A 57,671-nucleotide genomic window follows, 5' to 3' on the forward strand; every position below is an offset into this window, starting at 1 on the left:
TCACCTGTGAGAACAGGTGACTTTCATTGAGGGGGCGGTACGACGGCTGATGCTATCGACGCTATATCCGGTCTCACCTGTGAGAACAGGTGACTTTCGCTAAAGAGAGAAGAGGCCCCGTCTCATCACCCATGAGACGGGGCATCTTTGCTAGAAAAGCAGGTGCTAGTCGATAGCGTCGAAATCGACTACATCAAACCCGAGGATTCCTTCGGATGCGCTCACCACCGGCTTATCGCGCACCACGTGCCGGTTCGCAATCCAGTTGCGGAACGACTCTTCATCCTGCCAGTGAGTCAGCGCAAAATATTCGGTACCGCCACTGGTGGGGCGCAGCAGTTCAAAGCTCAGGAACCCGGGAACTTCATTGAGCTTTTCATTATTGTTCTTGAACCGGCGCTCTAACTCCTCGCCCATGCCTTCCTGCACACTGAGCTTATTAATCTTGACAACTGCCATGCTATTCCTCCGTTGGTTTTATGGCTTATAGTTAGGGATGCCTGATGAAGGCTTTAGTTTTAGCATAGGGTACACCGCGTCTCGACAATAGACACGCACTATTTATGACGTTATTTTGCCTGGTTCAGAGTACCGCGAGTGCTGCCAAACAGTGATCTGCGCCCTATATTGACTACGGTCGAAACACCTCAATTACCGATACTCCGGCAAACGGAACATCATCTCCTGCGCGACAGTCGCCACCAACTTACCTTCGCGCGTAAAAATCGATCCCCGAGCGAGCATCCGACCGCCCTGCGCCGTGGGGGAGTCCATCACATACAGCAGCCACTCATCCGCACGTGCCTCATGATGAAACCACATCGCATGGTCCAAAGAGGCAGACTTCATGCCCTGCTCAAGCCAAAACTTGCCGTGCCTGCGCAGCGCTGGTTCTAGGGGAAGATAATCCGAAGCATACGCAATCGCCGCCCGATGCATCGCATCCGAAACCGGGGCGCCCGAAGCATCAACCAGCGGATCGAAAGTCTTAAACCACACCGTAGCAACCGGTTCCTGCGAGCTTGAATCCGGGGCCGTATACAGGTGCGGGCTCACATACCGAATATCGATTGGACGCTCCCAAGCAACTGCCTGCGCTACCGGATGCGCCACCTCGCCAATGTAGTCGCTCACGCTCGGCAGCCCCTCAGGATCGGGAACCTGCGGCATCTCAACAGCCGTATGCTCGGGGCCGCGACCGGGCTTCTGGAATGATGCAATCGCAGAGAAAATGGGAATATCGTCCTGAAGCGCCTGAACCCGGCGAGTCGCAAAAGAACGCCCATTATTGAGCCGTTGCGAGGTAAAAATAAGCTCTTTCGTAATATCGCCGGGATGCAAAAAATATGCATGAATCGAATGCAGCACCTTATCGGTAACAGTATTATCAGCCGCCATAATGGCCTGAGCGAGCACCTGCCCGCCATAAGTGCGCGGGGTCTCACGGGTTAGCGTCACAGCGGTAAAAGCGTCGTCACCGCCCACCGACTCAGTGGGGGTCAGGTTCAGCATGGTCATCAAGTTCTGGGTGGGGGTGGGCTTCGTCATTCTTTAATTCTGACACGAAGGGGTAAAGTTGAGGATGATTTATCGAAGAAAATATGCGAGCGAGAGGCAAAACATGACTGATGACCTGCACACACCTGACGCAGCATCTCTGCCAGAACCGGAACCGCAAGAACCTCCACGCTCAGCCACAACCAACATCCGACGTGTAGACCTCAAATACAATCCGCACGAAGGCATCGACGAACCCTACTTTATCTTCCCCAACAACCAGCAAGGTATAGCCGCCGCTGCCGACCTCAGCACCTATATTTCACGCGCACGTTCCCTTGATACCCATGCGGCAATACGCCTTACCGCCCGTGGGAGTGTGCTTGCCGTTTTCGCATGCTCCCTCGCCCCCGAAACCATGCTGGATAACACCCCCACCATCCTGGGGATGCGAGCCCTCAACCTCGCAAAGCTTTCAACCCTTGATATTGTGGTAGATTCAGCCGCCCTGCTCGAACGCCTGGCACGCATTGAAGAATCCGAGATGGTGCTGTATCTGCCGCCCGTCACCGTACACACCGAATGGGCTGGGAAAGCCGCACCCCTGCACGGATGGGAAAAACTAGGAACCATTGACGCCGACGAATTCCGCCGCGCCAGCCGTGAAGGACTTACCGCCGTCGAAAAAGCACTCCCCGAAAACCCTGGTGCTGCAGTGCTTACCACCGTGCGAACCCGTATCTGGTCATCACCCATGGTGCTTGAGCACCTGCCGGAGTTTGACCGAGCCCCTATACCTACAGGCGCAGCTTTCGCCCTGCAAGTCTTCGGATTCCTTCCCGAAACCTTCACCGGTGAGCTCGCTATATATGCCGCCCGTACTGGTTCCGACGGCTGGGTGCGCATCGCTGCCCCCGACGGGCATGTGCTGGTGCGTTCGGGCTCGGGAGCGCTCGCATGAGTTATTCTGCGAATCAGCCGGGTGAGCAGGTTAGCATTTACGAGCAGGTGGGTGGCGAGGAAACCTTCGATAAGCTCACCCGCAGGTTCTATGCGCTCGTGAAGGCCGACCCCGAGTTTTCTACCATGTACCCGGATTTTGACCCGTTTCCGCCTGAGCACCTCACAGAGGAACAGACCGCCGAGATTGAAGCGAACGATACTGACCATTTTGATGCATCGGCGCGGCGGCTGAAAATGTTCCTGATTCAGTACTTTGGTGGGCCTAGCACCTATCAGGAACAGCGCGGCCACCCGCGTTTGCGCATCCGGCATAACCCGTACCCGATCTGCGCAAAGGAACGCGATACTTGGCTGAAGTATATGCGGCAGGCAATGGATACTCTTGATCTTCCGATGATGATTGATGCGACTATGTGGGACTATTTCGAGCGTGCGGCACGCGCCATGCAGAACCGGGCATAGTTCAAGACAGCATTGCATTTCAGACGTTGCTTTTATAGGTTGTAACAATGCGTATTGTTTCTTATAACCCTGAGTATCGGGAAGCTCTTCTGGATATTTCACTTCGCGCCTGGGGACCCGTTTTTCCGCGGATGCACAACGACGTCCCCGAGTTCGTTTATGATGCGTTCTACCCTCAGGGATGGCAGCAGCGGCAGCTTAGCGATTTAGAGGAAGTGCTCGATCAGGAGCCTCAGAATGTGTCTGTTGCCCTTGAGGGTGAGTGCCCGGTTGGTTGGGTCTGCACACGTATTCACCCTGAGGATCAGATGGGTGAGATTTATGTGATTGCTGTTGATCCCGAGTACCAGCGGCGCGGCGTGGGGCAGCAGCTTATGGAGCATGCCTTTGCGCAGATTAAAGACGCCGGGATGCGCATGGTGATGGTCGAAACCGGCGGCGATTCGGGACACGCACCGGCCCGAGCGCTCTATGAGTCCGAAGGATTTGTTCGCTGGCCCGTTGCTCGGTACTTCAAGGATCTTAGCGAATAGAACTATTGCTCAAAAACAATAATTCTCAAGACCCACCTGGCTCAATGTAACCCATGGGCGCTAAAAAAGGTTCTTGATGTGAAATAAGCGTAATTTTCGCGGTTTGTTTCACATCAAGAACCTTTTTATATAGGTTGGGGGGGGCAGGCTAGGGGATTATTACCCTAAACGTCAGCCGCCTGAACCTTTAAGGCACGAGCCACGCCGTCGCGCGCCTCCGCAATCTGTCGTCGCAGCGCCGCCGCATCCTCAGGCAAAGACGCTAAATAGGTTTCGGTGCGTTCCAGTAGTTCGGCGGTCGGTTCCGAAGGGTACATGCCGCCAATAATCTGCATCGAAATCTCGTGTGACCGCGAACGCCAAATACCTTCAATCAGCTCAAAATACGGTTCAATATACGGTGCAATGAGCTCGGGTTCGCCCGATTTGAAACCGAAAATGGCGTAGCGCTGAATCATATTAGACAGCTCGCCGGTCACCATAATCTTGTTCCAGTATTCGGCTTTCACCTGTTCACTTGGCTGAGACGCATATGCCTGAGCCGCATACTGTTGACCGGTTGCCGTGTTATCGTTTGCCGCCTCAGCATCGATCTGTGCGGCGTTCACACGACCACCCGTCGCCAGGCGGCAGATTAGGGTCCATCGCAAATCGGTGTCAATCTCCAAACCGTCCAGCACAATATCGCCTTCAAAAAGCCGCTGCACAATCTCATACTGCGCCTCGGTTCGGGTCTGATTCACAAATGCCTGAACCAGCTGCAGCTGCGAGTCTGAATCCGGCTGAGCGGCGCAAGCCAACGACCACAGGCGATCGGCGGCACGTTCACGAGTTTCATCCCTAAACTCAGGATTAACAAAGGAACGCAGAGCGATGGAGAGGTTACCCAGCTGGGTTCGCAGTGCAGTCGAATTAGTCTCTTTGCCGATATTATTGAGCACAAATTCCACATACTGCCGCGCTGGCATCTGGGCGTCACGCACGGTATCCCAGAGGGAACCCCAGACCACGCCGCGAGCTACCGACGAGTCGATGTCGCCCAGATACTTCACCGCAGTATCAATAGAACGCTCATCCAGGCGAACTTTGGCAAACGCCAAATCTTCATCATTGAGCAGAATCAGGTCGGGGCGTTTCTTGCCTACAGCCTCGGCAACCTCGGTCAGTTCGCCGTCAATATCCAGCTCAATGCGGTCGGTGCGAGTCAGCTTTCCGTCTGTCAGATCGTAGAAACCGATAACTGCACGATGCGGGCGCAACGTTTCATAACCGGCAGCATAGGATTGGCGGATACCCAGAGAAGTAATATTGCCCTCGGCATCATCGGCGACCTCGACCGTAAGTGTGTTTACCCCGGCGGTTTCAAGCCACTTGGCACTCCATGCGCGTACATCACGGCCGGAAGTTTCTTCCAGCTCGACCAGCAAGTCGTCAAGAACCGTGTTACCCCAAGCGTGCTTGTCAAAATACTTCTTCAAGGCCGCCATGAAGTTTTCCTGACCAACCCACGCAACCATCTGCCGCAGCACCGATGCGCCCTTCGCGTAGGTAATGCCGTCAAAGTTCACCTGAACATCATGAAGGTCACGAATCTCAGCCACAATTGGGTGGGTTGAGGAGAGCTGATCCTGCCTATACGCCCAGGTCTTCTCCGAAGCAGAGAACGTAGCCCATGCTTCCTGTGCGTAGCGGGTATTCTCAGCCGCAGCCAGTGTAGACATAAACTCGGCAAATGACTCGTTCAGCCACAGGTCATTCCACCACTTCATGGTGACCAAATCACCAAACCACATATGCGCAAGCTCGTGAAGTATCGTAATGGCGCGGCGCTCACGCAGCGCCTCTGCAACCTTGGAACGGAACACATAGGTTTCAAGATAGGTTACGCACCCTGCGTTTTCCATAGCACCCGCATTGAACTCGGGGACGAAGAGCTGATCGTACTTCTCGAAAGGATACGGCGTCTTGAACTGCTCCTCATAAAACTCGAAGCCCTGGCGAGTCAGCTCAAAAATATCGTCCGCATCCACATAGGGCATCAGCGACTTACGCGCGTAAACACCCAGCGGAATAACACGCCCCTCAGAGTTCGTCAGTTCGCTCGTAACCTTCTCATACGGGCCCGCCACGATGGCTGTAATGTACGAAGACATGCGCGGAGTAGGCTTGAAATACCATGTTTGTGCCCGACCGCAACCGCAGTCCTTGGGCTCAATCTTCACCTCGGGCTGGTTAGAAACCACAACCCAGTGCGAAGGAACACGCACGCTGAACTCAAACTCGGCCTTCAAATCTGGCTGCTCAAATACAGGGAAAACACGGCGAGAATCCGGAACCTCGAACTGTGAGTACAGATAAATTTCACCGTCTGCCGGGTCCACAAAACGGTGCAAACCTTCACCGGTATTTGTATAGAACATCTCTGCATCGATCTTCAGAACATTCTGCGCTGCAAGATTCGGCAGAGCAATGCGCTCCCCATCGGCAAGAGCAGGATCAAGCCGCTCGCCGTTTAGCTCAATCGAATTTACCTGAGAGGTAATAGCGTCAATAAACGTGGATGCGCCAGGCTCAGCATCGAACCGAATCTCAACAATCGACGAGAAAACATCTTTGTCTGTGCGAAGGTCGAGATCAACACGGTAGGTGTGAACCCGCTTAATAACTCCCGCACGCTCAATCGCCTCATCGCGGGTTAAATTTAGACCGGGCATGATTCCCTTTCTCGATATGTGTTTATAAATCTTCCTGTAGCGTTTTGCAGCGGACCTACCAGGAGAAACAGTGCAAAACCAAGCTCAAGAATATAGGCATCAGACAAATTCAGATATGTGTATGTGCCCCGGCAAAAAGTGCCTAGTACCACAGTCTAACGCATCCCGTCAGAGAGCACATTATTACTCATCACATGCGCAAAATACGTGCCGATGGTAAGGGCAGGTGTGGGCAGAAAATATGTGCCGAAATAGTACCTGCCATTGCCCCGATACCGGTTACAGGAATAAGTTTAAATTCGCTACAGTTATAGAGACACAACAGCTGAGGGCACCCAGAATAGAGACGACTATCGCCGTGCACATTTCGGGGGGCCAGTCCACCACTCACTGCAAAGATATAAATATCCACGCTGTGAGCGCCACGGAACACCATCAGGAGAACCCCTTGCGCGTACATATCGCCACCGACCATGCAGGTCTTGAGACGAGTCAATACCTGATTGAACAGCTCACCGCCGCAGGATACGACATGATTGATCACGGGCCCCAAGAGTACGACCCGCTGGACGACTACCCAAGTTTCTGCATTAACGCTGCTCTTGCCGTTAAACGAGACCGTGAGCAGGGGTTTGACTCGCTGGGCATCGTCCTAGGCGGTTCTGGTAATGGCGAGCAGATTGCCGCTAATAAAGTAGAAGGAATTCGCGCCGCACTGGCCTGGAATCACGATACCGCCGCTCTTGCCCGCCAACATAATAATGCCCAGGTCATTGCGGTTGGTGGTCGTCAGCACAGCAATGAAGAAGCACTAGAGATTATTAAGGTTTTCCTTTCCACCCCGTGGACGAATGAAGAGCGCCACGCCCGCCGCATCGGTCAGGTTGCCGAATACGAGCGAACCGGTCGTATTGAAGGTAAGCATATCGACTCATAGCACCGTAGATCAGTAAGCCACAGATTTTTTATTTTTTATACGGATGCGGCGGCAGCGTACCCCGAAACATCGGGGAATAATAAATGTCGCTGCATTCGCCGTTTAGTTTATAGGTGTATGAAACACCCCCAAGGCGCCGTCCGAATGATATGCGGTGTACCGTATTAAAGGTGCGGCTTCTAAAGTTTAGGCCCCAGACGCATGCACCAAAATACAACCACAGACACGCGTTCGCAGGAGAATCCCATGCCCGAAGGACACTCAATACATCGTATCGCCCGCCAATTCAACGATGTTTTCATGGGGGAGAGCGTGCGAGTCTCAAGTCCACAGGGGCGTTATACGGATGGCGCAGCCCTTCTTGACGGAGCCAGCATTCTCAACGCATATGCGCACGGTAAGCATCTCTTCGTGCCCTTCAACAATGAGCTGACACTCAACGTGCACCTTGGCATTTATGGCAACTGGAGCTTTGGAGGGGACGATACCTTTACGGGTGCATCCAGCATAGGCGCACCCCGGAAGATCGGCGAAAAAGAATATACGGCGGGGGAGGCCGAAGAATATACCGGACCGCCCGCGCCGAAAGGCACTACCCGGTGCCGCATCGTTTCAGAACACGGTTGGGCTGACCTCGTTGGTCCCACTATCTGCCGAACCTTAAACCCAGACGAAGTTGCCCAGGTACGCGCCAAACTTGGACCGGATCCGCTCAACACCGATGCAGATCCCGAACGTTTCTATGCCGCAGCCCGCAAAAGCTCAAGGCCTATCGGCGTGATCCTCATGGATCAGGCCGCTATCTCGGGCGTGGGCAATATTTTTCGTGCCGAATCGCTTTACCGCCAAGAAATAGATCCTCTTCGCCCCGGTAAGACTCTCACCGATGATGAGCTGAGTAGACTCTGGGAAGATAACAAACATCTGCTCACCATCGGAGTGCGTGTCGGCCGCATCATTACCACCGAACAAAAGGACCGCCCGGGAATCCATGAAACCGAAGCCTGGCCTGAGCATGCTAACTACGTTTACCAGCACCACGGAGAACCCTGCCCCCGATGCGGCACCACCATTCGTATGGAGGAAATCGCGGGCCGTAAACTCTATTGGTGCCCTGGATGCCAGAAATAGCGTTAGCTACGGTCCCCGCAAACGATGCGCACCGAACTTGACAGTCTCCAGTACAGGCAGGTAATCTTATCTAGTTCTTGCGGGGATGTAGCTTAATGGTAAAGCCTCAGTCTTCCAAACTGATGACGCGGGTTCGATTCCCGTCATCCCCTCGGTATACATAAAACGCCTTGGTGCTTTGCACTGGGGCGTTTTCCTTATGCCGAGGGTCTGAAGTGGGAATCGTTTACGGACACGGATTTCGTGCCTCGTTTGCTCGGAATCCGTACCCTTCAGCTCGTCATCCCTTCGATAACAAAGCCTTGATGCTTCGTATTGGGGGCTTTTGTTGTCTCGGGTTTGAAACGGGAACCGTTTAAAGAGCTGGTTGTATATATGCCTGGTACGGCAAAATGAGACAAATCCTGAATGTAAGAAGTCTATATCTATGCGTCAACCTGGCAGGGCTGGGACGTGCAGAAGCGCCCGAATAAGTCGATACGCTTGAATAGATGACTATACTCAGATAATTCCTCAGAAAGACTTAAGGTTTTCGTGTTCTAAATTAGACATTCGAATGTTAGGCATTTATCCTTGTACACGGTAAACTTAAAAACCGAATGCCTAAAAGCATTCGCGTTTCACGGGGCGTGGCGTAGCTTGGCTAACGCGCCTGCTTTGGGAGCAGGAGATCGCAGGTTCGAATCCTGTCGCCCCGACGTGAGGCGGGCGTCGCGTATGCGGCGCCCTTTTCCAGTAACTAACTGCGGTTCACAGGCTTGTGCCGCATCCGACTATATGAGGAGAACACAGACGTGAAGACCGCCGTCGAGAAGCTCAATCCGACCCTCGCGAAGATCGAGGTCGAGGTTCCCTTCGCAGAGTTCAAGTCCTACCTGGACCGCACCTATAAGAACCTGGCTCAGCAGATTAACGTTCCTGGGTTCCGTAAGGGCAAGCTGCCTAAGCAGCTCATTGAGCAGCGCACAGGTTACGACTACATTGTCGAAGCATCTCTGAACGACGCCTTGAACGACTTCTACTCACAGGCATTGGGCGAGAATGAGCTCTCCCCGCTGGCACAGCCCGAACTTGATGTGCAGAGCCAGCCCACGGTGAACGATCGTGAAGCAGACGTGAAGCTGAACATCACCGTGACCGTTCGTCCTGAAATCGAGCTTCCCAACTATGAGGGTATCGAGGTTGAGGTTGACGAAATCAAGGTTACTGCAGAAGACGAAGAGCAGGCTCTTGAAGCTCTGCGTGAGCGTTTTGGTACCTTGAAGAACGTTGAGCGTCCCGCAGCTAAGAATGATTTTGTCACCATTGACATCACCGCTGAAATCAATGGTCAGGAAATTGACGCAGCAAACGACCTGTCTTACCAGATCGGTTCCGGCACCATGGTGGACGGTATTGATGAGGCCCTGATCGGTCTGTCTGCGGGCGAAGATGCAACTTTCGAGACCACGCTTTCCGGCGGCGATCACGCGGGGGAGGACGCAACCATTAAGGTGAAGCTCTCCGCTGTTAAGGAGCGTGAGCTTCCTGAGGTTGACGATGAGTTCGCGCAGCTTGCTTCTGAGTTCGATACTGTTGATGAGCTTAAAGCAGACATGAAGAACCAGGTTGCCGAGGCCAAGGTCTCTGAGCAGGGCGCACAGGCACGCGATAAGGTGCTGGCTAAGCTCATTGAGATGATTGAGGTTCCCGTACCTGAAAAGGTCATTGAAGAACAGCTGGAGCAGCACTTCAACAACCCCGAAGCCGGTGAAGACCACGATACCGAAGAGCACCGTCAGGAAGTTCGTGAGAACACCGAGACCGCCTTTAAGAATGAGATGGTGCTTGATGCTATTGCTGATGCTGAAGAAGTTGAAGTAAACCAGAATGAGATGATCAACTACATCATCACCATGAGCTCGCAGTACGGCATGGATCCGAACCAGTTCGCACAGATGCTTGACGGTTCCGGCCAGGCTGGAATGCTTGTGGGCGAGGTACGCCGCTCCAAGGCTCTAGGCGAAGTTCTTAAGAAGGCTGTCGTCAAAGACACTAAGGGTAAGGCTGTAGACCTTTCCAAGTTCCTCTCTGAAGGTGAAGAAGACGAGAAGTAGTCCTTCTCTCCGCAGATACCTATAACGGATGCGGGCGTGCATGTGCAGGAAAGAATCCTGCGGTGCACGCCCGCATTGTTGTGTTAAGTTTTGGTACATGCCCCAACAGAGGAAATAGATATAATGCGCTGAGGGTTGAGTGACGTTCGCCCTTTGGCGAACTACGGCGAAACTCCGCCCGAATACAGCCGTGACCCGGTATTGTAGTAGCAATGAATATTTTCACGGGCCCGCATGGTAGGGAGCGCGTGAAACCCATCGAGAAGAAGAGGGAAGATGTCTAGCTACATGCCTCTGCCTATTGGGTCTGGGAATAACACCCCGACTATGGCTACGAACCCCGTCACAGGGCAGGAAGATTACGTCTATAATCGTCTGCTCAAGGAGCGTATTATTTGGCTGGGGTCTGAAGTAAGGGACTCAAACGCAAACTTAATTTGTTCACAGATGTTGTTGCTATCGGCTGAAGATCCCGAGGCAGATATTTACCTGTACATTAACTCTCCCGGTGGCTCGGTGACCGCTGGCATGGCTATTTACGACACAATGCAGCTCATTCCGAATGACGTGGTGACTGTAGTAACCGGTATGGCTGCATCTATGGGACAGTTCCTTCTGACAGCAGGTGCCATGGGCAAACGTTATGCGACCCCCAACGCCCGAATCCTGATGCACCAGCCGCTTGGTGGTATTGGTGGTACCGCATCCGACATCCGTACTCAAGCAGAACTCATCTTAGATATGAAAAAACGTCTGGCAGAGATCACGGCTGAACGTACCGGTAAAAGCCTTGAGACCATTCTGAAAGACAATGACCGTGATAACTGGTTTACCGCTGAAGAGGGCTTGGAATACGGCTTCTTCGATCACATCGCACTATCCACTGGCGGTAATCTGACCGCCGAGGGTAAGTAAAGAGGGGAAATACACATATGAACTACCTACCTCAAGATTCTGCACCGCAGATGCCCTCGAGCCGTTACGTGCTCCCCAGCTTTGAGGAACGTACCCCCTACGGTTATAAGCGTCAAGATCCGTACGCCAAGCTATTTGAGGATCGCATTATTTTCTTGGGTACCCAGGTTGATGACGCTTCGGCAGATGATATTATGGCTCAGCTTCTCGTGCTTGAGGCTCAAGATCCCGATCGCGATATTACCCTGTACATCAACTCTCCCGGTGGTTCTTTTACGGCAATGACTGCCATCTATGACACCATGCAGTTTATTCGCCCCGAGATTCAGACCGTATGCTTGGGTCAGGCTGCATCGGCTGCGGCAGTGCTTTTGGCTGCTGGAACCCCGGGTAAGCGTTTGGCTCTTCCGAATGCTCGCGTGCTTATTCACCAGCCCGCCCTAAGCGGACAGCAAGGCGGACAGGCATCTGACCTTGAGATTCACGCGAACGAAGTTATGCGTATGCGTGAGTGGACTGCACAAACCCTGGCCCTGCACTCCGGCAAGACCTATGAGGAAGTTGACCGTTCGATCGAGCGCGATAATATTCTAACTGCTGCTGCCGCTCAAGAATACGGTTTAGTGGATAAGGTACTGGATTCGCGTAAACTTAACAAGCCTGCTACCAATACTGCTACGTCGCACGATTAGAAATATGAGTGTAGTCCTTTCTGTTGTCTAAACGTATATACGATTACTATTAGGTGCCGCATCCTCAAAATTGAGGATGCGGCACCTATACGTTATACCCCAAAAAGTACATAAAACCTCAAGTTACACAGCGTCATAATTGTCAAATTACATCGAATACGACACGCCGCATCACAGTGACAGCCTGTCTTCACACCTCAGCGAAAAACTAGGGTAGCCTGGTAACAAGCACCTTGTGATAGCTTGCAAACACTCGTAGAAAGGAGAGGGCGCGTGGCTAACACCGACAACACCGGTGGTACGGAAGAAAACAAGAAAACTGTTGCTCCGGGTATGCGTTGCTCATTCTGTTCTAAGACGCGTACCCAGGTTTTCAAGATTGTGATCGGTCCGCATGTCTCCATTTGCGATGAATGTATTGCACTATGCAACGAGATTTTGCATGAGGAACGGCAAAAAACAAAGAAGCCGCAGACCAAAAAGATCAAGAAACTCGCTACTCCTCGTGAGATTTACAGCTATCTGCATGATTATGTGATCGGTCAAGATTCTGCAAAACGCACCTTGGCGGTGGCGGTCTATAACCACTACAAGCGCATCCATGACTTAAACAATCCGGTACTTCACTCCCGAACCCTTTCGGCAACTGCGGGTGAATCCGTAGACCTGGGAAAATCTAATATTCTGATGATTGGTCCCACCGGCAGCGGAAAAACTTATCTTGCGCAGTCTCTTGCAAAGAAGCTTGATGTTCCTTTCGCCATTGTCGATGCTACTACGCTCACCGAAGCTGGGTACGTTGGCGACGATGTCGAGAATATTCTGCTTCGGCTTATTAACGCCGCCGACGGTGATGTCGAAAAGGCGCAGAACGGCATTATCTATATTGACGAAATCGATAAGATTGCCCGCAAAGGCGGAGAAAACCTATCTATTACCCGCGATGTCTCGGGGGAAGGCGTGCAGCAAGCGCTTTTGAAGATTATTGAAGGTACTCTGGCAACGGTTCCTCCAGAGGGCGGGCGTAAACATCCGGCACATACCAATCTTGAGATTGAAACCTCAAATATTCTCTTTATTGTCGCTGGTGCTTTCGATGGGCTGGAAGACAGGATCTTAGCCCGCACCGATCGAACCAGTATAGGCTTTGGGGCCGAGCTGACCGCCGCACCGGATACTGATCAGACGCTTTCGCAGATCATGCCCGAAGATCTGACCCATTACGGTATCATCCCTGAGCTAATCGGTCGTTTGCCTGTGATCTCTACGTTGAAAGAGCTCACCACCGAAGAGCTTGAACAGATTCTTACGAAGCCTAAAAATGCTTTGCTGAAGCAGTATAAGCATCTCTTTGCGCTTGATGGCGTTGAGCTTATCTTTGAAGATGATGCTTTGCACGCGGTCGCCGAGCTCGCAGAAACCCGTAAGACTGGGGCACGCGGGCTACGCTCCATGATGGAGGGTATTCTGCAGCCAATTATGTTTGAGGTTCCTGACCGTCAGGACGTTACCTCCGTGGTAATCACAGAAGATACCGTGCGCACCGGTGCTGAGCCCGTATACGCTCTTGAAGCTGATGAAAAGTCCTCTAAGAGTGCTCGTACTCGTGCCAAGAAGAAGGCTGCGTAGGTTATTCGTGCAGGTGAGAACCCGGCGGAATATTGGAGGTCTGGATGAGGTTTGAACTTATACAATGATGAAAGGAAATACCCTCGTGACAACAACCGTTGATTTTTGGTTCGACCCTACCTGCCCGTGGTGTTGGATTACCTCGCGCTGGATTGGCGAGGTGCAGAAGGTGCGTGATATTCAGGTACATTGGCGCCCATTCTCACTCGCTGTTCTGAATGAAGGACGCGAGCTTGATCCTGGATACCGCGCTATGATCGACAACACCTGGGGCCCCGCCCGTGTAGTGGCTGCTGCCCGCGAACTCCACGGTGACGACGTTTTGAAGGCTCTCTACGATGCTCTGGGAGAGCAGATCCACCATCAGAAAAACATCTCTGAAGGAGACAAATTTTTGCCTGCTATTGAGGAAGCTCTCAAAGAAGCGAATTTGCCTGCGGACCTGATTCAGTACGCTACCACCGACGAATACGATGCGCAGTTACGCGCCTCGACAGCAGAGGCGCTTGATAAGGTCGGCGATGATGTTGGCGTGCCCCTTCTTGCGATTAACGATGTAGCTTTCTTCGGTCCCGTGCTCTCGCCCTCACCGCATGGTGAAGAAGCCGGTAAGGTCTTTGACGGCGCCGTAGCAATGGCATCGTATCCTGGGTTCTTTGAACTCAAGCGCAGTCGTACCGTGGGACCTATCTTCCACGGTGAAGATGGGTAGTAGATTTACCATGTACTATAGCTGAGCCGTTACGCTTTCTCTGGAGGAGCGTAACGGCTCAGCTATGCGTATTTAATTAGTTACTCGTTTGCTTTCGCCGAGAACCCCGATGCCGCAAGCGAATATCGCGCATATGGAATGTGCGTGCAGCCGTATAGCTGACCGCCGCATCCGAGGTGAAACCTAGCATGGCAAAAACACTGACTCCAAGCTGGAAGAAAAGCGCGCTCAATGGCATATGCTGGTGCCCCCAGATAATACCGCCAGCGGTTACTGTAAAACTCACCGCAAGGAGTAAGAGAACCAGACGACGAGCCTTCGACGAACCCCGGAGCGTACTCCAGAGCAGAAATAGGTGTACGAGAGAGAAGACAAGAGTTACCGCAAGAAGCACACCGCTAAGCACCGTCAAAAATGTTTGCCCCTGTTCCCCAGCAAGCAAGGCCGTAATTTCTTCACTCGCATCGCTTCTGAGTACCGTGCTGCGTAATTCCTGATGATTAACCACAGTCAGAACAGCGTTGGCAAGCTCTAAGAGAGTTGAAATAATCATCATCACAGAGGCTATCAGCAGACCCGCAGGCATCTCATAAGCTAGGTCATGAGCGCTCGCCAAGTTTAGGTCTTTAACCTGGCGCGGGTCTTTCACGCCCTCATTGCTTAGCGTGATAATAGGTAGCGCGCCGTCCGTACGAATTGTATCTCCACCACCGTTTCGGGAGTGGTAGCCGGTCGAAAAATCTTCGAGAATATCTACCCGTGTGATCGGATGCGCATACTGAATAGACTCGACAATATAATCACGCTCAAAATCCGTATCGGCATCGATCCGATGCGTCACCTGTAGGGTGAAAAAGCTAAAGCCGACCCCTGAATCGTAGGTTCCTGCCGCCAGCCAATCGACGCGATGGCCACCGGGAAGCAGCCAGCCATCTGGAGTTCGCCAAAACCGCACATGGTGGCGTTTCTCCGGGTTCCCGTCAACCTCCTGCTGATACGCAAAAGACTGTACTCGCCCAAAAATCTTGAGAGGAGATACCGGTGCTTCACTATAGGATTTTCGGGTAATTGTCGAAACAATAATCTTCCAACTGGAAACCAAGGTGACTTCATCTGCGCGAGTCCAGCCAGCATCCTGCATCACCTGGTGAATTTGCTCTTCTGAGCCGATAATACCGATATTGACGGGGTCGCCTAATAATCCATCCGGGGTGCGGGTGCGCCCAATAAAATAGTCGGGAACATAGATGCGCGTCATGATCGCGTGAAATCGGGGGAGCGTCAAATAAGCGGTGACTGCCCAGAATGAAAGCGCAATCGGAATGCCCCACCACGAATGTCCCACGGTATTAAGCAGGATCAGAACGGTAAGCACCACAGAGGCTATACCTGCCAGCGTGAAAAAAGCCGTATCCCAAATACCAACCCAGAAGGTCCTCGGAATAATATCCTTATGCTCGCCGCGCGACTCAAAGTCGCCCCGATACACCGGAGGAGATGTTAGAGGCGCGACCGTTACAGGTTTGCTTGCCTTAACATGTTCTTCTGCTACACCCTCATTAATAATGTCAGAAGGTTTATGTGACATGGGGATTCCTTCTGCCTGCATAATCTGTGCGTTTGCGCGTTCGGCGCTTATGTGAATTCTACAGGCTACCATAGGGCGGTGCGCAATAGGGCGTCGTTTCGCTGAACCGTTCCCCACCATATAAAAAATGCTGGAGCGAAGAACCTAATTCTTCGCTCCAGCACGGAGTCTATGCCATGCGGCATATCCAGAAACAACGTGAGAACGTGGCTGTTCTAGAGAGACTATTCGGCAGCTTCTTCTACAACAAGCACTACATCACGAACTTCAAGTTCGCCTTCCGAAGGTACCAGAGAAACCTCGCGAGCGTTGCCTGCCGCCCGCAAATCCTCAAGACCAGACTGGATACGCTCCAGCTGCTCCTGAGAGGCGGCAATCGTAGCAGACTCGACCTCGGTACGCTGCTTAACCTTTGCATCGCTCTTCGCCTTACGCAGACCGCCAAGTGCTTCTGCGACATCGGGAAGAACCTGCTTGAGGTTCTCAATCTGGGCGGGATTCACATCAGCAAGTACCCACTGTGCCGAAATACCGGCAGTTGGGTTGTTTGCTGCATACTCCGCCAATAATGTACCTTCAAGAACCGGCAGAGCCTGTGGCCAGGATGCGCGGTGCACGCTGCCCGCACGCCACCACGACCAAATCTCTTCGGTCACAAACGGCAGGAAAGGTGCGAAGAGCCGAAGAAGCGCATCCAGAGTGGTGGCGAGAGCCGCCAGCACAGAAGCCTGCTCGGTCTCGCCACGAGCGCCGTAGGCGCGGTCTTTAATGAGTTCCACGAAATCGTCGGTGAAAGACCAGAAGAAACTCTCTGCAATCTGGAGGGCACGAGCGTATTCGTATTTCTCGAAAGCTGCAGTTGCTTCCTCAATGAGGTATGCCAAACGCACAAGCAAGGAGCGATCCAGCGCGTTGGTAAGCACCTGCCCCTGAGACTGCGAGGTAATCACCGATTTCTCGGTAGCACCCAAATTCAGCACGAACTTTGAGGCGTTGAGAAGTTTAATTGCCAGGCGGCGGCCGATCTTCATCTGACCTTCGTCATAGGCGGTATCAGCGCCCAAGCGGGCCGAGGCCGCCCAGTAGCGTACCGCATCCGAACCGTACTTATCGAGTACATCGTGCGGGACAACAACATTGCCCTTAGACTTCGACATTTTCTTGCGGTCGGGGTCAAGAATCCATCCCGACAGTGCGGTGTTATACCAAGGTACAGAGGATGCAAGGGTCTCGGCGCGTACGGTGGTGGAGAAGAGCCAGGTACGAATAATATCGTGTCCCTGCGGGCGAAGGTCCATCGGGAAGGTCTTCGCGTGCAGTTCAGGATCTGTAGCCCAGCCGGTTGCAATTTGCGGGGTGAGTGAAGAAGTAGCCCAGGTATCGAGAACATCTGGATCGGCAATAAATCCGCCAGGTACACCACGCTGGTCTTCCGAATATCCGGGGGCAGCTTGCGAGGCCGGATCCACAGGAAGCATATCCTCAGCCGGCAGAATCGGGTTCTCATAATCCGGCTCACCCTCGGCATCAAGCGGGTACCAGAGCGGGAACGGAACGCCGAAGAAACGCTGACGGGAGATCAGCCAGTCGCCGTTAAGACCTTCCACCCAGTTTTCGTAGCGGCTGCGCATAAAGGAGGGAACCCAGTTAATTTCGCGTCCGCGCTCAATAAGCTTTTCGCGGCGCTCGGCGTCGCGACCACCGTTGCGAATATACCACTGGCGTGAAGCCACGATCTCAAGGGGCTTATCGCCCTTCTCATAGAACTTGACGGGGTGTTTAATCTTTTTCGGCTCACCCTCCATCTCGCCAGTTTCAACAAGCATTTCGACTACGGTCTTCTGACCGGTAAAGACGGTGGTGCCCGCCATGCGCTCGTAGCGTTCGCGGCCTTCGGCAGAGGTAATCCATTCGGGAGTCTCGCGGGAGAAACGGCCGTCACGCCCGATGAGGGCTCGGGTTGGAAGCTGCAATTCACGCCACCAGGTAACGTCGGTGGTATCACCAAAGGTACAGATCATAGCGATGCCGGCTCCCTTATCAGGCTGAGCCAGCGGATGCGCCATCACCTCGACCTCAACGCCGAATAGAGGAGAAGTCACTTTCGTTCCGAAGAGCGGCTGATACCGTTCATCATCGGGATGCGCCACCAACGCTACACAGGACGGCAACAGCTCGGGGCGGGTAGTCTCAATCCAGACTTTTTCGCCATCTTCGCGGTGGAAGCTGATACGGTGGTATGCTCCGTCGCGTTCCTTATCTTCAAGCTCGGCCTGCGCTACGGCGGTTCGGAAGGTAACGTCCCACATAGTCGGTGCCTCCGCCATATAAGCATTACCCGCCTCAAGGTCTTTGAGGAATGCAAGCTGTGAGACTTTGCGTGAATGCGCATCTATGGTGCGGTAGGTATGGGACCAGTCGACGGAAAGCCCCAGGGCTGTGAAAAGATGCTCGAAAACTTTCTCGTCTTCAACAGCGAGTTCTTCACATAGCTCAATGAAGTTATTGCGTGAAATACGTGGCCACTTTGCTTGGCTGCGGTCGGGTTTGGGTGAGCCATCGGCCTTGAGCGGAATCAGCTGGCGAAAATCTGGGTTATCGGGAACGGAGGGGTCGCACAGTACACCGTAGTAGTTTTGTACGCGACGTTCGGTGGGTAGACCGTTATCATCCCAACCCAAAGGATAAAAGACGTTCTTGCCGCTCATACGCTGGTAGCGGGCGATGACGTCGGTTTGAGTGTAGGAGAACATATGCCCCACATGGAGCGAGCCGGATGCGGTCGGCGGTGGGGTATCAATCGAATAGACCTGTTCGCGCGTCGTGTTCTCGTCGAAGGCGTAGGTTTTCTGCTGTGCCCAGCGCTCGGAGAGTTTGTCTTCGAGGCCTTCGAGCGCGGGACGATCAGGAACGTTAATCTGTGCGGGCGAGTCCGAGCCCTGAGTATTTTCAGCCATAGGGGCTATTTTCTCATACTTTATGGGCTGTGGCGGTGTATCGCATAGCGTAGGTTGGCGCTTTTACGTTGAGTAAGTGTATAGATTCCTGTGTAGCGTAGAAATATCGGTTATCACGCACCATATGCCTGTGTTTCGTACTCTGCTAATGCACGCTCAACTCGTGCAATAAGCTCGCGTTGCGAGGAGAGAAAACGGCGCTGTTCTCGGCGTGGAAGATGCGAAAAATAATGATAGAACTTTGGGTCCCGGTAGGTTTGCCCGAAGAGGAAATGTAGATCGGAGCTCCAGGGGCGACGCGTTCTTGCACGGATTTGCTCGGCCCGAGTACGAAGCTGCTCGCGGCGGGTATAGAGAGCATCGCATTGTGCGCTGCGAGAGCGAAATGCTAAAAGATCCATAGGTATATCTGTAGTTTCCGTGCCTTATGTGAGGTATTTATCTATTCATCGTGTGTTACCTCTCGATTCCCTATCACAAGATACCGCATAAGAGTAGACTGGTGAATATCACACAGGAAAACTTTTTAAGGGACTTCCATGTTTGAGATATCAGCTCCTGTTATGACGGTACTTGCTCTTCATCTCGCGATCGTTGCGGTTTGCGTTTGGCATTTAACAACGCGAACCGGATACAACGAAGAGCGTCTGCATATGATACTTCCGCTTGTGCTTTTCTTGCCGGGAGCGGGGATTTTATACCTCATGTCAGCAAAAGCAGGAACCGTTCCTCCCGATACTACGAAGACGGGCAGCAGCTCTCGCCATTTTGAGCATCGTCTGGGTTTTCGCGACGGTAAACGTTCTAAATGGGGTTTTCCCCAGCGGAAACGCTAAAAGTACTGCGTTGTGCACCTTTAAAGGCAAGGGTTCATGAGAGCGGGAAGAATCGATGATGCTATCTACTATCCCGCAGATGTGCGATGCGCGTGTGACTCTGTCAGCGCGTATTGCCTATCTTCCTATACGATAATTTTGTGTATGGCATCATAGATGAACAAGACTTTCACCACCGACGCGGAAAGGTAAGTTCATGATGCTAGACAATACTCGTATTCCTGCCAACCCGTTTGCCCCCAACGCTTGTGAAGGCAAAGTTGCCGTTGTAACAGGTGCCTCCAGCGGCATCGGTCGTGCAACAGTTGAACAGCTAACGGCTACCGGATGGACGGTTTATGCGCTTGCTCGCCGTACCGAACGTCTTCGCACGCTTGAAGCAGAGACCGGAGCGCATCCTATAACCTGTGACGTTACTGATGAATCGGCAGTAAACGCAGCTGCAAAGCAGATCATAACTGAGCACTCACAGCTTGATGCGCTGGTTAATATCGCTGGGGGAGCGATCGGTCTTGATCGTGTTACTGATGGAGATCCGGAAGACTACCTTGCGATGTACCGCCTGAATGTGCTCGGAATTCTACATACGGTGCGTGCCTTTGCTCCCGCACTGAGGGCTCACGGTCAGGGGAGTATTCTGAACCTGACCTCCACAGCAGCCGAAGGCGGTTATGAAGGAGGTGCAGGGTATAACGCCGCGAAATTCGGTGCTCGGGGACTTACCGAGGCTCTGCGCCTTGAGGAGGCTGACTACAATGTGCGCGTCATTGAGATTCGCCCGGGTATGGTGCATACAGAAGAATTTTCATTGAACCGCTTGGGGTCTGTGGAAGCTGCCGAAAAGGTATATGCCGGGGTACAGAACCCTTTGGTGGCAGAGGACGTTGCTCAGACAGTAGTTTTCGCATTGAATATCCCTCACCATATCAATCTTGATCATGTGACTTTGCGCCCGCTTGCTCAGGCAAGCCAGTTCAAGGTCATCCGGTCTTCGTAGATATTTAAAGAGGTGTTACAGATACCGCGTGCAAAACTAAGGTGTCGCACGCGGTATCTGGCGTTCTTATTACTCCTTCAAGAGAAACCTGAGGTTTACTTCCAATATTTGTAATATATGCGCTATTGGTCTGATTTTAACGTGGATTAAGTAATGGTAAAAATAAATATTTGGTAACACTTTTGGGGTGGTGGTACAGTTTCTCATTGCAAGCCCCTCACGAATGCTAGTGTTAGGGCGTCACCGATAAATTGAGATGGGTCAATGAGTAACTGAATCTGGCACTCACATCACAGAAATATGCAGTAGCTCAACTCACATAACTTCAAAGAGGGAAACATGGCTCCAAAGAAGTCAACCCGTGTCTACGCACTCGCCGCCGCGACCGTTATTACAGCAGGAACGTTAAGCTATGTTCCTGCTACTTTTGCATCTGAAGCAGGCAACTCGACCGGTTCAGATACCTCCGCTACTGAATCAACACATGAGAATTCCTCATTGCCGCTTCAGACTATCCCTTGGGCAAAATCCAACGCATCTGCTCAACCGGCAGGTACTCAGGAAACCGCTTCTGCGGCCTCTACACAGGTGCCTGAACAGGGAAAACCGGTAAAATCCGAATCTCCGACCGCCTCTGAGACTGCTTCAGCCTCAACCCCTGAAACTAAGCCGTCTGAAACCCCTGCCGTCCCAGAACAGACCGAGAAAACCTCAAAGGCTACTCCCGGCGCAAAGGTAATCGGGGTTGAGAATGAGGGTGATGAAACCTCAGAGGGGCGCCAGAACGCTCCTAAGGTTTCTGTTGAATCCGCCACTATCTACACCGATAACGAATTTAGCCCTTTCACCGTGCGTGTCAGCGGTTTCTACGGTCCGCGCGTTGGTAGCTCTATAGAGGTTCGCATTCAGGAAGTAAATGCTCAAGGCCGCCCTGTAGGCGCCCCTCTTGCAACTGGTCGTGTCTCTGCCCAAGAACTCATTGATGGTACTGCTACCGCCACTGTGAACGTCAGCTCAAGCAGACTGAAAGGCAATAAGAGCTATGCAATTGTTGCTGTCAGTAACCCCGGCGGTAAAGATCACCTTGTAGCAGGTACCATCGTTGAGCTCAAGCAGCGCCGCGTTGCTCATACTGTAACGAGTGAGGCCCCGGCTCCTCAGGAATCTAGTAAGAAGGACGCCTCGACTGCCGCACCGGCGCAAACCGAGAATACCCAGGCGCCTAAGCCTACAGAGACAGTAACTCCCAAACCCCAAGAGTCTGCGGTTCCCACACCGAGCGCATCCACTGATACAGCGAAGAGCGAGGCTCCCAGCGCGTCTGAATCATCTAGTGCAACCCCCTCCAGTGCATCTGCTGAAGCTTCAGAGACCGCATCTGCTAACCCCTCCGCAACTCCTTCAGCTCCTGCCTCTGCATCGCCTGCAGAAGAAACCACAATGGATGTAGCGAATAAGGCTTCGCTGCGTGTCGATAGCGCACACTTCTCTGGCGATGCAGCAACTAACGTCGTTGTAGTCCGGGGTACTGGTTTTACCGGCGAACACGTCTCAGAAGGCGTTGAAGTTACTATCTTCGAATTGGATAGCGAAGGTAAAGCACAAGGCGAAGCCATCAAGAGCGTCTTTGTGAAACCCTCAGAAATTGTTGATGGTTCGTTCACTGCACAGCTGGAAGTCGAAGCTGCAAAGCTGCGTCCAGGGTACTCATACGGTATCGTCGCGATTAGCAATCCCAAGGGTGAAGAACATGTACAGGCATACACAGTAGCGATGGTTTCTGATGACTCGCACCCGGCACCCGGTGGTGAGGATAACAATGCCAACGTCGCCGCAACCCGCCCCGGCGCTAAGAAGGCTGGACACAACAACGGCGGACAAGGCGGTGCAGCTGCTCTGAACGGATCTGCAGAAGGCGATGCAGTACAAGCTGAACCGGACGCCAATACTGGTAATGCGCACAGTAACTCGAGCTCTGCAGCTACTACCTCAGCCAATAAGCGTAACCTGGCTCGTACCGGCGCTGACGGCGTTGTACTCTTCACGACGCTTGGCGGCTCAACGCTGGTGGCAGGTACCGCTCTCGTTGCGGCTCGTCGTCGTAAGAAAGACAACGTATAAGAACCTCTGCGGTAGTCCGCAGGTTATCACATAGGGAAGCACACGAATTCCGTGTGTTGTGAATAGGTACAAGGATGGGTACCCGCATCGTACGGGTACCCATTCTTTATGCCCTTCTATAAGGTGGTAATTACCTTTATAGGTGAGTCGGGTTTTTCAGACGCGTACACTTGAGCTATGTCTGTTCTCAATATTCTTGCGACCTCCCACGGTACCGACTCTTCAGAAGGGCGCCAAGCGATTGCCCTCGTGCGCGCTGAGCTTCAAAAGCTACTTCATGAACGAAGCACATCTGATGGGCGAGAATATAAAGTTCACGAAGCTTATGTAGACGTGCAGACACCGAGTGTAGATGAAGCCGCTCAAGCCTTACCGGATGGCGAGCCTTGTGCTATTGTGCCGGTTCTACTGTCCACAGGATTTCACACCCAGGTTGATCTAAGGCGTGCTGCACGTACCAGCGGAGTTAAAGATATTCATATTGCTGCCTCTCTGGGGCCGGATGCGCGGCTTGCCCATCTTCAGCGAACTCGGCTTGAGGAAGTTGGATGGCATGAAAAAATAGCTACCGGTTCTGCCGCACCACCGATTGTTCAAGGGGCTGCGGGCTCATCCCGCCAAGATGGGCGAGCAGATATGCAGCGTGCCGCCGATTTGCTCGCAGAAGTTCTTCACACACCTACCAGAAACGCTTTTATCGCAGCAATTGAGCCGACAATAATTGATATAGCTCGTCAAGAGCAACCAAGGTTCGCGTCCCCGTACCTGCTTGCAGATGGATTTTTTGCCAAAAAGATGAGACGTGATATCGAGGCGGTTAGCGCTTCAACTATAGTGGCTGCACCGTTGGTATCCTCTCACGATATTGCCTCCGCACGTATTATTGCTCAGTGCGCTCTATCTCGTCTTGACGAGGCGTTGGTCGCCGCTACCGAATAATACTCAAATACGGTAAAGCATATAAAATGGCTTCCGCCTTCGACAACTAGGAAAACGAAGACGGAAGCCACGTTGTATGCGCCAGAATTAGCGGATAATCAATCCGCTATGGAGCAAGTTTCTGAGCGGCAGAGAACTCAAGACGTGGATTGCTCACGCAGCCGTTCATGTACATGACTGATGAACTGATGCCGGTCGTCGCGTGCATAATAGACGACCTCACCAATGACTGTAATAGCAGGTGATTTAACGTCTCGGCAGTCTTGAAGAGCCTGCTGCAAGGTCGTGACGATAACGCGCTCTTGGTCCGTGAACCCCTTCTCAATAGTGGCCAACGGCATATCGCTTTCAACACCGCGCAACATTATCTGCTCGATAGTATCCGGCAGAGTACGCACGCCCATCAGAAGCACCACGGTACCATGAGCGCGCAACGTTGAAACAACAGCTTGTATATCGGTTTCATCAAGCCCAGAATGGCCCGAAACGACAGTAAAGATCGACGATACTTTACGCAGAGTCACGGGGATAGAAGCTTGGGCGGGCACCGCAATAGCGCTAGTAATGCCCGGAATAACCTCAGCATCCAGTCCGGCTGCAAAACAAGCATCTAGCTCCTCAGCACCGCGACCGTATACATATGGATCGCCGCCTTTGAGCCGCACCACGGTTTTGCCTGCGAGTGCATAGTCAATCATGAGTTGCTGGATGCGTGACTGCGGCACCGCATGCTTACCGGGTACTTTGCCCACGTCAATGATCAGGGCGTTTGGAGCGTATTCGGCAAGCTCTTGTGGAGCTAAATGATCCAACAGCACGACATCGGCTTCACCGAGCGCTCGAACGGCACGTAGAGTCAGCAAATCGAGAGCACCGGGACCGCCCCCGGCGATGTACACCTTACCGGGTACATCTGCCCGGGAGCTTGGAACTAAGGGCGCGTCTTGAGCAACACCCGCCGGAATATTGGCTAGAACCTCATCTATCGTCGCAAATTCGCGCGGTGGAAACGGCGGAATTTTAGGTGACATGGGCGGGTCCTTAGGCGTTCGCTGGAACAGGATTATGCGCGCTGGGTGGGCCGACTGGGATTTTCGCTCCCGTCACCAGCACGGTGTTGCCTTCACCCTTCTCTGCGGCAGCAATTTCCTCGGGTGTTGCTGGGCGAATCTGCTCACGTTCAAGAACAAATAGGTGCGCTGCTTCATCGCTGCCATCGGGCTCGTTGATGAAGGCGCGGAAGCGGCGCAGACGGCGTTCGTCTTTGAGTGTGGCAGCCCATTCGTCCTGGTAAGAATCCACGTGGCGCTGCATATCTTGTTCCAGATCCTCGCAGACTCCCAAAGAATCTTCGATGAGTACGGATTGCAGATGGGCCAAACCATCACCGTGCTCTTCGTCAAGGTCTTCAAGCCATCGGGCAGTGCGTTGTAGCTTATCCGCTGTGCGGATGTAGTACATGAGGTAGCGGTCGATGTAACGAACAACTTCTTCACTGGAGGCATCCTTGACGAACAAGCGCCCATGCGCCGGGTTCGCGCCGCCGTTACCACCAAGGTATAGGTTCCAGCCGTTGGTGGTGGCGATCAGGCCCACGTCTTTGCCCTGTGCTTCAGCACATTCACGGTTACAGCCGGAGACACCAAACTTGAACTTGTGGGGTGAACGCAGACCGCGGTAGCGATTCTCCAACTCGACGGCCATACCCACCGAGTCTTGAACACCGTAGCGGCACCAGGTTGAGCCGAGGCAGGATTTAACGTTACGCAGTGACTTGCCGTATGCCTGACCGGATTCGAATCCAGCATCAACCAGCCGCTCCCAAATGTAGGGCAGCTGCTCCAATCGGGCGCCAAACATACCGATACGTTGCGCACCGGTGATCTTGACGTAGAGGTTGAACTCATCCGCAACAGCAGCAATGACGGCCAGTTTCTTAGCGGGAATTTCGCCTGCGGGGATGCGCGGCACAACCGAGTAGGTACCATTCTTCTGCATGTTTGCCAGAGCACGATCGTTGGTTTCCTGTAGGCCGCCGCGACCGGCATCGAGCACGTAGGAGTTGCGGAAAGATGAAAGAATGGATGCGACCGTTGGTTTACAGATAGCACAGCCGTCGCCGCCGTGCCCAAAGCGTGCAATGACCGAATCGAAGTCGTCGAGGTTAGTAAGGCGTACCGCTTCTGCAAGCTCTGCGCGGGAGAAATCGAAGTGTTCGCACAGCGCCTTAGAGACGGTCATACCCATCTTTTTCATCTGCTGTTCGAGGGTTTTCTGTAGCATGGGCACACAGGAGCCGCACTGGGTGCCAGCCGTGGTGCATGCCTTTAGGGCGGGTACGTCGTGGTTGCCGTCAACCACTGCCTGACGGACTTCGCCGAAGCTAATGTTGTTGCACGAGCAGAGAATGGCATCGTCAGGCAGCTCTGTATCAGGAATGCCGTCGCCGCCACCTGCCGCCGTGAGATACACATTGGGCTCTGCCGGGAGTTCTCGTCCCAGCAGCGGCTTGAGGGAATCGAAAGGAGCGGTGTCTCCCACGAAAACGCCGCCGAGGAGAGTCTTGGCGTCGCCGCTGGTCACGATCTTCTGGTACATGCCGCGCGCGGGGTCTGCGAAGAGAATTTCGAGGCAGCCTTCCGTGGTGCCGCGGCGGTCACCGAAGCCTGCAACCTGTACGCCTGAGAATTTGAGTTTCGTGGCGATATCGAATTCTTCGACCTGAGCATCTTCGTTGCCGTTGAGCAGATTCTTGGCGACCGCATCCGCCATCGCGTTGGCGGGGGCAACCAGACCCCAAGTTCGTCCAAGTACGCAGGCTACTTCGCCGATAGCCCAGATATGCTCGTCGCTTGTGTGGCATGCATTATTGACGAGAATACCACCGCGTTCGCCAGTCTCTAGTCCAGCGGCGCGTGCCAGCTCATCGTTGGGGCGAATACCTGCAGCGAAGACCACGAGGTCTGCATCAATTTGGTGAATAACGGCTTCGTCCGAGGTGGAATCTGCTACGGAGACCGAAATAACCTCGCCTGAGGTATCTTTGTTGATAGCGGATATGAACGCACCGGTTTCGATGTCGATCCCGGTTGCTTTGATCTGGGCGTTAACCGCGTAACCGCCGCCCTGATCGACCTCCACGGAGAGAAGCCATGGGGCAACATCGAGGATGGTGGGTTCGGCACCAAGGTCTTTGAGACCTTCTGCGGCTTCCAGCCCGAGAAGGCCTCCGCCGACAACAATACCGCGCGGTGCGCGCCCAAGTTTAGTCTGCAACCGTTCAACTTCGGAGACCATGTTTTTAACATCGTCTGCGGTGCGGAATACATGGGCGCAATCTGCGTTAGGAATCGGAATGCGCACCGCACTTGAACCGGTAGCGAATACAAGCACATCGTAGGGGTAGTCTACGCCGTCTGAACCTTTAACAACGCGCGAGTCACGGTTGAGTGATTCGCCACGGGTATTGTTAACCAGGTTGATCGTGGACTCGTCCCAGAGCGCTGGGTCGCCAAGGGTAAGGTCTTTGCCGGTATCTTTAAAAAGCTGTTCGATAGCAACGCGGTCGTACGGAATATACGGTTCATCATTGAGAACGGTAATGGTGTCAGAGGCGCGTCCAGCGTCTTGGGCACCTTCATGATAAGCGCGTACAAAACGCCATGCTGCGGGTCCTGCACCGACGACCAGAATATTACGGGCGGTGTTCCCAGGGCCGTTCTGAGACATATTTGTCCTTCCTAGTTGTGTGTATACCGACTTCAGCAAAGAATGACCTGCCTCTAGAAACCGGCAATGCAGGAAAGCCCGGAACAAACCTTGAGTCAGAACAACAAGAGTGTGGGATTATGTTGTTTTATACGCAGATTCTTGCTTGTAAAAAGTCGCTGTTTTTATCTTACACAGAGGCTATACGACGAAAGTGCCAAAATCGGTATTTTTGAGAAAAATTTTAAGGAAATTCCTTGAAATATCTAGGGATTAATGGGTGTTTTTGACCCTAAGGATTGTTGTTTTAGGTAAGCCTAAACTCCCTAAAGTGCTGTGTTTTAAGGGTTTTTCAGACCTTTAGTAGCTTAGGTATGTCATATTTTTATCCGTGGTTTTTATAGGGTAGACTCCAAACAGAACACACAAGAAATACTTGTGCTCTCGTATGCCGCCTTCTGTCTATGCTAATTTGATATGTAGCTCTTGACTGTGACCGGTTGCATAGATAGCACCTGTCGAAAGGTAGAGCCGTATGACTGAAAATGCCGCCGTAGCATCTTCCTGGGTTCGCATCTGTCCCGAAAGTGAACTCGAAGAAAATTGGGGCGAAGTTGCCCTCGTTGACGGACAGCAGTATGCAATTTTTAAGACTAAGTATGGGTACTATGCATGCGATCATCGTGACCCTAATAGTCAGTCTCTTGTGATTGCTCGCGGCATTGTTGGAGAGAAAGACGGGCACTCAACTATCGCCTCGCCTCTTTATAAAGAGGTATACGATCTCACTACGGGTGAGTGTGTCTCAGGCGCTGACTATACGATCGGTGTGTACCCTCTAGAAGTGCGAGACGGCGATATTTACCTACAGGTCTAATTCTTAGAATTTTGTTCTGTAACTTTTAGGCTACTCTCAGGTTGTGGGTACGAAAGTTCAGGGTCTTTTCAGACGCGGTTGTTACGGTGCAGAGTAATCACTCAAAAACATACGCATACTGAAAAGAGAAAACCAATGAATTCGCCATACACCACTTTCACCTCTACTCCTTCACGTCGCGCTACTCTTATTGGTTTTGGGGCTTTTGGGATTGCAACCCTCGCCGGATGCGCTCCCTCCGTCAAGAGTGTTCAAAACTCGCCGAGCAACAGCTCATCCTCTTCAAGCTCTAGCGCTTCGTCAACAAGTTCACCCAGCGACTCGACCTCACCGGAAGAGTACGCAAAGTTCGTTGCTGACTGGAATAAATATGTGGGAGACATAAAACTTCCGACTAAAGATAAAGGCGGTTATACTCCCGCAACCAACACCGAGCCTGCAAAGAACGTTCCCGAACCTGATATTGACGAGAATGCCATACGCCAGAAGACCCTGGACGGCTCATATAAGGCTCTTGCCGCCTATGAGGCATCATTCCTGTACGCGGTTCTTACCGGAAATTCTGAATATGCGAAGAAACTCAGCCATGAAGATGATCCGAATCTTCGACCACAATTTGACTTGTATCGTGACATTTATAACGGCGGTGGCTGGATGGAAGGGTACGACCTCAAGTGTTGGATTCTTGATAAAAGGCCTACGGTAGTGTTCGAATCCGATATCGTGGCTGTTGCTTGGAATTATGGTGAAAAATTTGAAGCCTATAAAGCACACCTTAGTAAGGAAGAAGTGGCAGACCAGCCAGCAGATACAGCGGATAACATCTACATGGTGACTATCTATGATGGTGGGTCCTGGAAGTACGTAACCAATACCTATCTGAAGCAAAAATATCCTCAGCTTGTTGAAAGTGGCAACAGCTCTTCCTCCGCTACCTAGCTACATTACTCTTACGGTTTTATCCACAGAACTTTCTAAAGTAATTTTCAAAAATTTTTCTGGCTCCCCAAATACTTTCGGGGAGCCAGAAGATAATAATTATGTAAAAATCCTCGACTGTACATTCCTTGAACTAACCGGATACATTAAGAAGCTTTCTGCCGAGGGAATTTAATCCTCCATTTCTACCCAAAACGTTATATGTAGTAGCGATGTGGCAGAGCCTTTAACATCTCTTAACGTCATATGCCAAGTGGTCTTTAGCCTGTTGACGGCACTTTCTGGCGGCGAGCGCGCGAGACGAATAACGCCCCACACAGCAGCAGTCCCCAAATGAGGAAAAGGGGACTCCATAGGTAGGTATGCCCGGCTATGAGCGGGTTGCTTAGGGAAGCTTGACCAGTTACTACACGCTGCCACCCCGCAAAAGTCCCACGGCCGCCCCAGCCTATAAGCACTAAAACGCCAACCCAAGAAACAATGCGAACCCATGCGTGCGCAGGTGGTCGTAGATGGTCTATAAGCGGCACAAGTGCGCCCGTAACTTTGGCGATAAACACGGCAGCCAGTAAAAACCGCACCGGAACGTTACCCTCTTGCTGTAGTTCGACAGCCATCGGCCCCACGGTATCTAACAGCCACATCCCGCCGCACATCCAATAAAAGCTGGGTGCAGCGTGCAATAAACCTGCGATAGCGGCTCCAATAAACAGCGGTGTTCCGGCGGATCGCGTACGGGTTTTCTTCATGTAATCCAGTCTAAAATCCGTCACCTCTTCCTATCTAGAGGGAAGTGTAAATATCGTGCAAAGATGTTTTCTGTTTCATAACCCCAAAAGTTATTGCTAATAGAACATAACGGATTGCTTTCTATGGAGAATTCCGAGATTCTGGGGCTTCCCGAATTAGCAACCGAGACGACTCTGCTTGCCGTGCACATGAAGAACGCGAGCTACACTTACCCGAGCAGAGCCTTCAGGGGCTAGGGACTTCTGTTAAAAAATCTATGTTTTTCAGACTCAATAACCCCTTATTTCAGAGGGGGTGCCGAACTGATGCGGAAGGTCAGAAGTGCATCATTGAGGAAGGAAGTCGATGTGGGGAGACCCGTGAACTTTCCCACAGCATTCTGGGCGTGTTCTTCAGAGAAACAGGACGTCCCATGTGCTGTATAAACGCTAGATAAACGAAAATTTTTTCGTTGACAGAGCACGTAAAAATGCATATTTAGTGGATGCTGGCAAGAATGACCCCAATATCTAGTGTCGAGGGTTAATATTCAACTGAAAGTGTATGAAAACATTGAGTATATCTGTAAAAACATGCATTTACGACACGCCCGAGATGCGTCACAGAGAGTCTGAAGGCGGGTAAAAATTGGGTTTTTTGTAGCTTGCACCCGTAGCTGCAAACCCCATAGAATGTAGATGTTTGCAAAGACCCGGCGATCACCGGCGAGCAATTCGGAAGAACAGACCGCACCTGCGGGACCCCACCTTTTCGCTGCGGCGAGGGGCGCCTTAGCGGAACAGATGCAGTCTTAGTAGACCCGGACGGTTAAGCCCGATACAGCTGTTAATAAGCGACTGATACTCGCTCAACGCGCCGCTCTCCGGGGGCGTAAGGACGTTCCTGATGAACAGTTCATAGCCCCGGGGGAGGTCGGTGCGTTTGTCTGTATCAGTAAGCAAGGTGGTACCGCGCCAGCATATACGCTCCATGAGGGGCGCACGATGAAGGCGTCCTTGCACCCGTTTGTCCATCCTCGGCAAAGGGTGCGGTTCACGTACCTAATGGCGGGAATCTGAACAGAAATAGGGCGCACTGCATGTCAGAAAATATCTACCCCAAGGTGAGCGCGTTTGAAACCTCAGGCTACGGTGTAAGCGCATCACCTAAATTTCCCAAGCTCGAAGAAGCTGTACTCGACTATTGGAAGAAAGACGGAACCTTCCAAGCATCTATCGATAACCGCGAAGCCGGGCCCCACGGCGATAACGAATTCGTCTTCTACGATGGCCCTCCATTTGCAAATGGTCTGCCGCACTACGGGCACCTGCTCACTGGTTACGCGAAAGACCTTGTAGCACGTTACCAAACTCAGCGCGGGCATAAAGTAGAACGCCGCTTCGGCTGGGATACTCATGGTCTGCCTGCCGAGCTTGAAGCCATGAAACAGCTCGGTATGACCGATAAACAAGAAATCCTAGAGATGGGCATCGATAATTTCAACGATGCCGCACGCGCCTCCGTGCTCAAATACACCAACGAATGGGAACAATACGTTACCAGGCAGGCGCGTTGGGTGGACTTCGAGAACGACTATAAGACCCTCAACGTTGAGTACATGGAATCCGTGATCTGGGCGTTCAAGCGTCTCTACGATAAAGGACTCACGTACCAAGGGTTCCGTGTTCTGCCGTACTGCTGGAAAGACGAAACCCCGTTATCGAACCATGAGCTGCGCATGGATGACGACGTCTATCAGGATCGCCAGGATCAGACCGTCACGGTAGCTTTCGCTCTCACCGCGGACGACTCGCTCGCTGCCAATAAAAACGTTGTCGCTGAACTGGCAGGCGTTGAGGCGCTTGCCTGGACCACCACCCCCTGGACCTTACCCACCAACCAGGCGCTCGCCGTCGGACCCGACATTGAATACGTCGTAGTTCCCGGTGCCAGGGAGTTCAGTGGACGGCGCTTCCTGATTGCCGCTGATCTGCTGGGAACCTATGCGAAAGACCTCGGGTATGCAGGGGAGAGCCCCGCCGAGGATGCGGCAGCCGCCATCACAGCGCGCTACACCGGCTCCCAACTAGAAGGCGTGCGTTACACTCCGCTGTGGGATTACTTCGCCGATGCCGAGAAATGGGGCACAGGAACTTCATGGCAGATTCTCGTTGCCGATTACGTAAGTACCACCGATGGTACCGGTATCGTTCATCAGGCACCCGCCTATGGTGAAGACGACCAGAAAGTTTGTGAATCCTACGATATTCCCGTAGTGCTTTCGGTAGATGAAGGCGCCAAGTTCATTCCCTTATTTGAACAACCTAGCCCCTCGGGGTCTACCGCGCTTGCGGGTATCGCCGGAGTTCAGGTTTTCGAGGCAAACCGCACCATTATTAATGCTCTCAAGGCAGATGGTGCGCTCATCGTGGAGAAATCCTATGTGCACTCCTACCCACACTGCTGGCGCTGTCGTAATCCTCTTATCTACCGCGCCATTACCTCTTGGTATGTGAAGGTGACCGAGTTCAAAGACCGCATGTCTGAGCTGAACGAGCAGATCAACTGGATTCCCGAAAATGTCAAGTACGGGCAGTTTGGTAAGTGGGTTGAGAACGCTCGCGACTGGTCAATTTCGCGCAACCGTTTCTGGGGTTCTCCTATTCCCGTTTGGGTTTCGGACGATCCAAATTATCCTCGTGTTGATGTTTACGGATCGCTCGAAGAACTCAAAGCTGACTTCGGTCGTCTGCCGCTGAACAAGGAGGGGAAGCCAGATCTGCACCGTCCCTATATTGATGAGCTGACGCGTCCAAACCCTGATGATCCAACGGGTAAGTCTACGATGCGTCGCGTCGAAGACGTGCTGGACGTATGGTTTGACTCCGGATCGATGCCGTATGCGCAGGTTCACTATCCCTTCGAGAATAAGGACTGGTTCGAGAACCACTATCCGGCGGATTTCATCGTTGAGTATATTGGTCAGACCCGCGGTTGGTTCTACACTTTGCATATTTTGGCGACCGCACTATTTGACCGCCCTGCCTTCAAGAATGTTGTCAGCCACGGCATCGTGCTTGGTTCTGACGGGCAGAAAATGTCAAAGTCGTTGCGCAACTACCCGGATGTCTCTGAAGTTCTTGACCGCGACGGCTCAGACGCTATGCGCTGGTTCCTCATGTCATCGCCGATTCTGCGCGGTGGCAACCTGATTGTGACCGAGCAGGGGATTCGTGAAGGGGTACGACAGGTGATGCTTCCGCTCTGGAACGTCTATCACTTCTTCGCTCTCTATGCGAATGCTGCCAACAAAGGTGCGGGATATACGGCACAGGTGAAGTACGATTCGCAGCATGTGATGGACCGCTTTATTTTGGGCAAAACCCGGGAGCTGGTACAGCAGGTTACCGTAGACATGGACTCTTACGATATCTGGAGCGCCTGCGAGCATCTGCGTCTTTACGCTGATGCGCTCACCAACTGGTATGTGCGCCGCTCGCGTGAACGCTTCTTTGATGAAGACCCCGATGCCTTCGATACCCTGTACACTGCTTTGGTGACGGTATCAAAGGTAGCGGCGTCACTTCTGCCGCTCACGACCGAAGAAATCTACCGTGGCCTGACCGGCGAGCGTTCGGTACATCTTGCCGACTGGCCTATCGCTGAAGACTTTGCTGATGAATCTGAGCTGCTTTCGCTCATGGAAACCGTACGGGCGGTATGCTCTGTAGGGTCTTCTCTGCGTAAAGAGAAGAAGATCCGTGTGCGTCAGCCTCTGCAATCGCTCACGGCGGCCATTGCCAACGAGCAGTTCGCACAGCTGGAAACCGCATTCGGTGCTAAGGGTGCCGATTACTTCGCCAAGATTGTGAAGGACGAGCTGAACCTGCGTGAGGTTATCCTCGTGAATGCACAAGACGCTAACCCTGCCGACTACGGTATCTCGCAACAGCTGAAGGTGAATGCCCGTGCCGCAGGTCCTCGCCTTGGTAAACAGGTTCAGACAGCCATTAAGGCGTCAAAATCTGGCGATTGGACAATCGCCGAAGACGGTACCGTGACCGTTGCTTTCGACACCATCGACGGCGGACTTGCATTAGTTGACGGCGAATATGAGCTGGCAACCGTGGTAGCTTCCTCGGACGATGGTACCGAACGTGAAGCGGCAGCCGTGCTGCCCGGCGGTTTCCTAGTGCTGAACATCGAATTAACCGATGAACTTGTGGCGGAAGGTATTGCCCGCGATACTATTCGCGCTATTCAGCAGGCCCGTAAAGATGCCGGACTGAATGTCTCTGACCGCATCAACCTAACGGTGAGTGCCCCGCAGGAGACCTTGGAGGCTCTGCGCACCCACGAGGAACTGGTCACTGGCGAGACCCTGGCGGTTTCCCTGGACCTCACGGAGGGCGAGAGCCTGACCATTACGGTCGCAAAGGCAGCATAGAATAGAGGCAATATAGCCTCTAAGCCGCCCCAGCACATATAACACACCGCGGTATGTACCGTGCTGGGGCGGCTATACACCCAAACATATATCTGTACATAAGGCAGAATCCTGGTAAAGACGCTGTGCCGCACAGCTTGATACCATCCAAAGAAAGAACACTATGAGCGAGATGAGCTACCCGGCAATCCCAGACCCCGAAGGGGTTGAACGCGTCTACGGTGAATTGCTGGCACGTGCCCCCGAAAATAAGATGGCTCCCCGGCTGGATGCGGTTCGCCGGGCCGTTGAAATCCTCGGGGATGTGCACCGCGCCGCCCCGGTCATCCACATCACTGGAACTAACGGTAAAACCAGTACCGCCCGCATGATTGAATCGCTTTTGTTGGCTCATGATCTGCGCACCGGGCGTTTTACTAGCCCGCATCTCGAAAGCGTTACTGAGCGCATCAGCATTAACGGTGAACTGGTGCCTGATGCCACGTTCGTGCGCGTTTGGGATGAAATTTTGCCATACCTCACTCTTGTGGACGAAGAATTTGCTGCACGCGGAGAACCAAAACTTACGTTCTTTGAGTCCATCACCGTGCTTGCTTTCGCTATTTTTGCCGATGAGCCCGTGGACGTGGTGATTCTAGAAGTCGGGATCGGTGGTTCGTGGGATTCTACGAATGTAGCCGACGGTATTGTCTCTGTCGTGGCACCCGTTGGCCTTGATCATACCGATATGCTGGGGGATACCCTGGCTGAGATTGCAACGGAAAAAGCCGGGATTATTAAACCCGACGGATACCTTATTTCTGCGGCGCAAGACCCTGAAGTAGCGACCATACTTCTTGATACTGCTCGTAAGCAAAACGCCAAGTACGCCTTCGAAGGTGTTGAATTTGGTGTGGTTGAGCGTGCCCGCGCGGTCGGCGGGCAGCTTTTGACTCTCCGAGGTTTAGCAGGAGAATACCCTGAGATTGAGCTCCCCCTACACGGTGAGCACCAGGGGCAGAACGCATCATTAGCTCTTGCCGCAGTCGAGGCATTTTTCGGTGGGGATCGTGCCCTTGCGCGAGATGTAGTACTCGCCGGATTTGCTCAGGTACGTTCACCGGGGCGACTTGAGATGATTCGTAGCGAGCCTTTGGTGGTGCTTGATGCCGCTCATAACCCGCATGGGGTGCGCGCCGCATCTACGGCTTTTAAAGAGGCATTTGAACTGTCCCATGTGCATGCAGTCGTCGGTATTCTAGGCGAAAAAGACGCTCTCGGTATTTTTGAAGTGCTTCGTGAAGAATACGTAGACTCAACCGATGCTACCTTCCGGTTGTATCTTTCTGCCTCAGATTCTTCCCGAGCCATTGCCCCGGAAGAACTTCAAGAGATCGCCCTCGACGCCGGGTTCGACGAAGACATTATTACGGTATGTGACCACTTGGATGAGGCTCTTGCCACCGCTATGGAAAACGCCCTCTTTGAGCAGGAATCTGCTGGTGTGTTGGTAACAGGATCGGTCACGGTCATTGGGGAGGCGCGTACCCTGCTGGCACAACCCGCCCAAGAATCCACTGCACAGCACAACGCTGAGCCTGAAGAACTCGCTGAGGCTGCAGAAACCGATTCCGATGAACTATTCGGCGAGATTATGGCTGAACTAGCGGGGGAGGAACCTCGTGAAATCCCGTTAGAAGACTCATTGGGACTGCCTCTGGCAGACGGCACCGATAATCCTGAGGAAAGCTAAGACCATATGGCAAAAAAGCAGTTTATGACACGCGCTCAACGGGAATGGAAGCCCGGGACGGTTAAGAAACCACGTTCTACGAAAGTCATGTTTGCTTCCACCATTTTGGTACTCGAAGCATTCACGATTTTCTTCGGCACACTAGCCGTTTTCGGACTTCATTTCAACGATCCGAGCACTGTAAAAATTATAATCTGGGTTGCAGGTTTAGTTCTTGCCGGTGCGTGTATATTCCTACCCGCTAAGCTGATGAAACCGTGGGGATACTCGGCTGGTTGGGTGCTTCAAGGCACCATGCTTCTTGCCTCAGTCATTGCGTTACCCTTCTCGCTCGTGGTAACAATCCCGTTTGTTGCCTGCTGGTGGTATGCGCTACACGCCGGTACCCGCATCGATGCCGAAAACGAAATACGCGCCGCCGAACAAGAAGAATGGGAGCGTAAAAACTTACATGAGAGTGAGTAAGCAACGATACAGGCGATTATGCCATGATCGCTGGCAACACCAAGATATAGGTATAAAAATCCCTGTCTTTATGGCGAGAAACTTAACCCTAGGCGCCGAACACGTTAGGATAGCTACAAAGGGTTTAACGCATCATACTGCGGCTGCGGTATGATGCGTCACTTATCACCGATAAACAGGTATATGTAAAGGAGCAGCACATGGGTGCCGTTGAGCAAACATCGGAAACCGACGATCTACTATCTAAAGATGTTATAGACTCCCAGGTTTCCTCTCGTGAGCGAGATACGGCAGAAGGATCGGAGCGTTCCTTAGCGATCTGGCTCTTTATGACGGGAGCTATAGCCCTAGCTTCATCGGCAACCCTTGTTTTTGAGCGCCTTCAGATTTTCGTGGATGCGGGGCATACCTCGGTCTGCGACATCAACGCCCTTCTTAACTGCGGCACCGTGATGCGTACCCCGCAAGCTGAAGCCTTTGGATTCCCCAACCCCTTCATCGGACTCATAGGGTTCTCCATCGTTATGACGATAGCCGCCTCCATGCTTGCAGGAGCTACCTTCAAAAAATGGTTCTGGGTAGCCACCAACATCGGCTTAGCGCTCGCTACGGCGTTTGTCTTCTGGCTCTGGTTTGAGACTACCTTCCATATTAACGCCCTATGCCTTTTCTGTATGATCGTGTGGGTTATGACGATTACCATGTTCATAAAAGTGACGGTACGCAATATTTCTCATAGCGTTATTCCTGCCCCTGAAAATATTCGTGAGAGTATCGGTACGTGGAGCTGGTTTACTATCACCTTGGTGCTCATTCTCATCTTTGGGATTATTGTGATCCGCTTCTTCGATGTGATCATGAATATGATGCGCTAATTTTTCTAGTACAAAAAGTGAGGGTGGGCCTTCCAGAAGATTATGGAAGACCCACCCTCACTGTTATATGGTTTCAACTCTAAGACATCCAAAGAGCAATCTCACGGGCTGCAGATTCGGGGGAGTCTGAGGCATGCACCAGGTTCTTTTGCACACCCTCACCCCAATCACGTCCGTAATCTCCACGAATTGTTCCCGGTGCTGCCGTCGTTGGGTCTGAGGTCCCCAGCATTGTACGTACACCCTCGATTACACGATCTCCGCTGAGAACAGCGGCGACCACGGGACCAGAAACCATGAAATCCACGAGGGAACGATAGAAAGGCTTGCCTGCGTGCTCAGCATAGTGCTGGGCGAGAAGTTCTTCGGTGGGCTGAAGCATTTTCAGTCCTTCAATCACGTAACCCTTAGTCTCAAAGCGGCTCAAAATCTCGCCAATAAGCCCGCGTTCAACACCGTCAGGCTTTATCAGAATTAGGGTCTTTTCGGTCATAATTTTCCTCTATCTTGTTTGCGTTCATTCTGTGGCGGTTGTTCAATATCATAGGGGAAAGAGGCGCCGACATGTGTGCTTCTGTCAAGCTACGCCATCGAAATTTTTAAGAAGAGGCGTATAATCGTAGCGTTATTGTTCAATCACCGAGGAGAATCCGTGAAAGGCTTTGGCACAACATTGATGCTGGCGTCAGCAGTAATTTTTTTGGCGGCGCTACTCTTTCTGACCGCAGGAAAGTTCTCGATGGTGTGGGTTATTTTACTGATCGCAGCTCCTTTCGCTTTCATCCTCGGTATTCCCTTTGCCACAGGTTCCGGGCCAGAGTATCTGCCTAGTAACCCAAAACTGGCGCAGAAAGCACGCGAAAAACGTGATGCTGAACTAGGTCTCGGCTAGGTTTTTACTCTCGTGATAAGCGCAATGTTGGTCACACCAACGTTGCGCTTTTTATGCATGTATAGGGTGTTCTGGATTGCACACGGTATAATGATGAGCGGTACGTTTTTATGCCCCGCACGCATAAAAGATACCCAGTATATTGATCGAGAGAACGTGCACGCGCATCCGTCATAGCAAAAGTTCAGATAAGACGTTATCGGATGATGACCCCAGGCATTGGCATCTTAGTGACATCTCGGTTAAACATACTGGCCGAGAACATCATGAAGAAACGCATCCGCCGTATTTGCGGAGTAAGTCGGCTTCGTGCTCGCCGTCTTGTACGCCCGGAAGCAAACGAAGGCAGACACAAAGAGCAGGCTTGAGCCACGTATTTCTTGGTAACTAGGCTTATGACACGCTAACGCGTTGATGCAGAGAATTTTACGATGCGGCGTAAAATTCTTGAAGGAAGAAGAAAGAAAAGAATGGCTGACGAAAAGAACGCCCATCAATCTAGCATGAATATGGATGTTCTTGCTGACATGATCTCTCTCGCTGATAAACAAGATATCTCCGGCGAGATGATGAGAACTCATCAGGAAAAAAATAATACCCGGGTTGAAAAGCAGGCAGATTCCCTGAAGGGTAGTGAATCTGCAGTATCGGCAGCATCGCGTCGTAAAAACTCATCGCGCGCTAAGAAAGTTGCTGAACCCACGCCCGAAGACGCTGTTGCGGCTGGGTTAACGGATTTACGCAATCAGAAGGCTAAGCATGCCCCTGCACCAAGGAAGACTGTGGCTGCGGCCTCTGCCGAAGAAGTAGCGAACACTCTTGATACTCTTTTTACCCAAGCCAACGAGTCTGCAGCATCAGCTGATGAAACTATGCCCCAACCCAAATCTCAGAAAACTGAAACCCGCGATTCTTCTGCCGAAAACCTTGCCTCTCCCGAAGTGGACACTGAGGTGTCCGAACTTGCCGAACAGGCTGAGGTAGCAGAGCCTGTCTCTGATAGCCGTGAAGAAGCCCAGACTGAAGAAGCTGCTCAAGAAGATAAGACAGCCATTATATCTTCGGAAGAAAACACCGAAGAAGCTGAAGAACCTCATACCATCCAGTCAGAGGAATTAGTGGCAGAGAACGATGAAGACTCTGAGCCTCAAGCGACCTACGACGCTGAAGAGGATGAAGCTGAGACTTCTGAGCCGACAGACGAAGAGAGCGCTGCCAGCACATTCGAAGATGAAGAGTCAGACGAAGAGGAAACGGCGGAGCCAGCAAAAACTTTGCGTGACGTACAGAATGAGAAGATTGCGCAGTTGCGCGAATCGGTGCGCCCGGGCGCTATGCCTCTATTCTATTCGCCCGAACCCACTGAGCTTTCTGAGCTTGCTTCTGCGGTTGCTGTGGAGCGTGAGCGTTTGCGTGCCGAGCGTTTGGAACAAGAGCGCCGCGACCGTATGGAGCGCCGTCGTGAAGAGGCAGCAGCTGAAGCTGAGGTGACGAGTCACCGCCGTCGCCGTCGCCGTCGTGGAACCGAAGATATAGAAATTGAAGGTAACGCCGACGATGAGGTTGAGACCGTTACCAAGGTCCGCACTCCTCGCCTTGCAGATTCTCATGCTTCTGACACCGTGACTGGCGTGCGTGGTTCTACCCGTCTTGAAGCTAAACGTGCGCGCCGCCGCGAGTCCCGGTCGCTGGGTCGCCGTCGTCACATCGTGACCGAGGCAGAGTTTTTGGCGCGTCGCGAGTCAGTAGATCGTCAGATGCTTGTGCGCCAAAAAGAGGGGCGCATTCAGATTGGAGTTCTCGAAGACGGCGTGCTGGCAGAGCACTTTGTCTCTAAAACCCAGCAGGATTCCTTGATTGGGAACGTTTACCTTGGCAAAGTGCAGAATGTTCTTCCGTCCATGGAGGCAGCATTCGTCGATATTGGGCGCGGTCGTAACGCTGTTCTCTATGCGGGTGAAGTGAACTGGGATGTTACCGGTCTTGACGGTGCACCCCGCAAGATCGAGAATGCACTTAAACCGGGCGATTCCGTGCTGGTGCAGGTGACCAAAGACCCAATCGGTCATAAGGGCGCGCGTTTGACGAGTCAGGTTTCGCTTCCCGGTCGCTTCCTGGTGTATGTTCCCGGTGGCTCAATGACCGGTATTTCGCGTAAGCTCCCCGATACTGAGCGTGCACGCCTCAAAAAGATTTTGAAGGATAAGCTGCCCGATGGCGCGGGTGTGATTGTGCGTACTGCAGCGGAAGGCGCGTCCGAAGAAGAGTTGACCCACGATATTAATCGCTTGCGCGCGCAGTGGGAAGAGATTCAGGAAAAAGCGAATTCCCGCAAGGTGCTTGCCCCCGAAATGCTCTATCAGGAACCTGACCTGATGATTAAGACCGTGCGCGATGTCTTCAACGAGGATTTCACCTCTATGATCGTGCAGGGCCAGAGCGCATGGGACTCTATTGAGGCCTACGTGACCTATGTTGCTCCTGATCTGCTCTCACGCCTGCAGAAGTGGGAGGACGAAGATGATCTTTTCGACCATTACCGCATTAATGAGCAGCTGGCGAAGGCACTAGACCGCAAGGTATATCTTCCTTCGGGGGGTTCCTTGGTGATCGACCGTACCGAAGCTATGACCGTGGTAGATGTTAACACCGGTAAATTTACCGGTAGCGGCGGTAACCTTGAAGAGACCGTCACCAAGAATAACTTGGAGGCGGCAGAGGAGATCGTGCGTCAGCTGCGTCTGCGTGATATTGGCGGCATTATTGTTATCGACTTTATTGATATGGTGCTTGAATCAAACCGTGATCTTGTGCTGCGTCGTCTGATCGAGTGTCTGGGGCGTGACCGCACTAAGCACCAGGTTGCTGAAGTAACCTCGCTGGGTCTTGTGCAGATGACCCGTAAACGTTTGGGAACAGGTCTTCTTGAGGTCTTCTCTGAGCAATGTGACTCATGCGGTGGCCGTGGTTTGCTGGTGCACGATCAGCCGTTAAGCGGACGTTCCGGCGGTGCCTCCGATTTCATTCACCGTCAAGAGCGCACCGAACGTAAGCGTTCACGAGCGGCTTCGCGCAATAATACCCGTGATGCCGCTGATGGCGTGGACTCAGAGAAGGACGAGAAGAAGGCAGAGCGCCGCAACGCTATGGCCTCTATTGCTGCAGCCTTGCACTCGGCTGACGAGCTTGAAGCTGAGGACCAAGCAAACCGTAAGAAGCGTAAACGTCGTAAGCGCTCTCGTCGTACCGAAACTACCGAGCTTTCGCTGGAGCAGGAGATTCAAGGCATCAAAGCGGGAGCGAAGGCACACCGCGAAGTCTCATCCCGTGAGGACAAGGTTGCTGAGGTAACCGAGACCGATTGGATTGGTGAGCAGGGTGACTTCACATTGGAACAGCTTGCTGGGGCATTCGATCGTGATTTGAACCCAGAACATGATGCTCGGTTTACCCGCGAGTCTTCCCGTTCGGAGGCTATCCGCGCTGGAGAGGCGAAGGCTCGTGCCTCACAAAAGGCTGGCCGCATTACCCGCAGCGAGAGCGGTGGATTTAAGTCAAATCAAGGTGACCAGTCTTCAGCAGAGCAGAAGTCGCCTCGCGCCGAGCGTGAGAATCTGCAGGTTGAAGATGTGCACGAGAGCCCACGTAAGCGCCGCCGTTCGCGCCGTTCCTCTGAGAAGGAGCGTTCAGGTCGAGGGCAGGAGCAACGTGCGGAAGAGTCAGCTTCGACCCCCCGTGTAAGCGGTGTTATTGGCGGTGCGCCGCGTGTGTCCGGTGTGATTACCCCCGGCGGATCTGCCTCTAACTCGGTTGAGACTCAGAATGATAAAGATGGTTCTCAGCAGAAGATAGCTGCGCCAGCTGCTTCATCTGCACCGCGTAAACGTCGCTCCCGTCGAGCCGCTTCGTCGGCGGGAGCGCAGTCGAAGGTCGTGACGGTGGACGCCACCGAGTCGGCTCACGGTTCGGTCGTGGCTTCGGCTTCTGTGGCAGATGCGAAAGCACCCGTCGAATCTGAGGCTCCGACTCTCTTCGGTATCGGTGTTTCTGCTGCAGATATTAAGCGGGTTGGTAAGGAAGGCTAACCGTATATGATTCCTTGCCGTAGATGATGAATATAACGTTGGCAATGCAGGACTAGAAGCTGTATTGCCAACGTTATTTTATAGTTTAGGGATACAATTGCGCATGACCCCGCGCATACAGTATCCTTAACGATTGGTATTTATCTCAGTGAAGCCCTATCGACGCAGGGTCAGCGGGAGATACCGCTTCTGGTTTTTCCCATAGTGAGGACTTCCGGAAGACACCACCGGCAGACCGAGCGCGCATCCAACTGGGCAATCCCACAAGGAGCGCGGGTCGCATCCACTCCTTATTACTCGCCAAGAGAGATAAGATACCCGTGGAGCGCACAGCAATGAAAGCGTAGGCTGTCTGCACGTGTGAGATACGAAGAAGCAAGATGTCGAGAAAAGTGAGTCCCAAAGTGGCATACGCGATTGTACGCGCTGGCGGCCGCCAGGAAAAAGTCTCTGTCGGAGACAAAATTACCCTTGACCGTGTTGCAGGTGAACCCGGTAGCACCATCGAGCTGCCCGTACTGCTGCTCGTTGACGGTGACAAGATCACCGCTGACGCAAAGTCCCTGGCTTCCGCCAAGGTAACTGCTGAAAAGATTGAAGACCTGCGCGGTCCGAAGATCGTTATTCAGAAGTACAAGAACAAGACCGGTTACAAGAAGCGTCAGGGCTTCCGCGCTGAGCTGACCACCGTTAAGATCACCGCAATCAACGCGTAATCTTAACCACCGGATACAAACCTTAAGGTAGGAAAACAGAATGGCACATAAGAAGGGCGCAAGCTCCACCCGCAACGGTCGTGACTCGAACCCCCAGTACCTCGGTGTTAAGCGCTTCGGCGGTCAGACCGTCAATGCAGGCGAGATCCTTGTTCGTCAGCGCGGCACCCATTTCCACCCCGGCCTGAATGTTGGTCGCGGTGGCGACGATACTCTGTTCGCTTTGGCAGCAGGCACCGTCGAATTCGGTACCCGCAAGGGCCGCAAGGTCGTTAACATCCTGGCAGCAGCTGAGTAAAACTCGCTCACGCTAGGAAGAGGGGGTAGGCGAAAGTCTACCCCCTCTTACCATAAGATTTTCCGCATCTACTTGAGGATGCGCCCCTCGCCAAGCTCAAGCAATCTCGTGTATTTCAGGCTTGTGCGAACCAGGAATTTACCAGAAGGAGAGCACCCGTGGCAGAATTCGTGGACCGCGTGGTCCTGCATATATCCGGTGGTCACGGAGGCAACGGATGTGTCTCTGTACGTCGAGAAAAATTCAAGCCTCTCGGCGGCCCCAACGGCGGTAACGGCGGTAACGGCGGGGACGTGATTTTGCGTGTTGATAACCAAACCACCACACTATTGGAGTATCATCACAGCCCGCACCAACACGCTCCCAATGGAGATATCGGCCGCGGCGATATGCACCACGGCTACAACGGCGAAGACCTAGTGCTTACCGTACCTCAGGGAACCGTCGTCAAAGATCGTGACGGCAACGTGCTTGCCGATCTGCTGCATGTGGGTGACGAATATACTGCTGCACGAGGTGGCCAGGGCGGTCTTGGAAACGCTGCGTTAGCATCCACTAAACGTAAAGCACCCGGCTTCGCACTCCTCGGTATTCCGGGGGAAGAAACCGATATTGTCCTAGAACTCAAATCCATTGCAGATATTGCGCTTGATGGGTACCCAACAGCCGGTAAATCTTCGCTGATTGCTGCTATCTCTGCGGCTCGGCCTAAAATCGCTGACTATCCTTTTACCACTCTTATCCCAAACTTGGGTGTTGTGCAGGCAGGTGATGTTCGGTACACCGTTGCGGATGTTCCCGGTCTGATTGAGGGAGCTTCCGAGGGTAAAGGGCTTGGCCACCGCTTCTTACGTCACGTTGAACGTTCCTCCGCACTAGTGCATGTGATTGACTGTGCCACTTTAGAACCCGGGCGTGACCCCATCAGCGACTTTGAAGTTATTCGTGGTGAGCTAGAAAACTATGCGGTAGACCCCACCGCTGGGGTAACTGTGCCGCTCAATGATCGTCCCCAGATTATTGTTCTCAACAAAATTGATGTGCCTGAAGCGCGTGAACTTGCCGATTTCGTGCGACCTGAATTTGAGAACATGGGGTACAAAGTTTTTGAAATTTCGACGGCGTCCCATGAAGGGCTTAAACCGCTCATCTTTGCAATGGCAAACCTTGTGGAAGAAGACCGTCAGAAGCGTGTTACTCAAGAAGATAATTCTACGATTGAAGCCCCAGTTATTCGCCCCCAGGGCTTCCGCTCCAAGAAAAAACAAGAATTTATTATTCGCCGCGAAGAACGTAATTTGGAGCCGCTCTTTCGGGTTATTGGGGAGAAACCGGAGCGTTGGATTCAGCAGACCGATTTCAATAATGATGAAGCTGTTGGTTACCTGGCGGATCGCCTGGCAAAACTGGGGGTTGAGGACGAACTCTTTAAATCCGGTGCCCGTGCCGGAGATGCCGTGGTTATCGGTGAAAATGATAACTCCGTGGTCTTTGACTGGGAACCCACTATGGTAGGCGGCGCTGAACTTCTGTCTTCCCCTCGTGGTACTGACTCTCGCCTCGAAGAGATTATTCGCCCCACCCGAGCCCAAAAACGTGAGGAATATAAGGAACGCATGGATGCAAAAGCAGAGGCTCGCGCCGAGCTTGAGCAAGAGCGCGTTGCGGGTGTGTGGACTGAATCGGTGGAATATCGCCGTAAGCTCAAGGAAAAAGGTAAAGCTGAAGGTATTAATATGCCTGAGGCCAAGCAATAGCCCGGTAAGCCGGGGAATTAGGCAGCCTGACGACGTGGAAGATGTCTCAACTATCACGCATAAATAGGCCCGTCGTTTCGCGTATTTTCGCCCCTAACCGGTAGCATAGAGAGTAGCTTAACCATCGAAAGGAAGCACACACATGAACTCGGTTGTCCTAGCAGCTCACGGTGCTGAGCACACTGCGGGAATGCTTAACGGCATCCCGACCTATGTTTACGGCATCGTTGCTGCCGTCGTATTTACCGTTCTGCTGCTTGTTACTCTCTCGTACAGCGGACGCGGTATTGTACGGCCCGATCACACACCGGAGCTCATGGAGGGTGACGAAGCACAGGCACTGCGTAGCTATAGCGAGAAGCATAACCGCTAGTCGCTAAGGAAAGTATCGTGACTTTTCAAGCTCTGCGGCCCAGCCTTGAGTCGATTCCGTCGCGAACTCCTGGGCGTGTACGTCTAGGAGTTATGGGCGGCACCTTTGACCCTATTCACCACGGGCATTTAGTAGCCGCCAGCGAGGTTGCGGCGGTGTTTGATCTTGACGAAGTAGTATTCGTACCGACTGGTCAGCCGTGGCAAAAGACGGGGGAGAGGCACGTGAGCGATCCCGAGCATCGTTATCTTATGACGGTGATTGCGACTGCATCTAATCCACGATTTACGGTAAGCCGGATAGATATAGATCGTGGCGGCGCAACGTATACCTTTGATACCCTTAATGAACTACGTGCTCTGCGACCCGATGCAGATCTTTTCTTCATCACCGGTGCAGACGCGATTAGCCAGATCATGACGTGGCGTAATGCTCATAAGCTGTGGGAGTTGGCTAACTTTGTGGGAGTGACCCGTCCGGGACACGAGCTTGATCCTCCGTTAGGCGAAGGACGGCAGATTACCACACTTGAAATTCCCGCGATGGCAATATCGTCAACCGATATTCGCCAACGCGCCTCTAAGGGTGCCCCTATCTGGTATTTGGTTCCTGATGGCGTGGTGCAGTACATCAATAAGTATCGGTTGTATTCTCCTGAGGATGCTGCCACGCACTACGGCGGCGGGCTGCCTCGCCAGAAAGACTCAACAGATATTCAACCAACTAGTGAAGACAAAGTAATGGAACAAGAGGTTTTACATGGCTGAAGCTAAGGGCAAAGAAGAGAAGCCCTACAGCGAGGGAGACGCGTACCTCTACGAAACATACGTGACTGAGGACGGCATTGAGGTGCCGCCTCCCACGCGTGTGATGGGTCCGCGCCGTCTAGCACGTTATCGCGAAGACGTGGCGAACTATCTGCGCGCTATGGGTCGTGGCGAGCGTCCTAACCCTGTTGAGAATATGGGGTCTTTGGCAAATACCCACGATATAGATCCGCGCGTTCTTGCAGTACAGCGTCGTTTTGCTGCACTCGCTACTCAGGGGTCTATTAAGCTGAATGCGAATGATGAAGAGAAACTGCATGAACCTGAGCCGCTAACCAGCACTATGCGTGCTCTTCGCCCGGAAGAGGTTAAAGCTAATAAGCCTGCGCCAGCTGCTGCACCTGCTGCGCCTCCGGTGCCTGCTCCTCAGCCACAGCCGGAAGATTCCCTGCTTCAGGATTCCCTCCATGTGGAGGCAGACGATTTGACGTTCACCTCGTCAATTCCGATTATTTCTCCTGATACTTCCCCGAAGATGCACCAGTACATGGTGCGTGATGAGCCTGTTGTCGAGGGTGAAGATACTGAGATCGTTGAGACAGAGGATCAAACTGTTTCCTCGCAGGCTCGCCCGGCAACTGCACCGCAGCCTACGGTAAAACCCAGTGACTCTAAAGCTCAGCAAAGCCGTCATACAGCTGATGCGCAGAATGAAGCCGATGAGAACCGCATTAATGTTGCTCCTGTGCCGTTGAACCTTCCTTCACCCATCCGCGCGATGGATGCTCAGGGACTTGACCTGTCGGTTCTGGACGAAAAATCTCAGCAAGATAGCGCATCCGCTCAAGCTGGTTCGGCATCTAAGGCGCAAAGCGATGCCCCTGCAAAGAGCTCAGCGCAGCGTGCTCAGACTGGTGCGCTTCCTGCGCAGAAAGCGGCAAAGAGCGGCTCTGCTAAACGGCAGCCGTCGGCAACCGGTACCGTTCCTAAGATTCCTGCCCGTACTGGATCTATGCCTAAGGTCTCGGATCGTACCGGATCAACCCCCAAGGTTTCTGAGCAGAAAGACGCAGCTCCGAAGGTTGTAAACCCCTGGAATACTGTCCGTTTACAGAATCCGATGGGCGCAGATTCACCATCGCAGGTGTCCGATCGTACCGGATCAACCCCCAAGGTCTCACCGCGTACCGGGTCTGTATCGCGGGTGTCTTCTTCGCGTACTGGGTCTGTGCCTAAGGTACCTAATCGTACCGGTTCGATGTCGAAGGTCTCGGATCGTACCGGTTCGACCCCGAAGGTTTCCGAGCGTACAGGCGCCACCCCGAAGGTGAACACCCGTACAGGTTCTGTCTCGCAGGTATCTTCTTCGCGTACTGGGTCTGTGCCTAAGGTACCTAATCGTACCGGTTCGATGTCGAAGGTCTCGGATCGTACCGGTTCGACCCCGAAGGTTTCCGAGCGTACAGGCGCCACCCCGAAGGTAAACGCGCGTACTGGTTCGCTCTCGCAGGTGAAGAAGTCTGATTCTACACCCGCTAAATCTCCGGCAACAGGTTCTACCTCTGCTGTTAAGCCATCGCCTCAGAATAAGGATGCAAAGCCTGTTGCACCTTCGAAGAATAAGCCAGGCTTTGATAAAGCTCTAAACGATGGCAAGAACCTGACGTCAGACCAAGCAACTGAACTCGCACAGCGTGTGTCTGCACGTACAGAAAAGGCGATGACCTCCTCAATTGCGAAGGTTAACGCTGCTAAGTCTCCTCGTAGGCTTGGAAATACTGCAAGTATGAAACAGGTTCCTGCAACGAATACGGATGAAACAGTGTCAAAGTACGAATCCATTGAGACAAGCGAAAATAAGTCCTTGTCCCTGCTGTCCTGGATCGTAATTATCGGGTGCATTATCCTAGCTATTCTGGGTGTGTACATGTTTATTTCCAATCAAAGGTAACGATTGGCATTAAACGTTTGCTTGCTTTGGCGCCTGTCTGTCAGAGAAACCTGGCGGCAAGAAAGGAAAAAATGACTGCTGCACAGTCCTCTTGTGAGGCTCTGCGCATTGCCGCCCGAGCGGCGGAAGAAAAACAAGGAACCCAGCTTTTTGCGGTGGATGCTTCTGACGCTATGGGGCTGATTGATGGTTTCTTGGTAGTTTCGGCACATAATGAGCGCCTCGTCAATGCGGTTGCTGATGAAATTGAGGATGCGCTTCGAGAACAGGCTGATTTGAAGCCTGTACGCCGAGAAGGACGTGCATCTGGTCGTTGGATTCTCCTAGATTTTGGGGACATCGTAGTGCATGTTCAGCATGAAGAGGATCGCGAGTTCTATGCTCTGGATCGTTTGTGGGCGCAGGCTCCGCGTATTGAACTAGGTGTTACCCATGAAGTTCCGTTTGATCTAGAAGGCGAAAGCGAAGAGGAAGCATCTCGGGTCGTTCCTGCTGACGAGTAACAATTTTGTTGCATCATGTGGGGCACCGCTGAGGCATACCAGAATTTGGTATCTTCGGCGGTGCTCTGCATTTTATGTCTGTCACAGTGCGAGAACTTGCATGCCTAGCAGAAAGATGTGTATTATGTTTTCTGTTGCTAAGGCAATGCAAAACTACATGAGGGGATATGGCGCAGCTGGTAGCGCACCTGCATGGCATGCAGGGGGTCAGGGGTTCGAGTCCCCTTATCTCCACTATTGACCGTCTGCTCCGAAAGGACTGGGCGGTATTTTATTATTTTTTCTAACAGTACATGGTGCTTTCACATGAATGTACCTTTGGCGCGTAATAGTATTTGTCCCTTACACGAAATAATAGTGCGAAGAGATAAGAGGGGTATGGCGATTACCCCGAACAATACATTTAAAAACCTAGCTAAGATTCTAAAAAGAGTTTAAAGAATATGCTCCTTCATCCAGGAAAGAGAGGGGGTATGCATCTTATTGAGAGCTCCTATGTTGAAGTGCACGATCGACTATTGTCATAACGAAGCGCTTAGGCACCACACGGGTTACAAATCGCGCCACAATGGCGTTCCCTACTCCATCCACAAAACTGGGTTTCGTGGTTTTTAGAATACGCAACGTGTTGTCTAACAGCTGATGGACAGAGCGTATTTTTCCGACTGCTGCAGATTCACCGGCGATTTCAAAGAATGAGGTATCGGTGGGGCCGGGACAGACCGCAAGTACACGGATGCCGTCTTTTCGGGTTTCGGACCAGAGCGCTTCAGTAAAGGAAAGTACGAATGCTTTGGTTGCGCCGTACACCGCCATATGGGGCAGCGGCTGAAAGGCAGCAGTCGAAGCAATGTTGATGATGGTTCCGTTTTTGCGTTCACGCATGGCGGGCAGATACCGAGCCGTCAGACCTGTTAACGTGAGGCAGTTAAGGCGTACTTCTTGTTCCAGACGCTCAGGGCTCTCATCAGCGACGTCACCGGAGGTTCCAAACCCTGCATTATTGACAAGCACATCAATCTCTAACCCGGCACGGTTCGTTTCTTCCCAGAGCCGCTCAGCCGCATCGGGCTCGGATAGGTCGAGAGCAAAGACGGTGACTCGAATACCATGCTGAGACTTGAACTCCTCGGCGAGCTTATTGAGCTTATCCTGGCTGCGCGCGACGAGTACGAGATCTTGTTTTTGGGCAGCGTAGCGACGTGCAAATTCTTCTCCGATGCCCGAGGAAGCACCAGTAATTAATGTAGCCATGATTCTCCTTTCGTAATTTTCGTATCAATGTCAAAGCTACAATATACGGTCGTGCTAAAGACCTGCAGGACACGAAAAACTACCTGAAAGCAGAATTTGCCCTAGCCCTTGAGAAGAGGAAAGGGGAATACACCTATGAACAGATGGAATAGTTAAGCCATATTTGGAGTATTTAAGACGTAAAAGCTAAACTTCAAGAAGCTAGGGAATGGGCGGAATCTTGCCACCGCGAAGATGCATGAAGTTTCTACGCTCAAGAACCTTACGCCGTGTACTAGGAAAATATCATCCGTCAGGAGGGAACTCATGCATTCACCTATACCGAGCTACCTTGACGAAGTCCTCCAAAGCGTTGCGGCCGATAGAACGGGTGTACTTGCGAATTATATTCCTGAACTTGCCGAGGTTGATCCTGAACGTCTTGGCGCCTCTATAGCTATGGTCGATGGGGAACTCTATGCTTCCGGCGATACTGATTCGCTATTTACCATTCAATCCATCTCAAAGCCTTTCGTGTATGCCTTAGCCCTTGCTGATCGCGGGTTTGAGAGAGTCTTAGACAAAGTGGGAGTTGAACCGTCCGGGGAGCCCTTCAACGAGATCTCCCTTGAAGATAGCTCTGGTCGTCCGCTAAACCCCATGATTAACGCCGGCGCAATTACCACGCATTCTTTAGTCGGTACAGAAACAATGAATCCGGCAGAGCGTATGGAACGTGTGATTTCTGGGCTCTCTGCCTTCGCTGGCCGCTCCCTTGATGTTGATGAAGCGGTGTACTCGTCTGAAATCGAGCACGCGCATCGTAACCTAGCGATCGCTCATATGCTTCGCAGCCACGATATTCTCACAGAGAACCCCACCGGCGTGGTCGAAGGCTATACCCGTCAATGCTCTTTGCTGGTAACTGTGCAGGATTTGGCGATGATGGCGGCAACTCTGGCAAACTACGGAATTCAACCCGTTACCGGGGAACAGGTAGTACCTAAAACAGTGGTGCGCCAGGTACTGAGTGTTATGTTCACCTGCGGTATGTATAACGCGGCAGGGGACTGGGCAACGCAGGTCGGAATTCCTGCTAAAAGTGGGGTAGGCGGGGGAATTATTGGTGCCGTACCAGGTCAGCTGGGACTAGCAACATTTTCACCACGCCTAGATGTACATGGCAACAGCGTGCGCGGTGTATCTCTCTTCGAACGGTTTTCCTCGGATATGGGCATGCACGTTATGAACATACCCACCGTTGCTCGATCCGCAATACGAGCTAACTACCGAATAGGCTCCGGTGAGAAAATAACCCAGGTAATTCAACTGCAGGGCAGAATTAGATTTGCCGGTGCAGAGCGAGTTATCCGTGAAATTGTTGATACACACTACACGGGAACACGCATAGCGCTTGATGTTACCCGAGTTTATTCTGTGGATGAGGTCGCCCAGCATATGCTTCTAGAAATTATGAGAAGAATGAGACACGAGGGATACACCGTATATCTGATTGATCAAGATGACACTATTACAAATCTTGAAGCCCTGAGAACTATGGATGTTGCCGTATTGGGCAGCATTGACGAACTCGAAAACTACTAGTCTTTGAGAATTCATAAGGTGTCATGATGAAACGTATTGCTATTTTAGGCCGCGGTGGTGCCGGCAAAAGTACCCTGGCTTCCTACCTTGCTACCCGCTATAAACTGCCTATTTTCGAGCTAGACCAGTATTTCTGGGATGAAGACCTTACACCTACTCCAGTAGATCAGTGGAATGTTATTCATCAGCAGATCATCTCTGAGCCTGAATGGATTATAGACGGTGATTTAGGTGTATATGACACCAAACTACTTGAACGGCTCAAGGCAGCAGATACGGTTATTCTCTTAGACTTTAGCGCTCGCGTATGCGGTATGCGTGCGTTACGGCGCTCCCCGGAGAACCTAGAATTTTGGAAATGGATTCTGCGCTATAGGCGCGACAGCTTGCCGCGTATTATGGCGGCATGCGCGCATCCAGAAGTACAAGCCCATATATACCGGTTCTGTGCTCCTGCCGAGCTCGATAATTTTCTCGAAAACCTTCGATAGCAAGAATATTATGCTGAATTTTGTGAGGCTTCTAGGGAAAATCTGATGATCTTCTGGAGAAGACATTCGTTATAACATCAGAGATAAAAACTTCATAATGATGAACCTGTTCTAAGAAACATATGTCAAGATACGACTCCATTGGGAATTTCTCAAATATAAAAACACGGAGTATTAGAGACCATAAGTTTAGGCTAAACTAGTACAGAGAGCTATGGTAGCTCTCCATGAGGATTTATTCACCACTCATTCATGAGGAACAAATGTATATGAGAAACCACATTGTCGCGGTGGCGCTTATTGGTGCCGTGTTGTTTACCGGATGCTCCGGCAATAATGCCCGCAAAGAACAAACCCCTTCTTCATCCCCATCAATCTCTGCGACGGCCTCTACGAGCACCTTTGCAAGCCCTACGGCTTCCATAACTCCGTCACCAACCCCTACTCCAACTACCTCTCCCACTATTTCTGAAGTAACGCCAGAACCAGCTGCCACTGCTGACGCTGAACAGCATGAGGATGTTGTCGAGGTACCTCTTGATGACGCCTCTACTTCTGCCCCTCAGCCCGAGGCAGCTCAACAACCTTCTCCGGTTCAACAGCAACAGGATCCCGTGCAGCAGCAACCTGTTGCACCCGTGCCTGCGCAGACTTCGGCGCAGCAGCGGCATATTGCCCCGGTTCCAGAACAGCCTGCGCCTGTAAATAACGGTGGTGGTGTCTATTACAAAAATTGTGCTGCTGCACGGGCGGCAGGGGTTGCGCCTTTATACCGCGGACAGCCGGGGTATGGAACTCATCTTGATTCAGATGGTGATGGTATCGCTTGCGAACCTAAAAAGAAATAAATCCTAATAGTTACGTTATAAAAAGTTGGGTGGGAACGTTCCCACCCAACTTTATAAGTTATGTAAAAGCACTATGCCTCTGCACAAGAGCACGATAGGGTAGAAGTATATGTACCCATATAAACACCAGAATCCAAGCAACGAAACCCCACATCGTAAATCGGCGGATCGTTTCACCCGTATACCACGCCGAGCGGCTGTTTTAGGTATGCTCACCCCGCTTTTGGGTGCAGGCGTGCCTTATGCCGTAACACGAGATGAAAAGGTCGCGCGGCATTGAGGAATCAGCATCATGGGTAGATTCGTCCTCTGCATCTTCGGCGCCAGCGTTAGATTCCTCAGAAGAGGATGACCAGCAGAAAGCGGCCTTGCCGGAGTCGATAAATCCCATAGAGGTGGCGCACCCGTGGGATGAACCGCAAACCGCTTTGGAAGGTGCAGGGAACTATATTGCTTGGACCGTTGATGACGGGAAAAGCCCTGATGTTGTGCGCGCCTACGCAGATTTTGCCGCCCGAACGGGAACCCGGCTTACCTTCTTTATCAACGGGTCATATAACGCTTTTGAACCGAACCTAGACGTTCTTAAACCGTTGGTAGAATCAGGGCAGATTCAAATCGGCAATCATACGTGGTCGCATGCGGCGCTGACTACGCTAGATGATGCAGGAATTGCCGAAGAATTAACGAAAAATGACGAAGAGATACAGCGACTTTTCGGCGTGTCTTCTAAACCATATTACCGCCCACCATACGGATACTATGATTCTCGTGTGCTTGAGGCTGCAGCAGGTGCAGGATTCGACAGGGCGGTTCTCTGGTACGGGTCTTTAGCTGATTCTTCACCCATACCTGCCGAAGAAATATACGCATATTCCAAAAAATATGCGAACTCGCAGACTATTCTCATTGGCCATTTGAACTACCCCGGAGTTATTGAAGTGCTCGATAAGATCAAAATGCTTTTGGACGAACGGAATCTTACCCCCGTAACCTTGCGTGACTATTACGGGTAGAACGTACGCCGGAATAAATTAGTGCTGTGCGAGTTTTACCGGCGTAATCGTTAGTCTTTTGAAAGGTACATGATGCGCGTAGATATTTGGTCAGATATTGTTTGCCCTTTCTGCTATTTAGGTAAGAGGAATTTTGAAATAGCTCTCGCCCAATTTGAGCACCGTGATGAAGTAGAGGTTCGTTGGCATAGCTTTGAGCTCGACCAAAATGCCCGGGAGGACAATGCTTTGCCGCTTGCTGAACGCATTGCCGCGAAATATTCTCTCAACCTAGAGGAATCTATCGCTACCCAAGAAGGAATAGCAGAGCGCGCCCAAGAAGTAGGCTTGGACTTTAACTGGCGCAACGCAAAGTACGGCAATAGTTTTGATGCTCACCGTATTATTCATCACGCGACTGCACAGGGAAAAGTCGCAGAGGCTCAAGAGGCTTTCAAAAAAGCATATTTTACGCAGGGACGCTCTATCGAAAAACATGAGTCCATACGGAAGATTGCCTCTGAAATCGGTCTCGATTCACGTCAGGTTGATGAAATACTCGCGGGCGACCACTATGCTGAGGATGTACGCGCTGACGAGCGCGTGGCGCAGGAATTGGGCATCACTAGCGTTCCTTTCTTTTTGATTGAAGCGCAGTGGGTTATTAACGGAGCTCAACCACCCGCGGCAATTTTGGAAGGTCTTAACCGGGTTTGGACTGAAACTCACAAGCCACAAACTATGCCTCCTGTACGACCACATGTGCCTCAAAACCCCGAGGTTCAAGGGGGAGCGGAAGGAGCATCCTGAGTACTTGATAAGGCACGGCTGCACCGACGGGGACCAGGCAAATAACGCTATATCAAAACATGTGCATCTTTGACCATAGTTACAGGAACGGCCAAAGACACACTTGTATACTTCTAATTTCCGGCGGCGCCAAGACCAGATCCCGCAGCTGGGGCCGGAGTAGCTGGTTCTTCTTTCTTATCGTCCTTCTTCTCTTCGGATTTCGGCTCGGAGGCCTTACGTTCTTCCTCGGTTAGCCCCTCAAAATAGTCGTTGAGTGTGACCGTGATGAGCTTACGCTCGGCGACTAGCCCAGCAAGACGATCAAGAAGCGGAATAATGGTCGTGAAATTCAGATGCCCTAACAGGATTCGTTGCGGCAGAACGTATTTGAGCGATCGCATATAGATAACACGCGCTGAGGTTTTGGCCTCATCTCCAAGAGTTCCCTCCCACAGCACCGGGCGCGTGTATCCTACGCTAGCGGCTACTTTGAGCACTCGCGCATCATAGCTGCCGTAGGGGGGACGAAAATAAGGCTTTGCCGAGACCCCAAAAACTCTTTGAATCTCAGCCTCGTTCTTCTCTAGTTCGTGCTTAATCTGATCATCTTTGAGAGTTTTTAAATCGGGGTGACTAAAGGTGTGGTTTGCAATTTGAAGCTGTCCAGTTTGCACTAGCGGCTTAAGCACATCAACATTTTGAGTGAACCCCACATAGGTCATATTGACAAAGAAGGTTAGGCGCACACCGGTACGCGCAGCAAATTCTGCGTAGGCTCGAATTGTTTCTGGGCTGACTCCATCGTCAACGGTCCACGCGATATAACGTCCTTCACCCGGCAGGCGGGTCATAGGGGCAGACCACGGCTGTTTCGCAATAGTTGCTACGTTGAAACCTTCATTCGGCTTTGGCGGCGCTGCGGGAGAGAACGTGAGCGACTCAGGAACATTATCCTGTGTTTCATGAGCGGTAGAGGAAAAATCGCTAGTAGTCGCATTAATGGTCTTGGGCGTGGAGGCAAAAATAATCGGTGCTAATGCACCGAGAGAACCAGCGAGAAGCAGACGGCGTGAAGGAGAGTGCGACATACTCTTAAGGATAACGTGCGGTTAGCTCAAGAGATGACAATCGACGCTTTTGCGAAAGTGTCAGATTTTGACTAGTACGAATACAATGCTGAAACCTTGCATCATCTAGCGTTTTCGCCTGTAGCCTACTGTTACCATGGACATATGGTCAAGAAAATTACTCTCGTTGCGGCCGCTTCGGTTGCATTACTCACCGGGTGCTCCGCAGAAGTTGTGCCCGGTTTGTCTCTGAATTCCGCTCCAGACTATGGAAATCGCGGCGATATTACCGTCTCCGCCGAGGTCCTAAACGGCAGTGAACATAATGGTTATAAGGCTCAAACTGGAAAGCTTCGGATCTTTCAAGACGGTCAAGAAATCAATTCTGCCGAGCAGAGTCTAGAAGCGAAAACTAACTACTATCGGCTGACTTCGGCTGATAACCATGAGTTGGCTGGCAAGGTTATTCAGGTGGCTGTTTATGCGGATAACCCTAATGACGTAGTGAAATGCGGTATCAAAGTTACCGGTGAAGAAGAGCCTGTGCACCACGTAGAACAAGCAGAAGGTAAAGGCGCGGCGTACTGCCAGGTAAAACTCAGCTCAGGCCCATTCCAGCTGCATACTGAAGAATCCGGGCAGTCTGAGCATCACTAGAAAGTGGTGAGCACTGAACTGATACTTGTTCCTTCATCGGCTGAGAGTATCTGATCTATCGCACACACTAAATCTGTAGCAGCCCTAACGACGAAAGAGAAGGACTCGGTTTCCACAGTAGAGGGGAACCGAGATCCTTTTCTTTTAACCCGTTTGAATACCCCTCCCTGAGAAAAAGGTTGAACGGCTAAGAAACTAATTGATGAGGACGCTTTAGAGGCCGAACTTGAAAATAGGGTGTTTTATTGCAAGATATGGAAAACTAGAAAGCATGGAGAATCTAGGCCCACAAGAATTGCGCAGCGTGGTCACCGAAGTTGCCGGTGAAGCCGTTAACCTAGGGTATCGTTTGGGCGATGCCGTGCATCGTTGGCGTGAACAGCGAGCTGTGGCTCACGGGCGTGAGCCTATTGTGGTGCCATCTGAAGGATATGGACGGGTAGCCACAGATACTGAATCCGGGTGGGTGCGTATTCTTGGGCGTGCCCTCTATAAGACGGCTGCTTTTGAAAAACTCCTGCATGTGGTGGAAGGTACCGAAGATACCGATAACCCAACGCGCGGGTGGCGGGCTTTTACCACCGTTGCCATGTCGGATGTGTATGTGACTATTCTTATTGCGGGCCATACGTTTGAGGTACAAACCGACCGTGGTGGAGTGCTGGATGTGCGCCTTGACCTAGACTTACCGGCCGGAATGCATAAGGTCATCATGTATGTACCGGGTTCCCGCGCCGTTGAAACTAACGTTTATATCGTTCCGGAATCCCAGAAAATCGGGGTTATCGTAGACGTCGATGATACCGTTATGGTGACTATGTTGCCGCGTCCTCTTGTCGCTGCGTGGAACTCTTTTGTACTGGATGAGCACGCGCGCATTCCGACCCCGGGCATGGCGGTGCTCATGGACCGCATTCATCGAGCACATCCTCAGGCACCTTTTATGTATCTTTCCACTGGCGCTTGGAATATCACACCGACACTGCGTCGCTTTCTGACCCGCAATGGCTACCCGCGTGGAACCTTCCTATTAACAGACTGGGGGCCAACTCCTGACCGCTGGTTTAGGTCGGGGTCCCAACACAAAGTGAACTCTCTAAAACGACTTGCCCAAGAATTTCCCCAGATGCGGTGGATTCTTATCGGCGAC

47 protein-coding genes and 3 tRNA genes (1 of these 50 cut by a window edge) are annotated in these 57,671 nt (G+C 52.2%); 39 read left to right on the top strand and 11 right to left on the bottom strand.

The window, feature by feature from the left end:
* Positions 1-165 precede the first annotated feature (165 nt).
* Positions 166-459: an antibiotic biosynthesis monooxygenase family protein gene (locus HMPREF2958_RS08220; protein WP_070697633.1), complete on the bottom strand. Its 294-nt coding sequence runs from the start codon at positions 457-459 to the stop codon at positions 166-168.
* A gap of 192 nt (positions 460-651) precedes the next feature.
* A complete protein-coding gene (locus HMPREF2958_RS08225) occupies positions 652-1,548 on the bottom strand; it encodes an acyl-CoA thioesterase (protein WP_070697634.1) in 897 nt (298 codons plus the stop codon).
* A 73-nt stretch (positions 1,549-1,621) separates the two neighbouring features.
* Here HMPREF2958_RS08225 and HMPREF2958_RS08230 point away from each other — a divergent pair, with 73 nt between their 5' ends.
* The 3 genes from HMPREF2958_RS08230 to HMPREF2958_RS08240 are packed head-to-tail and all read left to right on the top strand — an operon-like array spanning position 1,622 to position 3,455.
* The gene (locus HMPREF2958_RS08230) at positions 1,622-2,458 is read left to right on the top strand and encodes a DUF8185 domain-containing protein (protein WP_246828089.1); all 837 of its coding nucleotides are present in this window, start codon (positions 1,622-1,624) and stop codon (positions 2,456-2,458) included.
* Positions 2,455-2,922 carry a globin domain-containing protein gene (locus tag HMPREF2958_RS08235; RefSeq protein WP_070697636.1) on the top strand — a complete coding sequence of 156 codons (468 nt, stop codon included), beginning with the start codon at positions 2,455-2,457 and terminating at the stop codon, positions 2,920-2,922. The genes HMPREF2958_RS08230 and HMPREF2958_RS08235 overlap by 4 nt, the downstream gene beginning before the upstream one ends.
* 47 nt (positions 2,923-2,969) lie before the next feature.
* Positions 2,970-3,455: a GNAT family N-acetyltransferase gene (locus HMPREF2958_RS08240; protein ID WP_070697637.1), complete on the top strand. Its 486-nt coding sequence runs from the start codon at positions 2,970-2,972 to the stop codon at positions 3,453-3,455.
* A 164-nt stretch (positions 3,456-3,619) separates the two neighbouring features.
* Here HMPREF2958_RS08240 and pepN read toward each other — a convergent pair whose 3' ends face one another.
* Complete coding sequence (gene pepN / locus HMPREF2958_RS08245; RefSeq protein ID WP_048755270.1) at positions 3,620-6,169, bottom strand: aminopeptidase N; 2,550 nt, start codon at positions 6,167-6,169, stop codon at positions 3,620-3,622.
* 448 nt (positions 6,170-6,617) lie between these two features.
* Between pepN and HMPREF2958_RS08255 the strand changes: the two genes are divergently transcribed.
* The 9 genes from HMPREF2958_RS08255 (at position 6,618) to HMPREF2958_RS08295 (ending at position 14,281) form a co-directional block, all read left to right on the top strand.
* Positions 6,618-7,106 carry a ribose-5-phosphate isomerase gene (locus tag HMPREF2958_RS08255; protein ID WP_048751528.1) on the top strand — a complete coding sequence of 163 codons (489 nt, stop codon included), beginning with the start codon at positions 6,618-6,620 and terminating at the stop codon, positions 7,104-7,106.
* 246 nt (positions 7,107-7,352) lie between these two features.
* The gene (locus tag HMPREF2958_RS08260) at positions 7,353-8,237 is read left to right on the top strand and encodes an Fpg/Nei family DNA glycosylase (RefSeq protein ID WP_070697639.1); all 885 of its coding nucleotides are present in this window, start codon (positions 7,353-7,355) and stop codon (positions 8,235-8,237) included.
* Positions 8,238-8,318: 81 nt separating this feature from the next.
* Positions 8,319-8,389: transfer RNA gene (locus tag HMPREF2958_RS08265), tRNA-Gly, on the top strand.
* A gap of 471 nt (positions 8,390-8,860) precedes the next feature.
* A tRNA-Pro gene (locus HMPREF2958_RS08270) sits at positions 8,861-8,935 on the top strand.
* Between the two features lie 96 nt (positions 8,936-9,031).
* Positions 9,032-10,333, top strand: coding sequence for a trigger factor (gene tig, locus HMPREF2958_RS08275; protein WP_048751461.1), 1,302 nt, complete (start codon positions 9,032-9,034; stop codon positions 10,331-10,333).
* A gap of 276 nt (positions 10,334-10,609) precedes the next feature.
* The gene (locus tag HMPREF2958_RS08280; protein WP_048751459.1) at positions 10,610-11,248 is read left to right on the top strand and encodes an ATP-dependent Clp protease proteolytic subunit; all 639 of its coding nucleotides are present in this window, start codon (positions 10,610-10,612) and stop codon (positions 11,246-11,248) included.
* 17 nt (positions 11,249-11,265) lie between these two features.
* Positions 11,266-11,940 (top strand): ATP-dependent Clp protease proteolytic subunit, encoded by a 675-nt coding sequence (locus HMPREF2958_RS08285; protein WP_048751458.1) that lies wholly within the window; start codon positions 11,266-11,268, stop codon positions 11,938-11,940.
* Between the two features lie 333 nt (positions 11,941-12,273).
* Positions 12,274-13,569, top strand: coding sequence for an ATP-dependent Clp protease ATP-binding subunit ClpX (gene clpX, locus HMPREF2958_RS08290; protein ID WP_070697839.1), 1,296 nt, complete (start codon positions 12,274-12,276; stop codon positions 13,567-13,569).
* Positions 13,570-13,633: 64 nt separating this feature from the next.
* Positions 13,634-14,281 (top strand): mycothiol-dependent nitroreductase Rv2466c family protein, encoded by a 648-nt coding sequence (locus tag HMPREF2958_RS08295; RefSeq protein ID WP_048751457.1) that lies wholly within the window; start codon positions 13,634-13,636, stop codon positions 14,279-14,281.
* A 76-nt stretch (positions 14,282-14,357) separates the two neighbouring features.
* Here HMPREF2958_RS08295 and HMPREF2958_RS08300 read toward each other — a convergent pair whose 3' ends face one another.
* Positions 14,358-15,941 carry an LssY C-terminal domain-containing protein gene (locus HMPREF2958_RS08300; RefSeq protein WP_246828090.1) on the bottom strand — a complete coding sequence of 528 codons (1,584 nt, stop codon included), beginning with the start codon at positions 15,939-15,941 and terminating at the stop codon, positions 14,358-14,360.
* A gap of 152 nt (positions 15,942-16,093) precedes the next feature.
* Complete coding sequence (valS, locus tag HMPREF2958_RS08305) at positions 16,094-18,826, bottom strand: valine--tRNA ligase (protein ID WP_070697640.1); 2,733 nt, start codon at positions 18,824-18,826, stop codon at positions 16,094-16,096.
* A gap of 539 nt (positions 18,827-19,365) precedes the next feature.
* Between valS and HMPREF2958_RS08315 the strand changes: the two genes are divergently transcribed.
* The 4 genes from HMPREF2958_RS08315 (at position 19,366) to HMPREF2958_RS08330 (ending at position 23,719) form a co-directional block, all read left to right on the top strand.
* Positions 19,366-19,662 (top strand): hypothetical protein, encoded by a 297-nt coding sequence (locus HMPREF2958_RS08315; protein WP_037230985.1) that lies wholly within the window; start codon positions 19,366-19,368, stop codon positions 19,660-19,662.
* Positions 19,663-19,861: 199 nt separating this feature from the next.
* Positions 19,862-20,659: an SDR family oxidoreductase gene (locus HMPREF2958_RS08320; protein ID WP_070697840.1), complete on the top strand. Its 798-nt coding sequence runs from the start codon at positions 19,862-19,864 to the stop codon at positions 20,657-20,659.
* A 339-nt stretch (positions 20,660-20,998) separates the two neighbouring features.
* Complete coding sequence (locus tag HMPREF2958_RS08325) at positions 20,999-22,780, top strand: LPXTG cell wall anchor domain-containing protein (RefSeq protein WP_070697642.1); 1,782 nt, start codon at positions 20,999-21,001, stop codon at positions 22,778-22,780.
* A gap of 177 nt (positions 22,781-22,957) precedes the next feature.
* Positions 22,958-23,719 carry a sirohydrochlorin chelatase gene (locus HMPREF2958_RS08330; protein WP_070524090.1) on the top strand — a complete coding sequence of 254 codons (762 nt, stop codon included), beginning with the start codon at positions 22,958-22,960 and terminating at the stop codon, positions 23,717-23,719.
* A gap of 137 nt (positions 23,720-23,856) precedes the next feature.
* Here the strand turns inward: HMPREF2958_RS08330 and cobA are convergent, their stop codons facing one another.
* On the bottom strand, positions 23,857-24,750 hold the full coding sequence (gene cobA, locus HMPREF2958_RS08335) for a uroporphyrinogen-III C-methyltransferase (protein WP_070697643.1): 894 nt from the start codon (positions 24,748-24,750) through the stop codon (positions 23,857-23,859).
* Positions 24,751-24,760: 10 nt separating this feature from the next.
* Complete coding sequence (nirB, locus tag HMPREF2958_RS08340; RefSeq protein WP_070697644.1) at positions 24,761-27,448, bottom strand: nitrite reductase large subunit NirB; 2,688 nt, start codon at positions 27,446-27,448, stop codon at positions 24,761-24,763.
* A 514-nt stretch (positions 27,449-27,962) separates the two neighbouring features.
* Here nirB and nirD point away from each other — a divergent pair.
* Both nirD and HMPREF2958_RS08350 read left to right on the top strand, forming a co-directional pair.
* The gene (nirD, locus tag HMPREF2958_RS08345; protein WP_070524084.1) at positions 27,963-28,304 is read left to right on the top strand and encodes a nitrite reductase small subunit NirD; all 342 of its coding nucleotides are present in this window, start codon (positions 27,963-27,965) and stop codon (positions 28,302-28,304) included.
* A gap of 135 nt (positions 28,305-28,439) precedes the next feature.
* Positions 28,440-29,243, top strand: a complete 804-nt coding sequence (locus tag HMPREF2958_RS08350; RefSeq protein ID WP_070697645.1) for a DUF6318 family protein — start codon at positions 28,440-28,442, stop codon at positions 29,241-29,243.
* 260 nt (positions 29,244-29,503) lie between these two features.
* Here the strand turns inward: HMPREF2958_RS08350 and HMPREF2958_RS08355 are convergent, their stop codons facing one another.
* On the bottom strand, positions 29,504-30,016 hold the full coding sequence (locus tag HMPREF2958_RS08355; protein WP_246828091.1) for a DUF3995 domain-containing protein: 513 nt from the start codon (positions 30,014-30,016) through the stop codon (positions 29,504-29,506).
* A gap of 1,055 nt (positions 30,017-31,071) precedes the next feature.
* On the opposite strand from HMPREF2958_RS08355, the gene ileS reads away from it, so the two are divergent.
* From ileS to HMPREF2958_RS08375, 4 genes are all read left to right on the top strand, one after another.
* The gene (gene ileS / locus HMPREF2958_RS08360; protein ID WP_070697646.1) at positions 31,072-34,419 is read left to right on the top strand and encodes an isoleucine--tRNA ligase; all 3,348 of its coding nucleotides are present in this window, start codon (positions 31,072-31,074) and stop codon (positions 34,417-34,419) included.
* 163 nt (positions 34,420-34,582) lie between these two features.
* Entirely contained in the window at positions 34,583-36,151 is a 1,569-nt protein-coding gene (locus HMPREF2958_RS08365) for a bifunctional folylpolyglutamate synthase/dihydrofolate synthase (protein ID WP_070697647.1), read from the top strand.
* 6 nt (positions 36,152-36,157) lie between these two features.
* Positions 36,158-36,616, top strand: a complete 459-nt coding sequence (locus HMPREF2958_RS08370; protein ID WP_013399189.1) for a DUF4233 domain-containing protein — start codon at positions 36,158-36,160, stop codon at positions 36,614-36,616.
* Positions 36,617-36,816: 200 nt separating this feature from the next.
* The gene (locus HMPREF2958_RS08375; RefSeq protein WP_070697648.1) at positions 36,817-37,491 is read left to right on the top strand and encodes a vitamin K epoxide reductase family protein; all 675 of its coding nucleotides are present in this window, start codon (positions 36,817-36,819) and stop codon (positions 37,489-37,491) included.
* 79 nt (positions 37,492-37,570) lie between these two features.
* Here the strand turns inward: HMPREF2958_RS08375 and ndk are convergent, their stop codons facing one another.
* Complete coding sequence (gene ndk, locus HMPREF2958_RS08380) at positions 37,571-37,984, bottom strand: nucleoside-diphosphate kinase (RefSeq protein ID WP_070697649.1); 414 nt, start codon at positions 37,982-37,984, stop codon at positions 37,571-37,573.
* 159 nt (positions 37,985-38,143) lie between these two features.
* Between ndk and HMPREF2958_RS08385 the strand changes: the two genes are divergently transcribed.
* From HMPREF2958_RS08385 to HMPREF2958_RS08430, 10 genes are all read left to right on the top strand, one after another.
* Complete coding sequence (locus tag HMPREF2958_RS08385; protein ID WP_238382412.1) at positions 38,144-38,383, top strand: nucleoside-diphosphate sugar epimerase; 240 nt, start codon at positions 38,144-38,146, stop codon at positions 38,381-38,383.
* A gap of 470 nt (positions 38,384-38,853) precedes the next feature.
* Entirely contained in the window at positions 38,854-42,468 is a 3,615-nt protein-coding gene (locus HMPREF2958_RS08390) for an Rne/Rng family ribonuclease (protein WP_070697650.1), read from the top strand.
* Positions 42,469-42,872: 404 nt separating this feature from the next.
* Positions 42,873-43,184 (top strand): 50S ribosomal protein L21, encoded by a 312-nt coding sequence (gene rplU, locus HMPREF2958_RS08395; RefSeq protein WP_006887214.1) that lies wholly within the window; start codon positions 42,873-42,875, stop codon positions 43,182-43,184.
* Between the two features lie 40 nt (positions 43,185-43,224).
* A complete protein-coding gene (rpmA, locus tag HMPREF2958_RS08400; protein ID WP_004004819.1) occupies positions 43,225-43,482 on the top strand; it encodes a 50S ribosomal protein L27 in 258 nt (85 codons plus the stop codon).
* A gap of 158 nt (positions 43,483-43,640) precedes the next feature.
* Positions 43,641-45,239 carry a GTPase ObgE gene (gene obgE, locus HMPREF2958_RS08405; protein WP_070697651.1) on the top strand — a complete coding sequence of 533 codons (1,599 nt, stop codon included), beginning with the start codon at positions 43,641-43,643 and terminating at the stop codon, positions 45,237-45,239.
* Between the two features lie 142 nt (positions 45,240-45,381).
* Entirely contained in the window at positions 45,382-45,612 is a 231-nt protein-coding gene (locus HMPREF2958_RS08410; protein WP_004004816.1) for a hypothetical protein, read from the top strand.
* A 17-nt stretch (positions 45,613-45,629) separates the two neighbouring features.
* Complete coding sequence (gene nadD / locus HMPREF2958_RS08415; RefSeq protein WP_037230975.1) at positions 45,630-46,379, top strand: nicotinate-nucleotide adenylyltransferase; 750 nt, start codon at positions 45,630-45,632, stop codon at positions 46,377-46,379.
* Complete coding sequence (locus HMPREF2958_RS08420; protein WP_070697652.1) at positions 46,372-48,330, top strand: hypothetical protein; 1,959 nt, start codon at positions 46,372-46,374, stop codon at positions 48,328-48,330. Before nadD ends, HMPREF2958_RS08420 begins: the two co-directional genes overlap by 8 nt.
* Positions 48,331-48,401: 71 nt before the next feature.
* The gene (rsfS, locus tag HMPREF2958_RS08425) at positions 48,402-48,833 is read left to right on the top strand and encodes a ribosome silencing factor (RefSeq protein ID WP_070534971.1); all 432 of its coding nucleotides are present in this window, start codon (positions 48,402-48,404) and stop codon (positions 48,831-48,833) included.
* A 161-nt stretch (positions 48,834-48,994) separates the two neighbouring features.
* Positions 48,995-49,067, top strand: a tRNA-Ala gene (locus HMPREF2958_RS08430).
* 246 nt (positions 49,068-49,313) lie between these two features.
* On the opposite strand, the gene HMPREF2958_RS08435 is transcribed toward HMPREF2958_RS08430, so the two are convergent.
* The gene (locus tag HMPREF2958_RS08435) at positions 49,314-50,087 is read right to left on the bottom strand and encodes an SDR family NAD(P)-dependent oxidoreductase (protein WP_070697653.1); all 774 of its coding nucleotides are present in this window, start codon (positions 50,085-50,087) and stop codon (positions 49,314-49,316) included.
* Between the two features lie 306 nt (positions 50,088-50,393).
* On the opposite strand from HMPREF2958_RS08435, the gene HMPREF2958_RS08440 reads away from it, so the two are divergent.
* From HMPREF2958_RS08440 to HMPREF2958_RS08460, 5 genes are all read left to right on the top strand, one after another.
* The gene (locus HMPREF2958_RS08440) at positions 50,394-51,671 is read left to right on the top strand and encodes a glutaminase (RefSeq protein ID WP_070697654.1); all 1,278 of its coding nucleotides are present in this window, start codon (positions 50,394-50,396) and stop codon (positions 51,669-51,671) included.
* Between the two features lie 23 nt (positions 51,672-51,694).
* Positions 51,695-52,162: a P-loop NTPase family protein gene (locus HMPREF2958_RS08445; protein WP_004004809.1), complete on the top strand. Its 468-nt coding sequence runs from the start codon at positions 51,695-51,697 to the stop codon at positions 52,160-52,162.
* A gap of 269 nt (positions 52,163-52,431) precedes the next feature.
* Positions 52,432-53,010, top strand: a complete 579-nt coding sequence (locus tag HMPREF2958_RS08450) for an excalibur calcium-binding domain-containing protein (protein ID WP_070697842.1) — start codon at positions 52,432-52,434, stop codon at positions 53,008-53,010.
* A 257-nt stretch (positions 53,011-53,267) separates the two neighbouring features.
* Positions 53,268-54,026, top strand: a complete 759-nt coding sequence (locus HMPREF2958_RS08455; protein ID WP_246828092.1) for a polysaccharide deacetylase family protein — start codon at positions 53,268-53,270, stop codon at positions 54,024-54,026.
* A 69-nt stretch (positions 54,027-54,095) separates the two neighbouring features.
* Positions 54,096-54,815 (top strand): DsbA family oxidoreductase, encoded by a 720-nt coding sequence (locus HMPREF2958_RS08460; protein WP_246828093.1) that lies wholly within the window; start codon positions 54,096-54,098, stop codon positions 54,813-54,815.
* Positions 54,816-54,928: 113 nt separating this feature from the next.
* Here the strand turns inward: HMPREF2958_RS08460 and HMPREF2958_RS08465 are convergent, their stop codons facing one another.
* Positions 54,929-55,885: a polysaccharide deacetylase family protein gene (locus tag HMPREF2958_RS08465; protein ID WP_070697655.1), complete on the bottom strand. Its 957-nt coding sequence runs from the start codon at positions 55,883-55,885 to the stop codon at positions 54,929-54,931.
* A 144-nt stretch (positions 55,886-56,029) separates the two neighbouring features.
* On the opposite strand from HMPREF2958_RS08465, the gene HMPREF2958_RS08470 reads away from it, so the two are divergent.
* Both HMPREF2958_RS08470 and HMPREF2958_RS08475 read left to right on the top strand, forming a co-directional pair.
* The gene (locus HMPREF2958_RS08470) at positions 56,030-56,521 is read left to right on the top strand and encodes a hypothetical protein (RefSeq protein ID WP_013399172.1); all 492 of its coding nucleotides are present in this window, start codon (positions 56,030-56,032) and stop codon (positions 56,519-56,521) included.
* Positions 56,522-56,792: 271 nt separating this feature from the next.
* On the top strand, positions 56,793-57,671 hold the 5' portion of the coding sequence (locus HMPREF2958_RS08475; RefSeq protein WP_070697656.1) for an App1 family protein. 225 nt of this gene lie beyond the right edge of the window; the window shows 879 of its 1,104 coding nt (coding positions 1-879); its start codon is at positions 56,793-56,795; its stop codon lies off the right edge, out of view.

This window comes from Rothia sp. HMSC036D11 (assembly GCF_001814205.1).
Lineage (GTDB): Bacteria > Actinomycetota > Actinomycetes > Actinomycetales > Micrococcaceae > Rothia > Rothia dentocariosa.

Bases quoted from the DNA above. Each gene is read 5' to 3' on its own strand.
- HMPREF2958_RS08435 (WP_070697653.1), bottom strand. From the start codon at position 50,087: ATGGCTACATTAATTACTGGTGCTTCCTCGGGCATCGGAGAAGAATTT.
- HMPREF2958_RS08225 (WP_070697634.1), bottom strand. From the start codon at position 1,548: ATGACGAAGCCCACCCCCACCCAGAACTTGATGACCATGCTGAACCTG.
- HMPREF2958_RS08455 (WP_246828092.1), top strand. From the start codon at position 53,268: ATGAAAAGGTCGCGCGGCATTGAGGAATCAGCATCATGGGTAGATTCG.
- HMPREF2958_RS08285 (WP_048751458.1), top strand. From the start codon at position 11,266: ATGAACTACCTACCTCAAGATTCTGCACCGCAGATGCCCTCGAGCCGT.
- HMPREF2958_RS08220 (WP_070697633.1), bottom strand. From the start codon at position 459: ATGGCAGTTGTCAAGATTAATAAGCTCAGTGTGCAGGAAGGCATGGGC.
- HMPREF2958_RS08280 (WP_048751459.1), top strand. From the start codon at position 10,610: ATGTCTAGCTACATGCCTCTGCCTATTGGGTCTGGGAATAACACCCCG.
- HMPREF2958_RS08465 (WP_070697655.1), bottom strand. From the start codon at position 55,885: ATGTCGCACTCTCCTTCACGCCGTCTGCTTCTCGCTGGTTCTCTCGGT.
- HMPREF2958_RS08375 (WP_070697648.1), top strand. From the start codon at position 36,817: ATGGGTGCCGTTGAGCAAACATCGGAAACCGACGATCTACTATCTAAA.
- HMPREF2958_RS08240 (WP_070697637.1), top strand. From the start codon at position 2,970: ATGCGTATTGTTTCTTATAACCCTGAGTATCGGGAAGCTCTTCTGGAT.
- HMPREF2958_RS08295 (WP_048751457.1), top strand. From the start codon at position 13,634: ATGATGAAAGGAAATACCCTCGTGACAACAACCGTTGATTTTTGGTTC.
- HMPREF2958_RS08470 (WP_013399172.1), top strand. From the start codon at position 56,030: ATGGTCAAGAAAATTACTCTCGTTGCGGCCGCTTCGGTTGCATTACTC.
- cobA (WP_070697643.1), bottom strand. From the start codon at position 24,750: ATGTCACCTAAAATTCCGCCGTTTCCACCGCGCGAATTTGCGACGATA.
- HMPREF2958_RS08390 (WP_070697650.1), top strand. From the start codon at position 38,854: ATGGCTGACGAAAAGAACGCCCATCAATCTAGCATGAATATGGATGTT.
- valS (WP_070697640.1), bottom strand. From the start codon at position 18,826: ATGGCTGAAAATACTCAGGGCTCGGACTCGCCCGCACAGATTAACGTT.
- HMPREF2958_RS08410 (WP_004004816.1), top strand. From the start codon at position 45,382: ATGAACTCGGTTGTCCTAGCAGCTCACGGTGCTGAGCACACTGCGGGA.
- HMPREF2958_RS08350 (WP_070697645.1), top strand. From the start codon at position 28,440: ATGAATTCGCCATACACCACTTTCACCTCTACTCCTTCACGTCGCGCT.
- ileS (WP_070697646.1), top strand. From the start codon at position 31,072: ATGTCAGAAAATATCTACCCCAAGGTGAGCGCGTTTGAAACCTCAGGC.
- HMPREF2958_RS08330 (WP_070524090.1), top strand. From the start codon at position 22,958: ATGTCTGTTCTCAATATTCTTGCGACCTCCCACGGTACCGACTCTTCA.
- HMPREF2958_RS08450 (WP_070697842.1), top strand. From the start codon at position 52,432: ATGAGAAACCACATTGTCGCGGTGGCGCTTATTGGTGCCGTGTTGTTT.
- pepN (WP_048755270.1), bottom strand. From the start codon at position 6,169: ATGCCCGGTCTAAATTTAACCCGCGATGAGGCGATTGAGCGTGCGGGA.
- nirB (WP_070697644.1), bottom strand. From the start codon at position 27,448: ATGTCTCAGAACGGCCCTGGGAACACCGCCCGTAATATTCTGGTCGTC.
- clpX (WP_070697839.1), top strand. From the start codon at position 12,274: ATGCGTTGCTCATTCTGTTCTAAGACGCGTACCCAGGTTTTCAAGATT.
- HMPREF2958_RS08370 (WP_013399189.1), top strand. From the start codon at position 36,158: ATGGCAAAAAAGCAGTTTATGACACGCGCTCAACGGGAATGGAAGCCC.
- nirD (WP_070524084.1), top strand. From the start codon at position 27,963: ATGACTGAAAATGCCGCCGTAGCATCTTCCTGGGTTCGCATCTGTCCC.
- HMPREF2958_RS08230 (WP_246828089.1), top strand. From the start codon at position 1,622: ATGACTGATGACCTGCACACACCTGACGCAGCATCTCTGCCAGAACCG.
- HMPREF2958_RS08365 (WP_070697647.1), top strand. From the start codon at position 34,583: ATGAGCGAGATGAGCTACCCGGCAATCCCAGACCCCGAAGGGGTTGAA.
- HMPREF2958_RS08325 (WP_070697642.1), top strand. From the start codon at position 20,999: ATGGCTCCAAAGAAGTCAACCCGTGTCTACGCACTCGCCGCCGCGACC.
- ndk (WP_070697649.1), bottom strand. From the start codon at position 37,984: ATGACCGAAAAGACCCTAATTCTGATAAAGCCTGACGGTGTTGAACGC.
- HMPREF2958_RS08300 (WP_246828090.1), bottom strand. From the start codon at position 15,941: ATGGTAGCCTGTAGAATTCACATAAGCGCCGAACGCGCAAACGCACAG.
- HMPREF2958_RS08420 (WP_070697652.1), top strand. From the start codon at position 46,372: ATGGCTGAAGCTAAGGGCAAAGAAGAGAAGCCCTACAGCGAGGGAGAC.
- HMPREF2958_RS08320 (WP_070697840.1), top strand. From the start codon at position 19,862: ATGCTAGACAATACTCGTATTCCTGCCAACCCGTTTGCCCCCAACGCT.
- HMPREF2958_RS08460 (WP_246828093.1), top strand. From the start codon at position 54,096: ATGATGCGCGTAGATATTTGGTCAGATATTGTTTGCCCTTTCTGCTAT.
- HMPREF2958_RS08235 (WP_070697636.1), top strand. From the start codon at position 2,455: ATGAGTTATTCTGCGAATCAGCCGGGTGAGCAGGTTAGCATTTACGAG.
- HMPREF2958_RS08445 (WP_004004809.1), top strand. From the start codon at position 51,695: ATGATGAAACGTATTGCTATTTTAGGCCGCGGTGGTGCCGGCAAAAGT.
- HMPREF2958_RS08260 (WP_070697639.1), top strand. From the start codon at position 7,353: ATGCCCGAAGGACACTCAATACATCGTATCGCCCGCCAATTCAACGAT.
- rpmA (WP_004004819.1), top strand. From the start codon at position 43,225: ATGGCACATAAGAAGGGCGCAAGCTCCACCCGCAACGGTCGTGACTCG.
- HMPREF2958_RS08440 (WP_070697654.1), top strand. From the start codon at position 50,394: ATGCATTCACCTATACCGAGCTACCTTGACGAAGTCCTCCAAAGCGTT.
- HMPREF2958_RS08315 (WP_037230985.1), top strand. From the start codon at position 19,366: ATGTTTGAGATATCAGCTCCTGTTATGACGGTACTTGCTCTTCATCTC.
- rsfS (WP_070534971.1), top strand. From the start codon at position 48,402: ATGACTGCTGCACAGTCCTCTTGTGAGGCTCTGCGCATTGCCGCCCGA.